A 57,671-nucleotide genomic window follows, 5' to 3' on the forward strand; every position below is an offset into this window, starting at 1 on the left:
AGAGCGTCGCATTGTCCCCCAGTTTTACGCTAGACTGCAGCCCAAAGTGATTGGCGGATGTCGCCACACTATTACCAAACGGCGCATTGGCCAGGCGACTACCCGTGCCCGCTGTCACCGCCACGGCTCCCCCCGGATAATAGGAACGGGCATAGGTCACACCCAGTTTAACGGTATCAGTCGGTCGAAAATCTAGCTGGCCCAGTGCCGTATAGCCACCGCTAAACAGCCCTATCTCCGAGTTAGCCGCACTTTTGCCAGGGACTAAATATCCGGCTGAGAGAGTGAGATCAGAACTGATGTCATAGACTCCAGTAATCCCCGTCCCCAGCGCTCCCTGATAGTAAATCGGATTAAAGCGCCCAAAGCGGGAGACGGCCCCATTAATGGGATTGGCAAAGCCTGGATTAAAGGTGCTGGAGACATTCGCCTGATAGGCTCCCCGAGTAGCATCAATGTGGAGACCGATGCGATCGCTAACCGGAAAGCGATAAAACAGCTTACCAATATCCACGTCATTATTGGTATCACGGTCAAATGCCAGCCGGGTCATATTTGTGCCAGTGATGGGAGCATTGAGGCGAACCGGATTCAAGGCATCCAGACGCACTTTAAGTAAGTCCTGCCCGGTAAAGCTGGTATTAAAATTTAACCTGGCCCGACTACCAAAGACCAGTTCATCGGGCAGGTCATTGTCGCTGCCAGGCTGCTTGTTCCCAGCGAGTTGTTCTAGGGAAAACACCACCTCGCTACGTAGACGGGTGGTGGTAGAAAACTGATTAGCCTCTAGAGCGGCGGTATCGGCTGCCAGTGACTCCAGGCGGCTTCCTAACGTGTTTAGATCTCGGTTAAACGAAGTCTGTAGCCGCTGGATAGTGGCCATATCGGTTTCAGAGATCCCCCCTTCTGCCATTGACGTAGTAACCTCCGACAGACAGGCCTCTAAAAGAGCGGCAAACTCATAGCGTGTCAGGGGGCGATCGCCTCTAAACGTGTCATCGGGATAGCCGACTACACAGCCATACTGCTCCATCAGTCGCTGTAATGCACTATAGGCCCAATCGGACGGCAATACATCAGATAGTTCATCCACTGAAATACTCAACGCCGCTGAAGTTTCTTCATTCTGTACCCCAGTGACTGTTGTTGCCCAAGCATCCTGAGCACCCATGCTAATAACGGCAATTGCCCCGACTCCTAACTGTTTCCACATCTCCATACAGTTCTATCAACCAGTGAATAATCAATGAGGATGATTTTTGTCAGGACACCATAACTGCGCCCCACCGCTGAAAGAATGCCGTCATCCTTAGATTCTGCTCACTGTAAGCACTGGAGATAGGTATTTCTCTCAAGTAGAGATTTAATTTAGATTTATGTAGCAATTATTTATTGTATGACAGGTTGTCTTTTGACATTTCTCTTTTTAGAAGTCAGTTAGATAGCTCGTGAGATAGTTCGCATAGCTAACTGTAGCGACCGATGCCTGTCTAAGTGTTAAATAGTAAACAGAGAAAAAGGTTGAGAAGGGATACGGTACGCTAAAGCCAGTCAGGAATAGAGAGGTTGCCGTGCTAACCGAAATCGTTCAAAGGTTTGCCCAAGAAAGCCCTATCAGCGTGATGATGCGAGGGGTGATGGAGTTGTTTTTCCGTCCTGAGCGGTTAGATGACATCTTTGAGCGTCATGCCAAAGTTCAGTATCAGCGCGAACTGCTTTTCTCGAGTGTCGTGAACTTGTTGAGTTTAGTGGTGTGTGGGATTCATCCGTCGATGAATGCGGACTACCGAAAAAAGGCCTAAGAGATGAACGTGACCCGCAATGCAGTGTACGAGAAACTCAATGGCATTGAACCGCAGGTAAGTCGGGCGGTGCTCAAGGAAACGGCTGCTGAGTTGTCTACCTTGATGGATACGATGGGGGGTAAACGTGAGCCCCTCTTAGCGGGAGCAGCGTCGCTTCAAACACCCCTATCAGTAGTCCGGTGTGGCGGCCAATTCAACCCCGGCATCTTCAGCAGCCTGCACTAGATCGATAGGGTATTGAAATTCACTGGAATCATCCGCTATTTCTTGCAGCCGGGTCAAGGCCGTTTGGCAATCCGCCAATGCTCGATGACCTCCCCCTAGTGCTTGCCATCGATAGTCACCATGGTAGCTACTCCAATCTCCGCGCCATTGGGAGTACCAAAGCATTAGGCAGTCTGATTGATATTGCAGCGCAGGTTGTTCGCATAGTTTACAGCCGGTCTCCAACACCTGGTTGTCTAATTGGGATCCGTAAATTAAAACGAATGAGTCTTTTAATAACAACTTGATAGTGCTGTACAAGTCACCAAAACTGGGGGCTTCACTCAATTGTTCTGACTGAATGCCGTGGATTGCGATCGCACCTGGATCGATTGTCCAGTGACCCACCGGTTGGCATAGAGAATTTAGCAAAGTCTCCCCTTTGCCGTTGATAATCGCAATCTCAATAATGTGAGCCGTCTTTTTTAAGCCTGTTGTTTCAATATCCAGGATTAACAGGTTGGGATTTTTAAGTTGTTCTCTGGCCCAATTGACCGCATTAATTCGGTCATACTCTATCCAAAAATCTGCGGAGTATTCTCGGTACAGTTTTTTGAAGTGAGACTTTTTCCTGCCCCTTTCTAAAGCGGCTAGCTGCGCCGGACTGCATTTACGCTTGGGTTGAGCACTGGCTATATCGTTTGGATCGTATAAGTAGCAATCGTACTTGAGTGTATGGATGACACCGACGGGCTGCACTGGCTTTAGCCCCAGCGACCCTAGCTGCCGTTTTGTTTTCAGGTGCTCAGGTGGTGAGTTAGGTTCCCCCCACCAGTTATAAACAGTTAGTTTTATTGTTGCCTGAGCGTCACCCATACTCTGTTTGGCCACATTAGCCAAATGCTATATCAGCCAAATTAAATGAGTCTAAGATAAATTCTGCCGTTTCTGCTCCTGGCGTTCGAGAATTGTCAACATCCAATCGCCGGTCATCTGGAATCTCATCATACTCAATCCGGTCGGCCTGGGTCGTATCACGTCGATCAAGTCGGTTTGGCCTGCTGTTTTTGCCCGCTGTATGCAGACCTCTGGCTTTGCATGGACGCAGAGGAAATAGCAGTCAAACTGTTCAGTTTTAGTCCATTTTTCACGCTCCCACCGTCGGGTGTGGGTGGCATCAATCACGATAATGGAGTGCCGTCTCAGTAGGGCTCTGGCTGAGGCTTGTAGGCCTTTGTATAGGACACTGTTGGCGAACTCCAGAAGTATTGAAAAACCACTAAGCTGAGACCGATCTATCGCTATCAGTAAGTGTGATCGCTAAAGCGTATCCTGAAGGAAGAACGCCATGTCCCTAAAGCCTCAACCAGAATCGCCAGTACCCGCTGATACGCTGCGAGTTGCTAAAGCCGTATTCGCTAAAGGCAATCCCTACGTGACGCTGCATGATGAACTCGGCCCTATCTTTGAAGATACCGACTTCAGCGAGCTATTTTCAAAGGTCGGTCAGTCGGCCATTCCACCGTGGCGGCTGGCTTTGGTCACTATCATGCAGTTCCGTGAAAACCTATTCGACCGACAAGCCGCTGAAGCCGTACGCTCACGTATCGACTGGAAATATCTGCTGCGGCTAGAGCTGACTGACATTGGCTTCAACTATAGTGTTTTAAGTGAATTTCGAGACCGTTTAATCGCAGGCAACGTCGAGCATTTGCTACTGGATAAATTGCTGGTCCGCTGCGGAGAATTAGGCCTAGTCAAAGCCGGAGGCAAGCAACGGACTGACTCAACCCGTGTCCTGGGAGCCATTCGTAGTCTGAACCGTTTAGAAGTCGTTGGAGAGACTCTTCGCGCCGCCCTCAATGACTTAGCAGTATTGGCTCCTGACTGGTTACAACAGATAGCACCTGAAGACTGGTATCAACGCTATGGACGACGCATAGAAGACTACCGGCTGCCATCAAAGCCAGCAGAGCGTATCGCCTACGCGCAACAGGTTGGAGAAGATGGAGCTTATCTACTCAAATGCCTATCTGAATCAAAGCTATCTGCTGAAGGCCAGGCTCTCAAGACAGTGCAAGCACTAGAGGAACTGTGGCCATATCACTATGAATACAACCATCAGGAGGATGGTCCGAGCCTGCGTTGGAAAAGCGACAAACAGCTAACAAAGAAGACACCAACTGTCGAATCACCCTATGACACGGACGTACGCTATCGTCGGCGCTGTGGCACCACTTGGACAGGCTATATCACCCACTTGAGTGAAACCTGCGATGATGATAGCTGTCATTTGATTACTCATGTGATGACCACTGATGCCAGTGTCCATGAAGCACAGTGCGTTGATGACATTCACCAGGCACTAATCGACAAGCATCTTCGGCCTGAAGAGCACTTTGCCGATACCGCCTATATTAATGCGTTCCTGCTGGTAAATGCACAGAATCAAAACATCGAGATGATTGGGCCAGCTCGCTTTGACACCAGTTGGCAGACACGAACTGAAGGAGCCTTTAATTTAGATTACTTCAAGATTGATTGGGATAACGAACAGGTAACTTGCCCAGAAGGTAAAATCTCTCAGGCGTGGAAAACGTACAACCGCGATTCCGGAAAACCCTATATTCTGGCTAGGTTTGACCCTCAAGACTGCGTTGGTTGCCCAGTTCGCTCACTGTGCACCAAAGCTAAGTCAACTGTTGGCCGCACACTGCATCTGCTGCCCCAAGACGAACACAAGGCATTAGAAAAAGCTCGATCCACACAAACGACAACCGAAGGTCAGGAGCGTTATCGTCGCCGTGCTGGCATCGAGGGCACAATTGCTCAAGGCGTGAATAGTTGCGGTCTACGGCGTTCTCGCTATATGGGCATGGCTAAGACTCACTTGCAGAATATGGCAATTGGCGCGGCGGTTAATATTGATCGATTATTCAACTGGTTTCAGGAAGTTCCATTAGCCAAAACGAGAGTGTCTCGATTTAAGGCGCTAGAACCTGCTGCTTAGTTGCCGAAATTTAAGTTCGCCAACAGTGTCCTCTATACAAAGGCCTAGAAGAGTGGTGGCTGACCTATGCAGACGAGTATGTTGAGATTGAGCAATTGGTCATCAACTTGGATAACGGTCCATCGCTCAACAGTCATCGCACTCAGTTCATCAAACGTATCGTAGCTTTTGCTCAGGCGAGTCGTTTATGCATCCAATTGATTTACTACCCGCCTTACCACAGCAAATATAATGCGATTGAACGGTGTTGGGCTGCGTTAGAAAACTACTGGAATGGAACGATTCTCAAGACTGTTGAAGATGCCCTACGGTGGGCTGCCAACATGACTTGGAGAGGATGTACACCCGTTGTCGATTTGGTTGACAAGGTTTATCACAAGGGCGTCAAGGCATCGCCTGAAGAACTCGCCAAGCTTGAACAGCAGTGGCAACGCTCTGAGCAATTGCCAAAGTGGGACGTCACTATTATTCCCATTTGACTGGTGTGTTATTCATTTGCATTTCCCTTATCAGACTTACACTAAAATTCTTATTTCTTTTCGTAAAAGCCTGATCTCACAACCAATAAGTATCCCTCATAGCTAGGATATTTCAACTGTAGAGCATGACTATCTCTGGTTCAAAACTTTGAAATAGTCGTTCCCAGAACTTTCAAATAATCCAAACTAATTACAGCTTCTCTGCAATTAGTTTGATGTAGCATTTCTTTGAAACTACAGACTAGCCTAATCGATACTTACTGGCTCCAGTAGTGGCTGTTCTGAAATGGTTTCTAAGTCAATAGATGTCAATAAACTACTCCAATTATCTCGAAATATGGTGTTTTCGGGCGACTCCCGATAGAGTTCTCCTAAAATAGTGATGGCATTCTGCCAAATACCATTCGATGCATAAATGGAAGCCATTTCCAAAGCTGTGGCATTATCAAGCTGTGTTTGTAAATTAGATACCAACTCAACCCGTCGGATCCATCCTCCCACCTCAGGCGATAGGGCTGTTGTACCAGATTCACAGTGAGTTAAAAAGAACCATTGATAGGTAGCATCCAATCTCAAAGGGGATAGCGTTTCGGGGAGAGTAATCTGGACAATGCCTGGGGTTTCATGATGGGAAATAAATGTCTCCTGATAGACTTCATTTCCGCTTTCATCTTGTAAAACAAACTCAAATTCCTTTATATCTTCAGAGGAGTAGGGAACGTAGAACCAAAAAGCAGGCAAGGCTTCTGTTGTCAAACTCAAGACTGATTCATAGTTAGACAGGTAAGCATTGTCGGCGGTTTCTGCAGTGTCCTCTAATTGAACCTGGGTATTTGGCACGAGAGCCGTAAGGCCAGTTTGCTGTTCTAACAACTGACAACTCCCTCGGCTAGCAGCTCCCTGACGACGCCCTGAGTGAGGACGACCGCGATCTTCTAAAGGTGGTGGAGTAAATTCGATATTAGTGTTGATTTGGGTTGACTGAGCCAAGCTGGAGATTGGCACTAAGCATAGCCAGGCAACACCCAGTAAACTGACTGGAAACATTAAGTTGAAAAGTGTGTTAAGTCTTTTCATAATCGTGCTAGATGACCAGTCTTATCTACAGTCAGAATGGTCGTTTTTCCGAGGAAGAACCTACAGTGTTTGGCCGGTTAATGAATTCAGACGTGAGCTGACTGGAAACGACGGTAGGTCGCTACACTCCCTACCGTAATTATGATTACAGTAGATACCGATACCCATGGCAGCCAATAACCAAACCGTGTCAGGCTAAACCAACATAGACTCAATAAACTAAATTGAGCCACTACTCCTACCAATAGTAGCTGTCTCCATTGAGGCTGTGTAGGAATCCAAATGTTAACACCATAAATCGCGACACCACCAAGGGTCGTCCAGCTCACTATCCATAGAATTTCAGCCCAATCAGGCCAGGTTCGAATGAGGGGATGTCCATCCAGGACCGTGCTCAGGAGATGACTCACCATATGGGCCTGTAGAAAAACCCCTGCCGTTTCCTGTAGGCCCATATGTCCATGGCTGTAGGGGGTTAACCAATAGTCTCCAAAGCTGGTGGCAGTGGTACCAATCAGAACAATGCGATCACGCACAATATCGTCACTCACACGCCCCGCTAACACTTCGTCGAGGGTAACTTGGTCCGCAATTTGATCCGGCGAGGACAAATGGCGATAGTTCAGCAAAATTTGATGTCCCCCAGCATCCATCCCCTGGTAACCTCCACTATGGGGTTCTAATGGCGTAAAGATCACCTCACCTGCCTGTAGATGCCCCTCAGGGGTAACGGTGATGTCCATACCTTGTGCCGACAGATAGTGTAGAGCGATTAAGGCATTCAAAGAATAGCTTGCCGGGCAGGGGGAAGCTGGCTCAGGCGTTATCGACAGTAACTGGCGACGAGTAATGCCATCGGCATCGGTGAGTACATCGCTAAAGCCCACTTGATTGCTGGGCACTTCTGGCGGCGAGGCAATCCCTGGACTATCGTCACGGCTATTGCGAGATTGGCACGTCGCGATCAAATTAGGTAACTGCAGCTGGTTGATAAGTTGTGGTTGACGATCGCTGACTGGAAAATCTCGATAGATATCCAACCCAATCACCCTGGGCTGCATCGGTTCTAGCTTCTCTAACAGCGCTGATAACGCATCATCTGAAAGGGAACCCCGTCTTTGATCCGCATCCTGAGCCTGAATATCTGCTTCGGTCACCGTGATGATTAACAGTCGCGGATCGGGCAACTGGTGGGAACGGCGTTGCATTAAAAAATCAAACCCTCGTAATTCCCAAGGCTGGAGTATCCCAGTCTGGCGTAACCCTAAGGTTGTACATACTGAAAAAATGCCAATAATAAGTAGTTCTTTCAGGCCCAGTGTTTGTTGTTGTTGAGTAATGTTGAGGGGTGGCTTGGCTATGTTGTCGAGCTGTGGGGCTGGCCAGGTGGGTGGTTGTTCAACCAGGTGTTGGTAAATCATCGGCAGCCAGGTAGCGCAAGGATATTTGTCTTCTAATCCCTGTAGCTTTTCTCGGGCTTCTCGGACTGCAAGATAAAAGGGTACCTGACGGGAAAATGTAGTTAAAAACGATTTGAGAAACATATGGGCGACCGGATCGGGGACTGGTTCTCTCATCACCAGCACCTGAGGAATTTGCAAATCTGCCAGATCATGGGCCAAACCCAGACCGTCACAGGAATTGAAAATAGCGATCTTTAATCCACGCTCAATGGCTTTACTCAGGCCATGCTTCAGTTCAGGCACAGTTAAACTGTCGTCAGGGTTGAGATAAAGTTTCCCGGTGATATCTGTTGCCGATTGGGTTTGACTAGAACTATGGCCAGCAAAAAAGAGAATATCCCATCCCTGCGGATCCCAAAGAACATCATTTAACTGTTGACGGTCGGGCTCGACTAAAAACTGCACATCGGCTTGGGGCAATTGGTTTAATAATACCTGGTCAGTTTGTAGCTCCAGCCCCTGACCATGGCCTAAAATGGCCAAAATCCTAACCCTAGAGCGAGGCATCGTCTGCCGTTCAATGCGTTCGTAGGCAGGGGCACTCAGGGCAATTTCGGCTTTTGGGTAGCGATCGCACAAAGCCCAAGTATGCCAGGGCAACCGTTGGAGAGTATGCAGCTCAGTTTGTAAAACAATACGAATGTAGTCACTGGGATTTAATCGCTCCAGTAGTTTGTCATATAAAGGGCGAAAGCTATCTGAACTGAGCCAGCGATTAAATTCAGCATTTAATTGCCGAGCAACCGTATCACAGTCATCTATTCTAGAAACATTCTTGGCAAACCCGGTTTTAGCCTCCAGACGATAGGGTGTGCCCATGCGACGGTATGCCCTTTGCCAGCGCTGAAGCGTATGCTGTAGTTGCACAGCAGGCGGTAAATCCCCAGTAAGTTCTACAGTGGGTAATTGACCTGACTCACCAATTTGCAAAATGACATGTAGCCCAGTCTCCAGGCTGCCATTACCAAACTTTAAGGTAACCAACTGCTCCATGGCCCGCTCAAGTCTCACATGACAAATTCTTCGAGGTATTGGACACCATCCAACTGGAGCCGTACCCGAAAGCGCTCACCAGGACGACTGCTGAATTGTAACTGAATATAATTGTCAGCCTGTCTGGCTCGAGCATCCATAAATACAGTATCCGATGTTTCTAGCACTGCCAGTTCAAGGTCAGGGGGAAGGTAAGGTTGACCTTGAGGATGTACCTGTAGCCCAATGTTAATTGCCCCAGATGATTCACTCTGGATTTCCACCAGCATGACAACTTGCACATCCCCCAGATGCACTCCAACATCAATCAGCTTGGCTCGTTTGACATCAAGAAGACTGTCAGCAAAGGGGCCATCAGATACAGCATCCAATGGAGTATCAGTATCCGTTTCATCGACATGTCTAAAGCTAAAGGCCAGACTAACTTGTTCTGGACTAAGCAAGGTTTCCACTGCAAGCCATCCTGCTTCAAATGATTGATTAAGCCATTGGCCAAGTTTGACCGCTGTTGCAGCTAGCTGGGACTGGTCCATATCTGAGGATGTAGCCACTTCGTTCGAGGGCATTAGCTCATGGATACGCTGTAGCAATGTTTCAGGGGGCTGTAGGTCTGAAATGGTTAAGGCTGTTTCACCAACGGTAGGCGTAAAACCCAGTAGATGAGCCATTTTCAAGTTTTCATCAATCCAGACAACCACATACCCGATGCGCAGATCCCATACTTCAGGGGGTACCTCACAAATATTAGCCCCTGTCTGAATAGGTCGGCATTCTAACCGACCCAGCCCTGGCAGCGTCAAGTCAGCAACATCAGTCATCATCTGAGTCACTGGATTCCAGCTATCACTTTGCTCTAAATCGCTGACAATTCCCATCATCTGGCAGTAACCATGGATAGCAAAAACGGCTAGCGTATTTAGCTGCACCTGCTCTGACTTGATGGCAGTCGGCTGAGCACTGGCAAATTGCTGGGCCATGGTGCGGGCCTGTTCAGTAATGGGAAGCGGCACTGCTTGAGGGTATAGCGTTAACTGTGTGGTCATCATCTTTCTCTGGCGTAATAGTAATCAGACACAATGGGTTTATAGATAACCCTGGACTCGACCAAATTCTTTTAATAATGGAATGCACTGACGCTGGTAAAAGCTACTCAAGGTACTCACAGACACCTCTAGCTGTGCAGCTAACTCTTTCCATGGAGTTTCTGGCGGCAATCGCTTTAGAATCAGCAGCTGACAGGTAATCTGAGGCTGACCTTTAATGTGGGTGTCAGCCAGGACGCCATCAGCATCGGCCTCTGCCCAGGCTTGAACTTCTGCCAGCAGCGGGGGAATATCTGGTGGGGCGGGTAAGCTGTCAAGCGGGTCCAAAGGTTTTCCCTCTGAACCTGAGGAAGTGGATGGATATGCCGTGGTAGCGTATTGCTTTTGTGTATTGATGTAGCCGTCCTGGAGGCGACGCTTAAGGTAAGCGTTTAACCAGGTAACGACATTAGCCTTGTCAGGATCGTAAGCGCAACCAGTTGTTGCTTCGCACAGATTACGACAAAAGTAGATCCAGGTCTGCTGTAGAGCATCTTGATAGTAGGGGGCTTGGTCCCGCCAAAGCTGATTGGAAATCAGGCGAATGATTTGGGTCAGGTGAGTCTGTCTTTTCAGACTACCTGGAGGATGACAACAGGCCTCAGCAATTAGTTTTTCGACGGTTTCCTGGAGTTCACTCATGCCTGATCAGTCACCCTTGCAAACGTCAATTTAAGTTAGCGATCTTTGGACGGTCACCTAAATAACCTATCAGGAAGATTGATAACTTTTACGCGGACGTTTATGTGAAAGTTCACTAAGTTGAGAGGCTAACTCGCCACTCTTGCTTGGGCATCATTAAAGCAAAAATTTGGAACTAAGACAGTGAGTCGTGAGCCGTAATTGATAAACCACGTCCAAGTTGAAACCTGTCGTTTCCTCTACGGTAACATTCCAGTTCTGGACGTGGACAAGGTTTATATCAAGTTTAGCCACGTCTTGCCCATGACTTGCCAAGTCAAAATCTTCGTCTTGACAGACCACTTGGCAATAGCAGTAATTTTAGATTCTAACTTAAGGGCAAATTACTGCTTGAGGCAGGTCAAAAAATAAAAAGGGGCTGCCATTAGACAGATCCCCTTTATGAATAAAATCTTTGGACTAGTTGAGTACTTGGGAAGATACTGATAGAACTCTCTCTACCCAGGAATCATTAGGGAACGAGAGGAGCATTCGCATTTCGATAAAAGATGGCAACGTCACTAATGCTGACGTTGCCAGTTCCACCAGTTACCCGAAACTCGATATTGTTTTCTCCAGATTTCGGAGAATTTATAATATTGACTGAAAGGGTTCTATCGATATCTCCGCCGATTTTCAGTCCAGGGGAATTTCAGAGGAAGTTTTCCCTCTTACTCCATTCCCGTCACCCTAGTCTCAACCTAAAAATTTAGGCTTGACAGACTACTAGAAAAGCGGTTTCAACGGACATAAGGGTTAATCTGTAGCCACTTACAAACTAAGCGATTGTTTTCGACAACCCAGGTAGCCGTTAGCCGAGCTTTGGTTTGAGCAGTGGGCATTTGAGTCTGGAATTTATCAGTCTTAGGGGCCAGGGTTTGAACAGGTGCAGTCATGACAATTTTCTCCAAATAATGTGATCAAGGTTAGGGATCTGCCAAAAAATAAAATCTCTGGCTGAGAGAAGGAAAAGGGGTAAAGGAACAAGGGTAAGGGGCTATTGGCAGGTACCTTATTTACCGGCAAGCCCCTAGGGCCCATTTTTTTACTCCTTCTGACCATGGGTGGGATGGAACATGAGATCGGAAAGTCCTCCAAAGGATTAATGCTTTGACGTTAGTCTCGCTCGCTTCAGTCTTACTGTTCCATCTCTGATCACTCTTAAAGAGGATACAGCGTTTCTCACATGCGCTGAATATATCCCCATTGCCCATTGCCTCACCTTGCCAATATATTCATTCCAATCGAGAATGCGATAAGCATTAGCTAACAAGAAACTTGTTCAGCAGCCTCATATTGTCCTGGAATCGGCACATCAGGCTGAAACACTTGGCGTAATGTGGCCATATTCATCACCATGGCGCATGTTGCGATTGCCATTAGTCCTGTCAAGACTAAAAGACCAAGCAGACTGGTCCAATCGGGGTTAGCGGATCGGATGATGTGAGGTTTTGGTATTGATACCTTAGTCACATTCAATTATTCGAGAGAATAAGGTTTTGACGGAGACAATGGTTTTGGTGTAGTCAAAATACGGACAAATTCTAAAATCATGGATAACTCCTTACAAACCCATTTTGGTTTGTAAAAAAGGTGTTTTTTGAGTTGTTCTTTGTTTTGTCTGACGATGCTTGCTGATTGAACACTGTTAGGTTAATGGACTGTGCTTTGGAACTTGGCGAAAGGTGCGATCTCACATTGAGTAAATTGCAAGTGAGATCGCTAGTACGTGAACATAAACATGAAAATCATTCTTTGAGTCAATAATGCCTGGTACCAGCCTCCTTACAGGATTAGTTAGTGGATATCAGATACTTCAAACAGATTTTCTGTAAGCGTCTATTGACCTATCAGGGGAGGTTCTAGAAATTATGCAGAGTGACGCAACTTTTTTAGGATGAGTATGAAACTAAGCTCGACTTAATACATTAAGTGATATAACAAACCCAGTCAGACCAAGGACTGAGGCGTTATATAAAAGCATGGCACTGCTGGATTATGCCGAGCCATTGCCCTACCAGCAAGGCTGCTCAGCTCCTGCAACAAGCACTTGACCAGTAGCACTCGCTCACACTCTAATGTCCTACTTAAACAAATTCAGCCCGGTCACAGCGGCTTGGGTAAACCCAAGTCAGTGGCTAGGCATTCTGTTTGAGGGCCAGGCATTACGATTCACCACGTCAAGGCCTTGAAATAAATATATAGCTCAAACAGTTTCAGGGTTTACCCGGAGAAAGCTTTGATATTAAAATGATGCTCGGCAACATGTTTAGAACCAAAGCATTTGTGATTTAGACCGAGTATCGAAAAGTAGAAAGGGAAACACTGTATTCGAAGCGATTGGGAATCACCATAACTTCCAGGAGTAGAGGATATAAACATGAGTCAGCCTTTAAACCACTGGTCTTATTACCTTAACCTCATTAGCTATTTGGCTTGTGGGACTAGTGTTTTTTTAGTCGCACCTGCATTAGCTCAAAGCAACCCTGTCCCTGACAACAGTTTAGGAGCAGAAAATTCTCAAATTATTCCCAATCAAACTATCGATGGTTTATCTGTAGACATCATTGATGGTGGGGCTGTTAGAGGTTCCCACTTGTTTCACAGTTTTATCGAATTCAATGTTGAACAAGGACGAGGGGCTTACTTCAGCAACCGCATTGGGATCGAGAACATTTTTAGTCGAGTAACCGGTGCAAACTCTTCAGCAATAGACGGTACGTTAGGCGTCTTGGGCGATGCAAATTTGTTCTTGCTAAATCCGAATGGGATTATCTTTGGTCCCAATAGTCGCTTAGATGTGGGCGGTTCCTTTTTCGCCAGTACTGCCGACAGCGTCTTATTTAACGAGTATGAATTTGACACTGTTAATCCAACAGCTCCGCCTTTGCTAACGATGAGCCAACCGGTGGGACTGCAAGTTGGGCAAAATCCAGGGGACATTGTGATTCGTAGTCAACCGATTTCTTTTACGGCAGGAAACATCACTGAAGTCGCTGATGCAGGGCCTTTACTAGATACAGCCCAAGTTGCTAATGATGCAGGATCATCGGTACCCAGCACCATCACGGGCGAACTCGCCGAGAATAATGATGTTGATTTGTACAGGCTCTTACTGCCCGCAGGCTCTTCTTTTTCGGCGAGCACGGTCGGCGGAACCGATGTGGATACAATTGTTTTCTTGTTTGATGAAAACGGACTGGGGATTATTGGCAATGATGATGATGTAGGGCTTCAATCGACGTTGCCTGCTCAAGAAGTAACCGCATCAGGAGAATTTTATTTGGGTCTATCTAGTTTTAACAATCGCCCCATAAGTGCAGGGGGAGATATTTTTTCACTTAATGACTTTAGACCGACAGGGCCAGGGTCGGTCTTGCCCTTAGCAGGCTATACAGACAATGGCCAAGAGAGTGGAGCTTACACAATTTTTCTTGATGTTCTGAGTTCGGATCCTAATAATGTGGGCGGCTTACAGGTACCTGCAGGTGAAACCCTGACGTTGCTGGGGGGAGATGTTCGCCTGGAAAGCGGACAAATTCTGGCACCAGGGGCAGATGTGCAGTTGGGCGGATTGAATGCAGCAGGGGTGATTACGTTAGACGCGAATCAGAGGATTGCTTTTCCTGAAAATGTTGTCCGTGGGGATGTTTTGTTCGAGGCCGGAGCCACAGTGAATGTACAAGGGGATGGTGATGGGAGCGTTGCCATCTTAGCTGACACCCTTAGCCTGACTCAGGCGAGCGAGATTGTGGTCGGAATTAGGGCAGACGCGACGAGCGGCAATGGGGCAGGGGATATTGTTATCAATGCCTCTAATCTAGTGGAACTTTTGGATGGAACACGAATCGAGGCCAGTACCTTTGGTCTGGGCAATGCTGGGCAAATCGTGGTGAACACCGGTACTTTTCGTGCTCAGGGAGCATCTAGTGAAGTTTTACGTCGCAGTGGCGGCATTTTCAACAATGTCGAAGAGGATGCTGTAGGAAACTCTGGAGGGATCGTGGTGGAAGCTTCTGAAAGGGTCGAACTCCTGGATGGAGCAGGTATCTTTAGCGAAGTTGGAAGAAACGCTGAGGGGAACTCTGGGGGAATTGTATTAGAAGCATCCGACAGTGTTGAACTCCTTAATAAAGCAGGACTCGAGGCCAATACCGCTGGTCAGGGAAATGCTGGGCCCATCGTCGTAAACACCACTATCTTTCGTGCGCAGGACAGTGATGTTGTCAGCGAAGTCGAACCGTTCGCTGAGGGAAACTCTGGGGGAATTGTTTTGGAGGCTTCAGAAAGTGTTGAACTTCTGGATGGGACATTAATCCTTAGCAATACCTCTGGTCAAGGAAATGCCGGACCCATCGAAGTGAACACCACTACCTTTCGCGCACAGGGAACAGGCAGTTTCGGTGTCCCGAGTACTGTTTTTAGTGAAGTCAGATCTCTCGCTGTGGGGAATTCTGGAGGAATTGTGTTAGAAGCATCTGAGAGCGTCGAACTCCTGGATGGGGCACAACTTGCTGCCAGTAACTCTGGTCAGGGCAATACTGGTCCAATCGCCATAAACACCAATACCTTTCGCGCTCAAGGAGAAAGCAGCCGAGGACGGAGCGGTGTTATCAGCGAAATTGAAGGATTTGCTGAGGGGAACTCTGGGGGCATAGTCCTGGAGGCTTCTAACAGCGTTGAACTCTTGGATGGGGGACGACTCAGTACCACTATTAGAGATCGGGGTGCAGGCACTGTTGGCTCAATAGTGGTGGACACCAATACCTTTCGCGCTCAGGGAGAAGCTAGCAACGGTGATAACAGTGGTGTTTTCAGCTTTAACTTCACGTTCGATGAGGATGAGCGCTCTTCTGGAAAAATTGAATTAGTAGCATCTGACAGCATCGAACTCCTGGATGGGGCACAACTCATTACCAATACCTTGAATCAGGGCAATGCTGGGCAAATCGTGGTAAATACCACCACATTTCGTGCTCAGGGAGCATCTAGCAATGGTGATAACAGTGGCGTTTTCAGCCAAGTCGAGTCCAGCAGCATATCAGAGAGGTCTGAAGGAGATTCTGAGGGGATTATATTGGAGGCGTCTGAGAGCATCGAACTACTGGATAGGGCAGGGCTCGCTGCCAGTACCTCGGCGTTGGGAAATGCAGGAGAGATCACCATCGCCACCCCCAACTTAAGCCTTGCGGATGCTGCCTTTATTTCAACCGAGACTACTGGTGCAGGTAACGCTAGTTCCATCAGGGTTGAAGCATCAGAAGCCGTAACCCTAGGACAAAACACCCGTCTGACTGCTGAAACTTCTGGTGCTGGTGCCCCCGGTGACATTGAAATCACGGCCCCAATCCTTACCATTGGTCAGAATGCAGAACTCAGTACCACCATTACCGCAGACTCTACCAACCAGGCAGGCAACAGCGATATCAAGCTCAATACCTCGGTGTTAGATATCTCCGGTGAACTGGGGGTCTTTGCCGAAACCAACAGCGCTGCACCCGCAGGAGACTTATCCATCCAACCCACTAGCCATGATACCGATTTAAATATCCAATTCAGAGACAATGGTTTTATTGCTGCTCGCACGACAGCCACTGGCATCGGCGGTGGTATTGAGATTACGGCCCCTGAAACTATTAATATTCAGGGGCAAGGACGGGTCTCGGTTGAGACCCTGGGACAAGGTGATGCAGGGCAGGTGACACTGACGGCTCCGGAAGTCACCCTCAAGGAGGGAATAACCATCGCAGCAACTACCACAGCATCAGGCCAAGCAGGAGACATACTCTTGGACGTTGCCGACAGTCTGACTATTGATAATAGTACTGTTGAATCCAGTACAGGCCCTGTTTCGTCCGGATTGGGGGGGAATATTTTCATCAGTAATGAGATTGTCGAGCAAGGTGGAGAGCCTGTAATTCTCCAAAGCACTCCTGAGGTCGCTTTAAATAACGGTGGGCGGATTACGGTCAACTCCGAAGGGCAAGCTCAGGGGGGGAATATCACGACAACCGCTGACCAACTAACGCTAAACAACGGTAGTGCCATCACCGCCACCACGCGCAGCAGTAATGGGGGTAACCTGACCTTCACCCTGGAAGATGTCTTAGTGTTGCGCAACGGTAGCACTCTCTCTGCTACTGCCGGAACCGCCCAAGCTGGCGGTGATGGTGGCAATATCAGCATTACTGGTCCCAATAGTTTTCTCGTTGCTGTTCCTGATGAAAACAGCGACATCACTGCCAATGCCTTTGAAGGTAATGGCGGCAATATCAACATCACCGCCCGAAATATCCTTGGTCTAGAATTTCGCCCCAAGCTAACACCCCTCAGTGACATCACCGCCAGCTCCGAGTTTGGCCTATCGGGCACTGTCACTCTCAATACCCCCAACCTTGATCCCGCTCAAGGACTGATTGAGTTACCGACCGACCTCGTAGATAGGAGCAACCAAATTGATCAACGCTGCCTGACTGATACTGGCCAAGGGCAGAGTGCATTTGTAGTAACCGGTCGCGGCGGATTACCCCCCACCCCCAATGATGTAGTACGTAGTGAATCACCTGGATTGATAGACCTAGAAATTTATGGAAACCCCAATACCCTCACCCAGAGTACAGACACTAATGCAAAACCCACTGCCCTAACCCCAACAGCAAATCGCCCAGCACATGTCGAAGCTCAGTCTTTTGTCATGAATGACTCTGGCATCGTTGAGCTGTTAGCCCAGGCTTCCCAGGCAACAGCCCAGTTAATCTCTTACAGTGGTGCATGCCCATCCAGACCATGAGAAGATATCTAAGGAAATTTTCATTGGGTTACTTCTGCCTATCTTTAGTCACAGTGCTAGGCATAGGCATCCTCTGGTACCCGCCACCAGCACCAGCCAGCCAGCCAGCCTTAGTTCAGACGCCAGATACTGAAATTAACTCTCTCAACAGCCTAACTGCACAACAGACAGATAGGTCATCATCCAGCCTAATTCAACAGGGACGAGACCTATACAAAGCAGGTAATTACAAAACAGCTATCCAGGTTTGGCAACAAGCCGTTGACCAACTGGTCACCCAGGGAAACTGGCTGAGTCAGGCCAGTGTACATAGCCATCTGGCTCTGGCCTATCAAAATATAGGCCAGAGCCCCCAGACAGATGAGACCATTAGCACTAGTCTACAACTGCTCGACAGTAACCCATCACCCGACCAACCTGACTACTGGAGTAGTCGAGGCCAGGTGCAAAGTACCCAGGGGACCATATATTTATTGCGATCGCAACCCACAGATGCCCTCAGCTCTTTTCAGCAGGCCGAGCGGGATTACCGCCAGGCCAGTAACAACAATGGCATTCTCCGCAGTCAGATCAACCAGGCCCAGGCCTTGCAAGCACTAGGCTTTTACCGTCGAGCACTCAACACCCTCACAGACCTGAATCCTCCCCTTGCAGACCGTTCGCCCTCATTGAGCCAAATAACAGGGTTGCGCAACCTGGGAGATTTGCTCCGGATTACGGGCGACCTTGAACAATCTCAAACAGTGTTGGAACAAAGTCTCACATTGGCCCAACAGCTAGGCGACCCCATCGAAACAGCCAAAATCCGCTTTAGCTTAGGCAATACGATCCAGGCGCAGGGAAATACGGACCAGGCCCTAAACTATTTTGAGCAAGTCTCTGTTCAGTCAGTTTCATCCTCCTTACGGCTAAAGGCCAACATTACCCGACTCAGTTTACTGTTTGAAACCGGCAAAACCGATGTGGCGACTTCACTCCTTGCCGATATCCGCACCCAGTTAACTAACCAGCCTGTTGGTCGCACTAGCGTTTACACCCGGCTCGTCCTGGCTCGTAACTTGCTGGATCATGCCGAACCACTACCCACCAACGAGACCGCTCAACTCCTGCAAAAAGCACTTGACCAGGCCCAAGACCTCAGGGATCGTCGTGCTGAGTCTTACGCAATGGGCTACTTAGGAGAACTCTACAACCGAACAGCCAATCTGTCTGAGGCACAGGTCCAGTTAGCATCCGCCCTGGCAATTGCACAAAACCTCAATGCTGCTGACATTGCCTATCGCTGGCAGTGGCAGCTGGGCCAACTGTCGCGTCAACAGGGTAACCTGACAGATGCCACCACAGCCTATAGCGATGCGGTCAAAAGCCTACAATCCCTACGCAACGAGCTAGTAGCCATTAACCCCGATATTCAATATGACTTTCGAGAAAAGGTCGAACCTGTTTATCGAGAACTGGTAGATTTATTGTTAACTCCGTCTTCTACAGAATCTAACATTAGCCAAAACAAGCTATTACAGGCTAGAGATGTGATTGAATCCCTGCAGCTAGCAGAACTAGAAAATTTCTTTCGAGAACCCTGCTTGGCAGTTCGACAACAAATCGATCAGGTAGTTGATGATGGGCAGTCTGCCACCGCTGTTTTATATCCCATTATCTTGCCAGATCGGCTAGAAGTCATTCTGAAACTCCCCAATCAACCCCTGCAACATTATGCAACGCCTCTGGCCCAAACCGATCTAGAAGTTATTATTAATGATTTACGTCAACAAGTTGTGCGTTCCTTCGGTCTTAGAAGCACCCAATCCCTGGCAAAACAAATTTATGACAGTCTGTTGAAACCGGCAGAGTCCGCCCTGGAAGAAGCCCAGGTTGATACCCTCATTTTTATTTTGGATGGGGCATTACGCAACATTCCGATGGCAACGCTCTACGACGGACAACAATATTTAGTCCAAAAGTATAGCCTGGCCCTGGCACCGGGTCTCAAGTTGGTAGACCCAAAGCCGTTGGCGGAACAAAACCTAGCTGCCATTACAGCTGGTTTAAGTGAATCTCGTCATGGCTTTATTCCCCTACCTTTTGTAAATGTTGAAGTCGAGCAAATTCAATCAACCTTAGATAGTCGTGTCTTGTTAAATGAAACCTTTACAGAAAGTGCGTTAACAGATGCAATCAACCAAACTCCTTTTCCAGTGGTGCATCTTGCCACACATGGTCAGTTTAGTTCTAATCCAGAGGAAACATTTATCCTGGCCTGGGATAACCCAATTCAAATTAATGCATTAAATCGCCTGTTGCGAAACAGTGAACAAAGTCGCCAGGATGCCATTGAACTATTGGTGTTAAGTGCCTGTGAAACAGCAACTGGCGATAAACAAGCCGCACTAGGGTTAGCTGGCGTTGCTGTACGTGCAGGTGCTCGCAGTACCCTGGCCTCACTCTGGAATATAGATGATGAAACCAGTGCAGTCTTAATGCAGCAGTTTTATCAAGTACTGACACGTAATCCTACTACTAAAGCCAGCGCACTACGGCAGGCTCAGCTAGCTCTACTAAAAAATCCTCGATACCAGCATCCTCGATATTGGGCACCCTACGTGCTGGTGGGTAACTGGCTGTAAGTATAGTTTGGTGAAAGCAATTGACCTCACGCTCACAGTGGACACCTTCACCCCAAACAGAAAAATTCCTTTACCCATGGGTAGAAAGCCAAATAGGTTTCTTCCAATGTAACAACCTATCTCAATAAAGGAGAATTACAGATGACACATTCTGAATTCAACTATTCTGCACTGAAAGTGCAGAGGTTCTTAAGGGGGGATGGGACTGAAAGTCCCTCTACTCCAGCAAAAAATTGTCGCTGTCTTGATTTGATAACTCTCGATGATGCTCCAGATATTTCTCTATCACCGACTCACTCACATTTTTCGTACTCCACGCTCCATCACCAATGGTCCAAAAGTGTTTACCCCAAAAAGTTTAAATTTTAGGTTTTTGCTAGGATAGTTTGTAAAGAGTAGAAGGTGAGCGATGCCCACCTTCTTGCAAGTTAAATGCGGAAGGACTTAGACGCCACAGACATTAACTGAGGGCATCTCCTCTAGCAATTATTAATCAACTACCGTATAGACGATAACTGCTGCCAAAGCCCCTCGACCATAGGGCGAAGACGATAATACTGTGACAGTTATTCTACTATCACCTCCTCCATAAATTTTATCGTCAATATCACAAATTGGTGACAATGTTTGATGCTATAAATCCTGCAATACAGGGCGGAGTCGAGATTACTGAGATAGTTGTTCTACTATCAGAATAAATTTTCCCCCCATAAATTTTATCGTCAGCATCACCAAGCTCAGTCAGAAATGATTCTGAGCTTTGCATCATCTCCAAACCTGCTGGAGATAAACTATCAACCTTAATACTGGACATTTTGATTTCTCCAAAAAACTAAATTCGCTAACATGAACTGAGAATCAAACAACAGGTAAACTTCTATAAAAGATATGTCAGCTTGCCATATAGATTTGATCCAGGACAGGCAATGCCCTGACCTATATTTATTATGCAAACCTTCTCTTCGAACAACAAGATAAACACCATGCCTAAAAAGACATAAATAAAACACAAAGGGCTTGTTAAAAATTAAAATCATGGCTTTGTTCCTGAAATCCTGGCTTAACAAGCTTTTCAGACTTAAACCGTGAAGCTGTTTCTTAACAACTCCAAAAGACTTGGATTTAAAAAATGAAATGCCAACTTTTTATCGATTGGATCTATTTAAAAGCCCAGCATGGCAAGGCCATGCAACGTAAAAAATCACTAACGCTCATATTTTACCCTCGCTGGAGAATATCTGTATGCTCATTCTTTGTAAAAGTTTTTTGATGCTTTAGTTATCGTTATGGAGAGAGCCTTAAACCCGAATTTTTCACAAGTCTAAGTCCAAATAGCTAAAAGCCCTGCTATGCAGATGTTCAGCAAATTGTCCTGAATTGCAGACTGTTTTTTGGACATTCCCCCAAGCTCACTGCTATGGAAAGCTTTCAAGCTTTATCGAAAATTCTGGTGAGAAATGCGGGTTAAACAATATTTATACTAGTTGCCGAGACTGTTGCATTTATGTCTGTTTATAATGCGTTCAACACTTATATTCTTAAATTTGAATAGCTAAGATAATAGCAGCTCAGATTAATAAACCATTAACCAAATTGAGCTATAACTACTATTAAGAGGAAAAAACAATCTCTAAAATCACTATCGACGAACTGCGTCCCGCTGGAACTGAATTCTTTTCAGAGTCTGAGAGTTATCTCAATGAACTCCAAGATAATACTTTGACTAGCGTTCATGGAGGTGGAAGAGTCAGCGATGCTATTGAGGCGGTAATAGATGCTGTGATCCCCACCCCTGCTCAGTCTGTTCTCTACACTGTAGGCGTTTTGACTACGGTGTATTAATTTCTTATGGGCATCTCTATCTATTGGATTTTTGAAAAATCTAGACTCAAATAAGACTGTCATCCAGCGCTTTATCTAAAATTTCAATCTTAAAAACGGACAAAACTAGAGGTTTTGTCCGTTTTAGCGCTGGATATCTTATGGTTTAGGCAGCTGCTTTAGTCATGCATTGCTTTTGCTAAAAAAAAATGGCGTTTGAGCTTGTCCAGAAAAACTTTCTTGTGCATGTAAAATACGTTCAAAAAAGGAGAAAATCATGTCAGCTATCGTTATTTCCGATATTCATCTGTCTGAAGTCGACTCATTTTTAGATCCAGACAGCTATATACATGGTATTGACAATGCACTTCATATTTACGGAGGAGAAAAAACTGCAGGTGAACTAGTAAAAGAGACTATTGTGCTTTATTTGTATGCAGATCTATTAGTTAACTTGAGTTAAGTGATTTTACGTACAGAGCGATGAAGCTATCCACAAGTGGTACGGCTACCTAGGGCAGCTCAAAAAAGACTGATTGGAATACTGTTTCATCGAAGTGCCCGATTCCGATTTCGCAATCTAAAATCTGAGTATAAGAAAGGTTACCAACTGCCAGACAGTTGGTAACCTTTCTAGATTTGTGGTGTAGGCTCAAAACTCCTAGCTTTTATATTCCTACTTAAAACGCACTCAACCAAAGCTCCCTGCTGAGACTGTTCTCTCATCCGGTCAAATTCACGTCCTCAAAGCGAAAGCGACTCGCTTACCCAAGACATTAACTGTCCAATGGGCTGTTGAGTCGCTTACTTGCTCGTTTGGGAGACTATTTAGAACACCGGTGGAAAACACCTATCGAGATTCAAGTTCGTTGGAAAGAATCAGCAAAGTTACAGGGCTTGGTTGAAGGATGGAAACTAGCGAACCAGACTTAGTAAGGAATGGGAGAATCTGATGGTGTCAGAATTACCACAACAACAGGTGCAAAGATGCTAAAATCTTCTCCGCAGTGCCTTGTAGTGCAATACATGCTTCCTGTATTAAGGGTTCCACCTCCATTAATATTACTCAAGGTGGCCTCATTGAGGTCACCGAGAAAACTTTCTGTTTCTGAAAAGAAAGTCGTCCCTGCTGGATTTAGTTTTTTGATCGTGATAGTTGACATTTTGTCCTCTTAGTAGTGTTAGTCTTGCGGTAAAGGTTTAGAACAGATTTGAATAACTAGACTCTAAACTATTCACAGTCTAGTTATTCAAATTCAGAAAGAGAAGACTTCAATCTCTTTAAATAGGACATAATTGAAATAGTTAAGACTGGTAGGTTGAGCTTCAAATATTTTGTTAGAAACCCTCTCCTTCGGACTACCCTGTTTTAGGGTGTTTCTAAATATCCGATAATCAGCTTCCCAAAGAGGTTGAAGAACTCGATAGAATCAAAACTTTGATCGCTAAGCTGTTGATATTTTTCTTTTGTAATGGATGATCCTTTCACAGAAAGACAAAAGTTTTGTAATTAGGCCTTCTTCATTACATCTTTTAGGGAAGTGGTTTTCATCTTAAAGGGTGACAGCGTAGCTATAAAGCATGTTCCATAAGGGACAGAGCGAGAAAACCCCGTTGAAAATAGAGCCGTTTATTCGGTTTGAGAGCGATCAACTTCAAGGCCGAATCAGCCCATATATCCATAGCAACTATCCACCGTTGCCCATACAAACCCAAGCTAAAATCACTGTGATAGGGAGCCTTGTCTGAGTACTTTTTGATACATCCAGCATACTCGTCTATCCGTAATGCTTGCATTCGTTGTCCATGCATCGTAGCCAAACTATAGGCGAGCACAATGACCACCACTAAGGCTAAAAAGCGACGGTCATTCACCTTGGTATCTTCCAGGTGATAGCCCCCGGTTTTGCAATCTTTGAAAAATTGTTCTATGCCCCAGCGACACCGGTAAATTTTTAAGGTTTGCTTGAGAGTGGGGAGATTTGTCAGGATATACCAGGGGGCTTTCGGTCCCGTCTTGCGGTACTTACGTTTCCAATAAACAGCCAGATTAAAGGGACCTAACTCGTCTCCTTTGTTCCCTCTAATGCCAACATAAAAATGAGACATCCCAGGCTTAAATCCTTGGTCTTTGAGGACTTGGTACTTGTCACCAGGATGGTGTTGAAAATGGAAGTCTTTTTTCTGACGTAAGGCAAAATATACCCCTTGTTGGTCCAGCCATTCGGCCAATTTGGGACTATGAAATTCTCGGTCTCCTATCACCAACGTTGGATAGGGTTTCAATAATTTCAGAGCGATGTTTAAGACTCGTTTTTGGGTCCTCAAATCACTGTTGCCTACATGGTCTAATAGCTCCCAATAGAGCGGTAATGCATGAGTCCCCCATACCAGGGTCACCATAAACAGATTACGTTCTTTCCATTGCGTTCGGTCTATCGCTATCAACCAATATCCATACTTCTGATGCGTCTTTTTTTTAGCTGACGACGCTGCTCTCGATTGAAACGATGCCCCGTTTGAGCTTGTCGAATCCAATATTTGATCACTGGAAACCACAACACGTTAAGACTCAGACGAGGCAGGACTAGAAACCGCTGCAGGTTCCGTTTACGACTCGCATATTTGATTGGTTGAGGAAATAGACTGGCTAAGGTTCCAAGCGTGACTTGACGATGCGCTTGTATTAAAAGTAACACCAGCTTTAGCGTTAGATACTGCTGTTCATTGAGATGTTTACGGCAAATCGTTTGGTATACTTGAGGCAACATTTTATTTTTTGTGGGGGCTGTATAGTCCCCTATTTTTTTGCCCTTTTAGTTTCCCAAATCATTGCCGACTATAGGCTTGAAGTTCCTTGTCACCCTTTAAGGGTTTTCATAGGTCTAAGGGAGCATATATATCTTCAACATTGGCATTTAGGTAAGGGCGTGTCAGGTCAAGACCAATTTTCTGAAAATGTTGTTGAATAGCTGCCAATCGTCGCTCAGAATGCTCCGGCTCATCGCTAAAAGCTTCGGCCTCTAATAAGGCATTCGCAAGAATCTGGCAACGGTTCTGACCAAAGCTTTCAGTCTGAGTAAACTTGTGATCGGGCTCTTCAGCTAAACCCAAGCCAGGTGCCAGGCGTTTGGTAAAGAGGGGTTCCTCATGCCTAAAGTAAGACTGGTGTGATTGATAGACTGACTGCAGCAATTCATGTACTTTGGAATAGTGAGAGCGCTGCACATACAGTACCCCTGCGTCATGACGCTGATAATTTGCTGGGCTGTAAAGCACTTTGAACGTGAAGGGTACCCCGTGGGCATTCATCTGCTGGGTAAGGGTTTTCATAACGGCCAATGCCCCTTGGCTAGTCAGGTTGAAATAGACACGCACAAGCGTTTCCCTTACTTGCCCGCCTTGGGTAGAATATTTGCCAGCATCGCCTACGGCAACATAAAAGCCATTCTGCATTAAATTATTGGGCAGGCGAATTGCAACAATGTCACCCACTGCGGCAATGATGCCTGAGGCCAAATGCTGCTGGCGATCAATGTATAAGGTCAAGCCTCCCTTTTTGACAGTAAGGTTTTCCTCGGAGACCTGTTCAACGACCTGCCAACCCGGATCAAAATAGCCGGTCCCAGTATTACGCTGATGCAGTTGAGTGAAAAAGTCGAGATCAACGCCAAAGTAGGTATTGTTCTCTAGATCTTGGAATTGAGTGTGTTGTTCGGTGTCACTATCCAGGGCCAGTTCCGTTTGCAAAGACCCATTGTAATAGATGCCGTATAAGAAACTTCTGAGTTGGAGCGAACGATACTTTTGCCTCAAATCAGCCGGAATATGCTCGAACCGACTGAGCATCTCAGGTGGCACTTGAAAGGGTTGATACTGAGGATGCTTAATGCAAAGGTCTGGCTGAATCGTGACGGATGCCACCATATCCTCTAAGGCATTGGCTAGATTAGAAGGTAAAGTCGCCAGGGAGGCTGACGTAACTGAAGTGGAAAGAACCATAGTTAGAAATCCAAAGTAAATTTACATTACAGTAGAAAGGGTGGGCACCTGCAGGCTATCGGTACCAAACAATGTCGGAATCGCTAACTCTGGCTGACAGAGCAAACTCTTGGCGACTTGCAGAGTACAAATCTGGTTATTGCCAAATGTTTTTTGATACTGCAAAACAGATTGAATCTGAAAAATCATCACAATCCCAGCTAACTTCAAGGTCAGGGATAAAAAGTCAGGTCGCTGGGCCAGAATTTCAGGAAACTCATCAAAATAGGCCTTGACTAAAGCGTGGAGCGAGGGCTGTAACAGTTCCAACGGTGTCATGGCCAGTTTCAAGCTTTCTTCAATAGCCATGTCTTGACTGACAACTAAGCTCCCTAACCAGAGTTGCAAGTAGCTAGCAATTACCGAGCCCAGGTCAAAAGCAGGATCACCCCAACCTGCCCGTTCCCAGTCGATCAAACGAATTAAGTCAGGCAGTTCGGCAAAATCGGCAGAATCAGTGGACGATGACCGTAGGCGCTCTGGACACAACAAAATGTTGTTGAGTTTGAGATCATTGTGGATTAAGCAGCAGGGTGTCACTTGCGCATTGGTTGCTGCGATCTCTTGACTCAAACTCTCAAAGCGCTGGTAAAGGACAAAAAATCGGATTCCGTCTCCTGGTAGACTGCCAAAGATCTCAGGGGTGGGGCGTTCTAAGTTCTGCAAATATGGTTGCTGGGTACTATTGGCAGCAGCTTCATGGGTTAAAAATGACTGATGCTCAGCTTTGCAAAAAGTGGCTTTGTGTAATGTGGCAATGGTTTGGCCAATCGCTTTAGAAATTTGTTCTGGATAGTGATTTTCCTTTGCATAAAAATCTCCTAGATCACGGTAATCATCCAGGTAATCAAAAACAGCAATAGCATGGTCAGCATCGAAGTGCACTAAGTTTGACACTGTCGGCTGTGCAGCAGCAAACTCTGGAAATGTTTGCCAGAATTTTCGAATGTGCCATTCATTGAAAAATTCACCGACTGTTTTACCATTTTGAGCATAGCGTTCTTGCTTAACCAGAAACTTTTTGCCATTGTTTAGACTGACTAACAGATTGAAGTTCTTCGCTGGCTTTAGCTCAACTTGTCCTATCGGTGACTCTGGTTCAGACCAGAGGTCAGTGCCTTGAAGATAATCGAAAACATTTTGGGCGTTTAAACGAAAAGTCATAGGTCATACGAAGATAAGTGGTCAACAAAGAAAGCTGTCTATATTCGATATTTCTTTTTAGAAATTAACCAGACATAACAGCTAAAGTCATGTCATTGTCAGAATTCGCTTGTGCATAGTTATCTACATCAAAGTCAATTTCAATATTTTGGACTTCTTCTTTTAGCCATTCCGTAAACAATTTATTTAAGATTTGGCCTTTGAGAGACTCAGTTAGTTGTGCAAGAATGATTTCTTCGACCAAGATTAAGTGGCTACCCTGAGCCGTTAAAATTGGTTTTAGAAGTGTAGGTGGCTTAGAGGCAAATACAGCAGCCGAGATCTCAGGCTTCAGGTCTTTGCGACTCACGACACCTCGATATCCACCAATACGCCGACTTTCTTTATCTTGAATATACTGATGAGCAACATCTGAGAAGCTTAATTCTTCTTCTGCAATCGCATAAAAAGATTCTAAAGCTAGGTCCTCATCCTCAAAAAGAATTTCATAAAAAATGGCCTGCTCATAAACTATTCGATGTTCATAAAAATAAGGTTCTACCTGATCTGAGAAAAGGTGGTCAGCCACTTTATGAGACAATATATTGCCATGAATAAACTCCTCAAACTCATCTAAGGAGAGTTGATATTTTTCAAGCCAAGAAAAAGTGGCTTCTGTACTGTGCAATTGATTCATATTACGAAACAGGTCAGCGGCTTGTTGCAGTTCCTGGGGAGTGACATCCAGGCTCAAATCGTTCGCTTGTGCTTGGATAACCTGACGAGTTGCGATCGCTTCAACTAAAGTCGGTAGATGGGCTAACGTCTTAGCCTGATGGAGAAACTCACCGGGAGTCATTTTTATTTTTTTAACTGTATTCATAATTTAATCTCCCATGTCCTTATTTAAGAAGAAATAACACGTCAATTGAAATATCTGCTGAGTAGCCTATCTAGAGCTGTAACCCGTCTTTACTCAGCTTCTTGAAGGGATCTAAGATGATGTCGACAATGCGACGTTGCTGAACAATTACCTCTGCAGTAGCTGTGTCACCTGGCCGCAAAGGAAGACATTCCTGAGGCGTCGGCAAACAAGGTTGGTCGAGTTCAATTTCTAGCTGATACGTATCGACATCACCTTGAATCGTTTCTTCAACTCGTGAAGTTGGAGAAATACTTGCCACTGTTCCTGTCGCAATACCGTAATCCTGAAAAGAGTAGGCATCAAATTTGAGTTTTACTGGCAGCCCTTCACGCAGCGATCCACTTTCGGTTGTAGCTATCTGGGCATTCACAATAAAGGTCGCTCCCTCTGGGGCAATTTCAGCGACCTTACTACCGGGTTGAACCACTGCCCCTGCTTGCTGAAAAGGCAACTCAAAAATAATTCCGGCCACAGGGGAGGTAATTACACGTTGCTCTAATTGCAGTTTAAATGATTGAATCGCATGGGTACTTTGAGCAATTTCGGAAGTGAGTTGGGTGATTTGAGTTTCCAGATTTTTCAATTCTTCCTGTATCTGAAGCATCGAGAGTTCACCTGTGTGCAGCAAACTGTCATAACTCTGCAGCCGTTCTTGTTGTTGAAGCTTTGCCTGGATAACATCAGCCTGGGCCTGCTCATAGAGACGTTGCCGCTCCATCAAAACATCCTCATGTTCGACAACTTCGACTTTAGGAATAATCTCTTGCTCGTAAAGGGTCCTATAACGGTTTAATTCTCGCTTGGCACTCGCAAGGTTCATTACCCTCAGATCAAGCTCAGTTCTAGCATGTTCGATTTGCTGGGTAGCCTGATCAATTTGAGTTTTCCGTTCCAGAGCTTGGGCTTGATTTTGTTGCTGCTGGATCGTGAGGGTAGTCGTTAGCTGATTTCTCAAGAGATTAAGTTGAGCCAGACGATCTGCTTGACCATCTCGCTGCTCTTGCGTTTGCCGTAGCTCAACTTCAATCAATTCAGAGTCTAAGATTAAGAGCTGCTGACCGACTTCAACACGATCGCCTTCTTCGACCTGGATAGTCGCAATTGAGCCTGCCACCTCAGTATCTAATCGCAGGGTCTGTCCTTTAGGTTCCAGACGTCCCCGAGCAGTGCCGGTTTCGTCAACGCGGGAAAACATTGCCCAGGGTAATACCACAGCCACAAATAGTAAGAGTAAATATAACAGCCCTCGTGTCCAGACTTGAGGCATGCTGTCCAGCAGTTCTTCGGTAGCGTGGGACCAATCTGCTTTGAGAACTGGCGAGGATTTTTGGGTGATGGGTTGAAGTGGGCTATCTTTCTGCAGCTCTGGTTGTTTTTGCTGTTTTTTGGATCCCTGTAATGGGGTTAGCAAAGCAGCATGGGCAACGTGACCATTGAGAGAATTGGGCATCGAATTCACCAAAATTAAGTGATAGATAATAGATAGAGATAAATAAAATTAAAGGGGCAAAGATTTTGAGATATTTTTTGCGTCGCAGCAGACAATACTTAATGTCAAGCAATGGCTCAATTCAAGGTGGCTAATTGTTGTTGATTGAGGTAGTAGTAATGACCTCGACGAGCCATCAGGGCCTCATGATTCCCTGACTCTACTAAAATCCCGCGATCTAGTACCAGAATCAGATCGGCATTACGAATAGTCGATAATCGATGAGCAATTACCAGTGTTGTTCTGTCTTTGATAATTTGATTTAAGTTTTGTTGAATAATACGCTCTGATTCCGCATCCAGGTGAGAAGTTGCCTCATCCAGAATTAACAATTTTGGGTTGCCCAGGAGTGCCCGAGCGATGGCCAGTCGCTGTCGCTGTCCGCCTGATAACATGCCACCACCTTCACCAATTTGAGTCTCATAGCCCATGGGTAATCTGCGAATAAACTCATCGGCTCCAGCCAAAGTAGCTGCTTCCACAATTGATTCAAGGGACATACTGGGATGGCCCAGGCTAATATTTTCGCGAATTGTGCTGCCAAAAAGAAAAGTATCTTGATCGACGACCCCAACTTGTTGACGAAACGACTGCATGGCCAGAGTCGATAGGTCATAGCCATCCACCAAAATTTTGCCATCCGTAGGGGGATATAGTCCTAGCAGTAATTTAGAAATCGTAGTTTTACCTGAGCCACTGCGGCCCACCAGAGCTACCATTTGTCCTGGTTGCACCTCAAAACTCAGATTTTCGAGTACGTTAATGTCACTGTCAGGATGGTAGCGAAAAGTCACCTGATCAAAGCGAATTTTACCGTTAATCAAGGGCAAGCCCTGTCGCACTTCAGTGAGCCAATTTTCCTCTGGCTCAGCATCGAGAACATCATTAATGCGCTCTACAGCAATAGCAACCTCCTGGAATTGATTCCAAAGGACTGTTAAACGTTGAAAAGGACTAATAACATTGCCGAGAAGCATGTTAAAGGCTACCAACTGGCCAATAGTCAACTCATTTTGAATCACTAGCCAGGCCCCAAACCAAAGTAGGCCAGTAGTTGCCAGCGTTTCGATAGTATGACTAACAATTTGTAAACGATTGCCAATAATTTGGCTGGAAAATCCTTTTTTAATTTCCTGATTTAGTAACTCTTCCCAATGCCAACGAACTGTTTGCTCGACAGCCATTGCTTTAACGGTTCTAACGCCAGAGAGAGTCTCAATCAAATAGCTATTTTCACTGGCATAGGCATTAAACACCTCTCGTGAAATTCGTCTCAGAAAAGGTGTGGCCAGCAGTGCTAATAAAAAGAATGGTGGAATAATCACCAGGGCTAGCAAAGCCATTTTCCAGCTATACCAAAACATAAGCCCGATGTAGACAAATACTGTCAACAGATCAAGCAAGATGGATAAAGACTCACCCGTCAAAAAACGTTCAATTTTACGATTTTCCTGGACTCTAGCAATAATATCGCCAACATAGCGCGATTCAAAAAAGCCCAACGGCAGCCGTAGAGTATGACGAATAAATCCGACGATTAAGGCCAGATCAATTCGATTCGCTGTATGGTCAAGTAGGTACTGTCTGAGCCCTATCATAGCAACCCGAAACAGACCAAAAATGATTAATCCTAGTCCCACTGCCACCAGGGTTAATTCTGAGCGTTGCACCACTACCCGATCAAGGATAAGTTGGGTAAACAGCGGTGTAATGAGTCCCAACAACTGGATGCAGAGAGAGGTAATCAAAATCTCTAACATTACCACCCCGTGAGGCTTCAACAACTCAAAGAACTGCCAGAATGGAGTGGTGCTTTCTAGAGTTTCCCGAAAGAGCGCTGTTGGCGTTAATAGCAGAGCGTAACCAGTCCAACCAGCCTTGAAATCTTTCACGGTAAGGGTGCGCTGGCCGATTGCTGGATCAGCCACAATCACATGCTTAGGTGTGATTTCGTACACCACGATGTAGTGCTTACCTTCCCAATGAACAATAGCCGGTAGCGGCTGCTTGGCGAGCTGATCCAAACTTGCCTTTATGGGACGGCTATTGAAGCCAACACTTTCAGCTGCAGTAGACAGGCCACGCAGTGAAGCCCCATTACGATCAACATTGGCAATATCGCGCAGACGATTGATGCTGAATCGTTTGCCCCAGTAACGAGCCACCATAGACAGACAAGCAGCCCCACAGTCGGAAGCACTTTGCTGCCCATAGAAAGGATAGCGCCGAATTATACGCTGAAAAAGGTGCCCAACCCGTTGGTTAGGTGTAGGAAAGAATGCTTTGCGTACCCGACTGGCGTTAGGAATTGACTTTATAGGGGCAAGGCTACTGACAGACTTTCTAGCAACCTTGCTGGCAGCTTCGCTGCTAGTTTCACGATTGCCCCTTAAGGAAATATCAGATTCTAGTCGGGCATTATGTATTCTTGCCCGATTTAACAAGTGTTGACGGACCTCAGGAAAGTGGAACATCAGATCATCTATCCAGGACTGAGGCAGAAAGCCAACTTCCACCCCTAGGGAAGCCCGCGCAGAATAAGTTAGAAACTCACCATCCGCCGGAAACAGAGTACAGTCACCAAAGGCACCACCAGGACCAATGGTCTCTACCAATTGTCCTGCTTCATTGAGGAGACGAATTTTCCCAGAAAAAACAATGTAAAGTCCAGGCTTATCCTGCTGACTATGCCAGAAAGCGCCAACCTTTGGCTGAGTTTTCTGAGTCTGTTTCAGACACGCTTGTAGTTGAGCTTCTGAAATAGCTATCCTAAAGAGATAACTGAGTGTCTGACAGGAGAGAGAAAACGCTACGAGATTCTGCGCCATCGATATTTGACCTCTTGTTCAACGGATCTAAATGGGGTTGTTTGCGCGTGCGATTGATAGAAGCAGCCAAATTCATCTAGAAACTAAACTTGTAAAATCTAGCTCTGAGCCACATAGCTTAGTTGATAGAGCCCAGATTCGAGATTAGAAGCTGGTTGCAAATCGTGAATCGCAATTTTTTTTGCACGAGCTTTTAGTTCTGATGCCTGAGCAGCTGATATATCCTTAGACGTTGTACAGTCAGTCTTAGACAAAGACTGAGGCCGTGTGGATAATCCCATTTGCTTGAGTAATCGATTGATATGGCGATCGCTAACTCGAATGTTGTATTCTTTCTCCAGGTGTTTGCTTAGCCAACCTGCAGTCCAGCGACGAAAGACATACCCGTGATCGCGAGGGCTATGTTCGACCAGTTCTTTCAGGCGATTGAGATATTCATCATGAACAATCTTGGGTCGCCCTAGAGTGTTATCACAGCAGGTATGGGCCTGACCTGATTGTGCAATCAAAATCCAGTGTCGTGCTGTCGCATGACAGCAACCAAGTAGCTGACAAATCTCTGTTTGAGATTTACCCTGATCAGCGAGCAACATAATTTGAATACGCTTGCACCACAGCGTTGACAAATCGCCTTTTTTCAGACGTTTTTCTAAAAGTTTGCGCTGAAAGGTAGAAAGATATTGCGAAGTAGGCTCCGTCGAAATTGTTTTACTTTGACCGAATGTTGAGTCAGATTTAAGCGTAGAAGTAATCTCTATTTGAGTTTGATTAAATTTCATGGGAACTCCTCCAGCAGAGAAAAAATCAATGTCCTTACGGAAGTCATTAGTAAGCGTCTATTGACCTATCAGGGGAGTTTCTAGAGATTATGCAGAGTGATACAACTTTTTTAGATGAGTATGAAACTAAGCTCGACTTAATACATTAAGAGGTATAGCAAACCCAGTCGGACCAAGGACTAAGTCGTTACATAAAAGCGATATAACTGCTGGATTATGCCGAGCCATTGCCCTACCAGCGAGACCGCCCAGCTTCAGTAACAAGCACTTGACCAAGTCCAAAACCTTAGCGATCACTCGACACTCTAATGCCCTACTTAAACCAAATTCAGCCACTTATAGCAACTTGGGTAAAGCTAAGTCAGTGGCTATACGTTCTATTTGAGAGCAAGACATTACAATCCACTACGTCAAGGCTTCGAAATAAATACTGTAGTGCCCCCCAAAATTATGGGGGCATTTCAGCCGTCGATGACACCGCTTTTCCACCCAGCAACCATCGCCAGACTCCCCATGGAGCTGCTTTGACTTTGCCACACTCATCTGAGCACAGGCCACACATTTTTGATTAATCCGTCGCGCCATCCACCTTCAAAAATCGAGTAACCGCCAAAACGCTCTGATTTCAAGGGACATGATAGCTCAAATTCAGCATACTATTTTTAGGTTGGGTCGGAGGAAGTGTTACCACCTACCTGAGATAATTCCAGCCGTTTGAGGAGAGAATTAGCGTTTGCCCATATGGATATAATCGTGACAAGATTCATGGACGGCTAAACAGTTGTTTATCGCCCAATTATTCCGGTCACCATCAATGTGATGTAGATGTACTTTTTCACCATCGATGAATGCCAGATGACATTCTCCACATGTATGGGACACGACTTGGAAGGTTATGAGCAGAGAAAAATAACCTGTAAGGCCTCGCGATAGTCCTTCAGAAAGCCTTTTAACATAGACCCAATCCCAACCAACGGACAATGCATCGGTGCTTTTCCTGCGACGGTCCACCTATTATCTTAAATAGTCGAACGACCTAACCTTCCAAATCGTATGGCTTGGGTAGTCGCGATAACGCTTCAGAACACCAGCGACGGCCTCTTCACTGATATTCAGCTTTCTAGCTACGTCTGCAACCGTCGAGTTGATTAGCATCCGAACTAGCCACTGTTCATAAGGCTTGGCGTTGGGACTCCGTAACTCATGCCAACTTAGTCGTTCGGTGGTAGTGGGCTTCCTCTCGCAGAGTGGGCAGCGGTAGCGCTTAGGGCAAAATTCAATAAAAACAGGCGTTTCAAACAAGGGGAGGTAACGTAGCTGGATGGCAGGTTCAAAGCCATGAGAGTGCCTGATCTGTCGGCCACATTGATGACATTAGCCAAGTACCCTGGTCAGTCTTGGAAAGATCTAGGACACGAACGTCCGGTAGGTCAAGAGGGATACGAATAGAGTTATCCATAGCTAGCCTCCATGGAATCGACCACCTCAATCATCCCACAGGTGTCATGCTCTCATCCGTAACGCTAGATATAGTAGTCGACCACGGCAGTTCCGGAAGAGCTTTTTTTAAGCCCATAACAAAACCTAAAAGCCATTGAAAACGTCTTCTAATCAAACCAGTTACGTTGCATGTTTCAGGATTTTGAAACCGATGATACAGAGATTATTGCTGTTGCTCTGTTGCTCCCCTGAGGCGACTATTTAGCCAATATTCTTGTCTATCCGTTGGCCTTAGCAGAAACCTATCCACTAGTTTCCAACTTACTGACTGCATGTAAAAGTTGTCCCATCAGGCAAGATCGCTCCACAGAGGTTGGTGGCATCACTAAATTGAATGCCCCCTAACGATGCACCCTCAAGGTTGGCCCCCCGTAAGTCTGCGCCGCTAAAATTAGTGTCTGTCAACGTCGCATTTTCAAAATTAGCTTCCCGAAAATCTCCCTTACTCAGGTTAGCCTTTGTAAGATCAGCACCACTCAAATTTGTTCTTATCAGCTTGGCCCCAATCAAAAGACTGTTGGTGAGAACCGCACCACTGAGATTGGCATCTCTCAAATCAGAGTCACTCAGATTACTATGACTGAGATCCGAACCTGAAAAGTCAACGCCTCGTAAATTCTGACGACTCAGGTCAACGGACTGTAAACTGAGACCCCGCAAGGTCACACCCTCAATGGTGGCACCGTCGAGAGATGCTTCGGTCAGGGTGGCATTGGCGAGATTCGCACCGATCAGCTGTGCATCCTCAAAATTAGTGTCGGAGAGATTCGCACCCCTGATATCAGCTGCAAACAAATTGGCTCCTTCTAAATCTCTCCCCTGCAGGTTAGTGTCTGTTAATATGGCAGCCGAAAGATTGGAACGACGGAGGTCCGCTGTATCCAACTGAGCTGCATGCAAATAAGCAAGAGCCAGATCTGCATTCCGAAAATTGGTAGAGGTTAAAGTAGCCTCCCGCAGGTCAGCGGCACGGAGACTAGCATCCTCGAAATTTACATCTTGTAGGTTTGTTTGTCGCAAATCGGCAATGAACAAATCAGCCTCGGTGGAGACAGATCCCTCCAGACTACTGTGGCGTAAATCAGCCCCCGCTAAGATAGCTTCGGTCAGATTAGCATTGGTTAAATCCGCATTGCGCAGATCAACACCATCTAAATTGGCCCCACTCAGATCCACGCCCGTCAGGTCTTGACCATTGTAGCCATGGGTAACTAAGTCATACACCAACCGCCACTTAGCCGATAGCATGGTCTGGTCATCAATACGAAGATCTGCTAGCTGTGCTCCTTCCAGCCTGGCATTTTGTAGATTGGCTCCCCGCAAATCCGCATTACGGAGGTCTGCATTACGGAGGTCTGCATTATGTAAAAAAGCTCCCCGCAGATCCGCCGTGTTGAGATTGGCATTTTGCAGATTGGCCCGACTCAGGTTTGCCTGTTGTAGATAGGCATGGGCCAAATTGACTGCTTCTAGATTACATCGTCTACACTGTCGTAGTTCGCGCAGGGCCTCCAAATCGTTAGCGCTAAATGCCTTAGCTGGTGAAGGCATCAGTAGTAAAACAACGATAGGCAAAACAAATGTGGGCTTGGAACAGGGTGTGATCATTGGTTGAAAGGGGGCAACAGGAGAGAATAAACGATGTGGACAGGTTCCAAAAGTCTGTTAAGGAATCTGTACGGTAAACTGGCCAGGGTTGATAATCGAAATCACCCCACCCCAGGTACACATACATTTCGAACTATCATTCAGTGCCGGGAATGTGCCAATCAATACCGTTGGTGACCCCGGTGCCCACGGTGCCGGAATCACAGGAATACAGGGCATGGGCGTCAACACTCCTAAGGCGGCCGCAGTGGCAGTGGCTACCGTCGGGTTCGCCAACGACGTACACATTCCAAAGGGCATAACATTTGCAATCGGGACAAAGTCCATAATCGTTGCAGCGAAAGGCCCCGATGCAAATGCAGGTGGTCCCTTGGGAATCACATTAAGCGTACTTGGAGCGACACCAAACGGACATTGGAGCATTGCCCCCGCCACAACTTGCATTCCCATAATTCACCTTAATTTAGCTTCAAGATACTGCCCGCCACCTTAGTCATACCGGTACTCTGCACATTGACACTCCCCTGACCTTTAACATCCACCATCGCTCCCTGTAGCTTGGCACTCGCATTGGCCTTCATATTCAGTTGCGTACCCGTAATATCGATTCCTGAACTACTGAGAACAATTTTATTGCTACCCACCTTCAGGGTAATTTTAGTTGCGCCCGTGAGGGTAATCTCACCACCATTAATATTGATCTTTTCACTGTTGCCACTGGTTCCCGATTTAGCATTGAGACTGCCAGTGGAGATAATATTCACATTCTTACCACTGTCATCCATGGTGATTTGATGACCACCTTTGGTTTTTAGATCGATTTTTTTGTTTTTATCATCCAACTTCAGCTGATGGCTATCTTTCGTCTTGAGCTCAATGTACTTATCTGTATCATTAAAATGCAGCAAATGATTATCGACCGTGGTTAAGTAAACTCCTTTTTTACTATCCCCCTTATCCTCTTCGACAAACTGTAATGTGTGTCCCAAACGGGTTTTGAATGTCCGTAACCGCACCTTGCCTCCGACAACAACATCCTCTGTCTTTTCTGGAGGGGCATCTTTGCCATTCCAGATTCCGCCCAACACAAAAGGCCGATGAATATCGCCATGTTCAAAGGCTACCAATACCTCATCATTAATTTCCGGCAACCAATCCACCCCCCGTGATGGTCCCACCCCTGCTGATACCACCCGCGCCCAGTTACTCATATGGTCCTCGGTTAACGTGGGTAGCTTAACGCGCACCCGTCCCCATCCCTTCGGATCATTATTGTCGGCAACAATGCCCACCATGTGGGTTTGCCCTGGCTGTAACGTATTTCTGGCTTCCAGGGTTTGGAGCAAATCACCACCCCGCAGCCCCCTAACCGCAAACTCTGTTGTATAGATCCGTTCATGGAAAAGTTGACGGGTTTCTGTGACATAATAGCTCCCGCTATACTTACCCATTCCGGTCAACTTAACCACTCGCCCCGGACGGATCAAGGGGTTACCTTCCGCCCGCGCATCGGCCTGGACAAACTCTCCCCCCAGTTCATCAAATAGGGCCTGGGCCATGGTCTTGGCCTCTTTGGATTGAGAGATCGGTTGGTCCACCATAATTAGGGTGGGAGTGCTGGGCTGTCCATTAAAGCTACTGACGGTTGTACTACCCGCACCGCTATCTGTTTCTGTTAAGACCTTTTGGGCGGAGCTAATACTTTCCGCAATCACTTCCTTACGACTATAGTCCCACCCTCGCACCTCCACACTTTTCATTTGTTCCGCACTGCTGACGCGGACGCGAAAACTGTGGACGTTTTTCAACCACTCCAATTCTAGGGTGCTATCTTTTTTAGGTTTACGAAAATACAGTTTCCCATCCTGCACAAATAGTTCAAATCCATTGCGGGCCGCCCGCTCCCGCAAAAACTCCATATTGGTCTGGTTTTGTTGAAACACATAGCCACTGGCCCCACCAATGTCACCATAACCATAGGGACCGCCCGTAGTATCTACAGTCCCGACTGAAATGCCCACTTCCGACGCAATAGATTTAACAATGTCAGAATCTGTTTTATTCTGGAATGAGCGATTGTGACGACCGCGATGTAACCGATGGGAGGTATCATAACCGCACACAATGATGGGCGCTTGGGCCTCACTGGTGAAATGGGTTTCAATCGCTGTAATTTCGCCCTTAATCACATTACCTTTGTTCTCATCATCAAAATCATCGGACTCTGTCGTACTAGAGGCAAACCCAATTTCTATGGATTTGCCAATTTCAAAGAGTTTCTCATGTTTCCAGACTTCATAATTGGCAGCACCACCATAATAGTCATTCCGGATGACAAGGGTAAACATGCCTGGCAAATGCAAGCTCTCCTCCACAACAATTTGGAGGATGTCGTCCATTAATTCAGATGACGCCGTTGATCCGTCAATTTTGAGCGTAGGTTGGGCGATAAAAGAGGATGCGGGCATAATAGCGGCATTATCTCTACGGAGAATACTTCATTTTAAAGGTGGTCGTTATCAGCGGACACGTTGAGTGAGATAGATTCACATTAGTATAAATAAACCTTGTCCACGTCCAGGATTGTAGTTTTTCTGGTAAGAGTTCCAGGATTCAACTTGGGTGTGGTTCAAAAATATACAGAACCTAATATTGCAGATTCCCGTAGCTTCCTCATGTTGGTCGCCCCGGTGTTCCCGTATTACCAGTGCCACTAACTTCTCCGACCTCTTTGAGGGTAATATCCACGGTGGCGCGAACAGGTGTCCCATCGGCTAAGAACATGGTGAGCTTATAGGATAACGACTCCACAAAACAGCGTAAATATTCTTGCTTGCCCCAGGTTAAGAGATAGATGGGAGGACGCTCCTGGCTATCCATAAATTCAACTGCCTGTCGAAAATTTTCGACATATTTATCGATCACATTTTCACCGGTTTCATAGGTATCAAAAACCAGACCAGAGACGTTAAGACTATAGGGCTCAGGCGAACCAAAACTCACCTTGGGCAATCCCTCGTCAGTACGCGCCCCACCAGGGCTATTGAGGCGAAGACTGCGACTGAAGCTTAACTCCGTTGGGTTAAACATAAATTCAATATTGTTGCCACCCCCTTGGGCAATTAATTTGGCTTTTACAAATGTACTCATCAGTTAATAAAACTCATCGCGGATATTTGGGCCCTCGGCGCTCTTGTTCCAGGCAAAGGCGTTGTCGTAAAACGCTATAGACTTCTTGAGCGAGTAACTCTAGATACTGACTATAGTTCCGAATATAATTATCTGTCTCCAGTTGACTAGTGTCTGATGAACTACGGATGGTGACCGTGGGTAGATCTTGGGCTGTTTGGATAATATTTGTAGGTGATGTTGATGCGGATGCAGCTGATGATAAATGTGTTGGTGATGAATCTAGTTTACGTTGAACAGAACCAGCCATTTTATTGGTAAGGTACTCAGATGCTATGGTGCGATCGCTAGACGCGGTTGATGCGATCGCCGAATCAGGGATCGGAGAGGCAACGTTATCCTTTGTGTTTGAAAGATGCGAGACTGCTTGAGGATTTAAGTCTTTGGCGGATATATCCGCGTTAGACGTAGGATGAAAATGGGTGACAAGATCTTCAATATTAGACCAGGCATTGGGCAGTGTGGATTCTGTGAGCTGTGCTGGGGTTTGATCATCTATTTGACGTTGAATGGTGTGATTGTTTACCTGGGCAGGTATTTGATCAACTGTCTGTCGTTGAATAGTGTGGCGATCTAGAGACTGGATAGACGATCCATCAGAAGTTTGAACTGGAGCTTGACCTGGAGTTTGAGTTGAACTTTGAGCTGAACTTTGGGGTGACGATTGGATCAACGCTGGGGCATCAGGTAACGCAGGTGTTAACTGTGTTACTAAGTTTTTTAGACTCGACCACGCGCTGGGAATACTGCCATCAATGTTCTGAACATGATTGTTCTGGTCATGATTGCTTTGGGATCGTTGAGTTTCACACTGGAACGTGGGGGCCTGCAATCGCGTCTCCAAAGACGGCAGAGAACGTAGCACACCAATCGGCTTAAGCATATTGAGCGGCAGCGTTTGACCAGCATCCATACGAGTATCCCTATCCCTTACCCGTTGAATTGATATCTGATGAGCCTGAGATAAGTGAGTCACTGATTCTGATTTTGCCCTGGGTTGCACCACGAAGCGAAGAGGACGTAATACACCCAGCGGTTTGAGTACCGTCAATAATGGTGTGACCTGGGAGGTGTTAACAAGGATAGTCCCTGACTGGCTCTGGCTATTGGGTTTCCCAGGAGGGGTCGATGGAGTTGCTAATTGATGGGCTACCTTCTTAACAGTTTGTTCAGTTGAGGGTTTGGCTTGGAGAGTAGGGGGAGGCGACGGGGTAGAGATAGGGGAAGAAAGATTTGTTGTGGGTGCGATCGCAGCATCCTGTTTTGATTGAATAACCTCACCATTAACCTTGCTCTGCAGCGTTTTAGAAATTTGCGTTCTAGGATTAATATTCGTTTTCTGTAACTCAGAACTATCAGCTACAGAGTGCTGTATCACTGCCACTTGTGAGAGGTTATCTGATTGTTGTTCAGTCTTATCGATTTGGCTAGGGGAAATCGTATTAATCGTATGGCTGTTAGTGTTTGAAACATAGGCGATTGGGTCGATCATCAGATCAAAAGCATTATCTACTACCGAACCAGACTTAAGTTGTATAGATTTAGCAGTTGAGGGAGTCAGTGGTTGAATAGATTGTCCTGGTTCTGCAGGCAAGAAATTAGAAGCTGGCGTAGGAGATGAATTTCCCTCAGGAGCAGCTGATTGATGGCGTGAGTGAGGCGTACGTTGCAGAGAACGAGATGGTGCCACCTCATTGACTGGACTGCTGTGTGGATGGTGGAAGTTAGAAGGCTGGGTAGTAGCAGCAGCAACACGTTGAACGATGGCAGGGGACCCTGGCGGGAGCAACTGCTGGGCGTTAGAAAGTGTTTCAGAGACCTGCATTCCAGAAGGTTGTTTAGGCTCAGCGCATTTAGGAGATTCAGATGATTTAGGTGTGTCTGATACTATACCGGACTGAATTTGAGGTTCGGTCACCTTGCACTGGTGTATTATCTCTTCGGTGGGTATCAATGGCTGTGTTACTGGATGATCTATCTCTATGGATACCTGTTCAGGTATTTCAGAGCATTGAATTGGTTCCGTAGATGCATGGGCATCTGCCATTGATAAAGTAGTCGCCTGACCTGACTCTATCGTAGCAGAGGTTTTTGATCGCACCGTCTGTTTAAGATGATCCGCTATAGTCGGTGGATCTGACTCTTCTACTGGTAGCCTCAAAACCTCTTGGGATTTGCGCTGAATCGGCTCTGAAGAAGTGGGAGACAAAGTTGATGGCGGAACAATCTTCTGAGCTGACTCTGCCGAAGGATGAGGAATAGCTTGCAAAGTTTGTTCAACTGGAGCACTGGAAGATGAGTGCGATGGCTCAGTTGCTACGTGAACATTATCAAATGACAATTGCCGACCATCAGAACCGGGGACAAACCGTGTTAGCTGAGTCAGAGATAGCTGAGCTTGCTCTAATGAAACTGCCTGTGTAGTCGAGCCTGATACTTCTTTAGATTTGGCAATATCTGCCTCAAGGTTGAGTAATGGTTGACGCTGAATTTGAAAACTGGGGATTTCAGAAGTTAATGTGTTCTCTTCAGCTAATTGAAGCGGTTCACCCCCTTCTAAAGGTTGCACTTTTTGGGAAACAAGTGGTGATTGTGGCGAGGAGGAGTTAATCACGTTGTTATCTACCGAGGTATTATTCTGACGCTGAATCGGGTCAGGTCCAGCAATAGGACCAGATATCTGAACCTGAGGCTCAACCGTAGGTAAATTAACTAGGTTAACTGCTTGTTCCCGCTCGATTAATTGAGAAGCTGGGCTACCAGGAGACTGGGGGATGCCTTTTTGGCATTGAAGCATATCAGCCTGGTTAGTATCTGTCTCTGCTACAGGAGGAAGTATCTCAGATACTCCTGCTGATTCGGCAGAAGCAGAGTCTGCAGCGATGACTCGGTTAATAGCTGGATGATTAGCAGTGTCCGGATTACCAGAGATATCTTGTCTTGTCGGTAGACGAGATGCACTATCAGAAGGCTGGTTTATATTTGCCTGGTTAGATTGTTTGAGTTGAAGCACTGTTGGCTCATGGGTCCAACTATCAGCAGCCATATCCTCAGTTGATAGCAGGTTAGTAGGTTTCTGAGGGGTTGACGCTGACGAACGGATTGATGGGCTAGAGACGTTATTGTCTACTGAGGTGTTGTTTCGATACTGAATCAGGCCAGGTCCAACAATAGGCTCAGATATCTGAGTCTGAGGCTCAACCGCAGGTAGATTAGCCAGGTTATCTGTTTGCTCCCAATTGATAGATAGAGCAGCTGGGCTACCAGAAGATGGGGAGATATCTTCCCGGCGTTGAAGAATATCAGACGGGGCTGCCTCTGTATCAGATACAGGAGGAGGTATCTCAGGCACTCCTGCTAACTTGGTAGAAACAGAGTTTGCCGTGACGGCTCGGTTAACGACTGGATTATTAGCAGTACCTGGATGACCAGAAATATCTTGTCCTGAAGGTAAATGGGAGGCATCATCAGAAGACTGGGAGATGGCTTCCTGACGTTGATGAAGAATATCAGACGGGTTAGAGCCCGTTTTTGATACAGGAGAAGGTATCTTAGACACTCTCGCAAACTCGTTAGAAGCAGAGTCTACGGCGATAGCTCGATTAATGACTGAATTATTAGTCGTCACTGAGTGGTCAGAACTGTCTTGTCCTGTCGGCAGGTGAGATACATCAGAAGAAGAAGAAGATGATGATGATGATGATGGGGAGATATCTTCCCGGCGTTGAAGAATATCAGACGGGACTGCCCCTGTCTCTGATACAGGAGGAAGTATCTCAGGCACTCCTGTTAACTCGGTAGAAACAGAGTTTGTCGTGACGGCTCGGTTAACGACTGGATTATTAGCAGTACCTGGATGACCAGAAATATCTTGTCCTGGAGGTAAATGGGAGGCATTATCAGAAGGCTGGGAGATGGCTTCCTGACGTTGATGAAGAATATCAGACGGATTAGAGCCAGTCTCTGATGCAGGAGAGGCTATCTCTGATACTCCTGCAGACTCAGTAGTAGAAGCAGAATTTACAGCAATAGCTTGATAGACAACTGGATTATTAGCAGTAACTGGATGACCGGAGATATCTTCTCCTGGAGGTATACGAGATGTACTATCAGAAGACTGATATAAATCTGCCTGGTTAGATGATTGTTTCGGTTGAAGTATAGGTGACTCGTTAGCCCAACTGCCAACAGCCACATCTCTACTCGGCAATGGGTTAGTAGGAGCCTGACTGATTAATGCAGATGGATAAACGGATGAGTTAGCAGCGTTGTTGTCTACCGAGACATTACTTTGGCGCTGAATTGGGTCAGAGCCATTGATAGCCCCAGATGGATGCATCGTAGGCTTAACCATAGGCAAATTAACTGGGTTATTCTCTCGTTCGTGACTGGGAGATAAAGCAGCTTGGCTGGCAGGAGACGAGGAAATATTTTCCTGACGTTGAAGAATGTCAGAGGGGTCAGCTCCAGTCTCTGATACAGCAGAAGTTAACCCAGGCACTTCTGTTAACTCAGCAGAAACAGAGTCTGCAGCGACAGCTTGGTTAACAACTGGATGATTAGCAGTAGCTGAATGACCAAAAATATCTTCTCCTGTTTGTAGAGGAGATGCACTATCAGAAGGCTGGTTTATAGCTTTCTGATTAGATTGTTTTGGTTGAAGTACTGGTGGCTTATGGGTCCAACAACTATCAACAACACCCACTAACGGGTCATTAGGGGCCTGACTAGTTGATGCCGATGGATAAACGGATAAGTTAGAGGTGTTATCTATCGAGGTCTTATTCTGATGCTGAATTGAGTCAGGGATATCAGTGGGACCTAATACTAGACCCGTAGGCTCAACCATAGTCAGATTAACTGGGTTATCTATCCACTCCTGACCAAGAGATAAAGCAATTGGAATACCAGAAGGCTGGGAGGTGTCTTCCTGACGTTGGAGAATACCAGACCGATCAGATTCTGTCTCAGATGCAGCAGAGGGTATCTCAGGCAATCCTGCTACTGACTCTGTCTCTCTCAAGTCAGCGGCGATAGTTCGGTTAATAACTGGATTGTTGGCAGTGCCTGGATGACTATTCTGTCCTGTCGGTAGATGAGATGCGCTACTAAAAGATAAGTCTGAAGATGAAGCTTTATTCGTCGGGTTAAATTGTTTGGGTTGACCGATGGGTGACTCATCAGTCCAACCATCAACATCCCTAGCCGCTAATGGGTTAGTAGGAGCCTGACTAGTTGATACTAATGGAGAGACAGATGAGTTAGGAATGTTGTTATCTGTCGAGGCATGGCTTTGGCGCTGAATCAGCTCATGGGTATTGAAGGACTCAGACGGTTGTGTCGTATACTTAGACGAGTCTATACCCGCCTGGCCAAATTGTTTTGATTGAAGGAGGGGTAGCTCATTGTTGTTGTCTACCGATGTATTATCTTGACGCTGAATCGGGGCAGAGCTGTCAATGGGATCTAATATCTGAGTCGTAGGCTCAATTGTAGGCAGATTAACTGGGTTATTCTCTTGTGCATGATCGGGAGATAAATTAGCTCGGCTGTCAGAAGACGGGGAGATATTTTCCTGACGGGAAGATGTGGATGCTGATTGTTGTGAACTTTGTAAGCTTTGCACTGCCTGGGCAATATTCACTGGTGGGACACCTACAGAAGGTAATTCCGCAGGTGTTTGTCGTTGCACTGTTTCTGAAGGGATAAATGGAAGATTATCAGCAGATAACGCATTGTTGGAATAAGGAGAGCTGGGTGATGTAGGCGATTGCTGTTGGGAATGTCCCATAAAGTAATTCTGTAGGTCAGTTCGAAATGATTTGGCCTGAACAGAAGATGATGTATCTGAATCCGATTTCTTCTCTGATACAGTTGGATGAGATAGCTGTACCGGAGCGTTAACAGCAATGTTATCCGTTATTAGTTGAGGGGATGCCGATTCAGGCTGAACACCTACATCAGATATTGACGAAGGTTGCGATACCAATTGACTAGTTGTACCAGGGGCTCCCTCACCAACTGAAGATATTTCCCCTGGTACTATAGTAGGAAAACCATTGGGGTAGAATGTTTTAAGATCTAGAAACGATATGGACGATGCACCTAGGGGACGTCGTTGCCCCACTTCAGACGGCCCTAAGGGACGACATAAACCTAATGGAGAGCAATGACCCAGATGCTTTGCCATCGGTTACTTACTCTCAAAATAGCCAGTGTCAGAACGACCTTTGGAGAGAATGGTAGCACCGCCGCCGCCATTGCCAAAGGTAACATTCAATCCTTCATAGGTTATTGTCAGTTCTTCAATGGCTACAGCACTACCATCGGCTTGGAGCGACGGTGCTTGCCAACCAATGGGCACAGCCCCAATCAAGGTCCAGCACTGTTGAATGGTACCAGCCTGGTTAAATACTAAAATGTTAATGTTGCGGCGATGCTCTTTGATATTAGTTCCCACGGTTCTGGGTTGAAACAATGCGCTGAGCCAATCCCAAAATATTTTGTTCTCACTGAGACCGCGCTTCAGAGTTACATCTGAAAAGTCTGGCTTACCTAATAAAACACGCTGCTGATCGTTTAAGCCACCCTCTTCGACCATTTCTTTTTTTACCTGGACTCCTAGGCCGCTACATTCCGTAAACGAGGCGGTGATTTTACTTTCGATTTCAACGTAGAAACGATTGGTGGTAACGTAGTTCGCGGCATTGGATGTGACAGTTTTATTGTCGGTTGCCACTGCGATCACCTCCCGTTGTGGATAAAATGGATAATTATGGACGCACCTTGGAGACTAACACTGTTGAAACTAACAGCGTCTCCTATAACTATGGGCTCGTTCATACTGTGCTCGCATATCGTCACAAAGTAGTTGATAGACGCGATCGCAAAACTGCTGCATCGCCATGGGGTCATGGGCTACCTGAGCTGCAACTCGGGCCATCATTTGTTTTACTTCCGCAGGCTGATCACTTCGCAAAATGACTGGAGCCACAAAACCAGTCGGGTTAGATACTGGCCCTACGGGAGGTAAAAATGTCGCATTTTCAGCCCCAGTCATGGATTTTTTGTTGTGGTCAGTCATGGGAGCACCGCTGCTTTACTCTTCAAGACGATTTATCTTGCGATAGAAATTTTGTAAATAATTTAAGTCCCCTGCAAACATATTTTCAATCACCACCGGACTCACATCCGTCAAGGTACCTAAGGATAAAATCACCTGAGCCAGAATAATCACAGTGGCATAGGCGGGATTTGCCTGGACCCGTGGATCGGCCATGGGTCCAATTTCATCCACAGTACGGGCCAAACGCATAATGCCTCGACGGTGGGATTGGCCCACGGCATCTACATAACCAATGGGTAATTCAAAGGAAAATTCAGTTTGAGGACCTGACTGGAGACCCACTGGACTGTCTTGACCACCAGGAGTTCCAGGTGGCTCTATTATAGGATTCGGTGGTGGGTCTATGGGCTGAAGCGAAGGCTTTGTCTTGGGTGGGGCCAGACCCATATTGTTGTTACTGAGTTGAATCGTCGACATAATAACTATGTGAGTTTTACAAAACTAGACTTTTATCCGTTTGAGGGATTCCATCACAATTTCCACTTCTTCAATATTGTGATCTGCTCCTTTGACATCTAGATCAGAGATTTTATAGCTGACGGGCCAGGCCCCCATAAACTCAAACCGAAACTGTTCTTGTCCCGACTGACCATAGATACATAAGGCCCCATTGCGACGCTGCTTACTCCAGTTACCCCTGCCAATGGTATCCATCCAATCCCAGAAGGCCATGGACACCGTCAGCCCCCGCTTCAGCGTAATGTTGGGATAAGAACTGTTACCTGGAATTTTTGAGCGCACCACGTGGCCATGGCTGCTACCATCTTTTCCCCAAACCTGGGGAGTGACTTCGGTGATCTCAATCACATCTTGCGATCTCTGGAATCCAGAACATTCCATAAAGTAACCATCCGTGGAGTCCACACTCCCATCTAACTTTAGCTCTAGATAAAACTTGGCCTTGGTTAAAATCTCAGGAAACATAATCGATCTCCTGATCAACAACAGCTCAGTAATTATTCAACCTAAACCACATCCCAGTTGAAACCTGGAGGTTTCTCTACGACAAAACTCCAGGTCTGGACGTGGACAAGATTTATTTAGCTCGTACAACTTGAGTAAAATAAAGTTCTAACGTATCTTCTGCTAAATTACCGCCACTATCCACCGCCAGACTGCTAATTTGTTTTTTGGTGCCTGGGAACAAATCAATAAAGTTATACCGCATAGCCTCCTTACCATTAGGATCGTAAATCACCAAAGAGCCCGTTTTACGACTATCCATCGCTTTAGAAGCACCTCCCGAGAAGGTATCTGGGTGGCAATCGTTATACCAATCAGAGAGCTTTTTCTGATCGCCTTCATTACCTGCCACATAGGTTAATGTCACGGTAGCGTTGTATTTTACACCACCAATGGTTGCCTGGGTTTGGGTTTTAGCATCCTTGGTTACCCCAATGGCCGCATCGCCTCCAGCCACTTCCATTTCAATCTCTGGACCACTACAGGTCTTCACAGCTAAAGACGTAACACCATCAATTTCAAAGTAAAACTTAGAATTGGTGAGATATTGAACCATTATTTCCTCTAATTAAACTATTTGGTACGGTTAAACTTTTCGCAGGTAATGGTATAGGTCTCTTCAATGTAAGCATCAGCTGTCACATCGAGATCGGCACATTTATATTTAGATGGCCAAGCTTCTGTAAATTGCCATTGGGCAATTTCCTCTCCATCGGTGTTATAAGCCGTAATGCTGCCTTCTACCTTATTATCAGTCCACTTACTCTTACCACCATTGGACGAGGGCAAACACTTTTCGAACCACTCGTAGAGTTTTTTACTGGTACTATCACCGTCACCACTGGCAATGGTGACACAGTCAAGGGTAAACAACCCTTCAAAACCAGCAGAGTTTACCTGCCAAATGGTTTTACCCCCTTTAGTAGTCCCCACGGCCTGTTGCCCGCCCTGGACTTTCGGCGTATAGTCAGGGAGAGTAACACTTTTAAAGACGGACTTTTCCCCTTCACATACTCCTGCCAATTCCAGGTAAAAACTACTGGGGGCAATGGGTTTAACTAACTCGCCCATAAAATCACTCCTTTCTCTTGGATTACAGGTGAACTATTTCTTTAACTAGGCATTAAGGGGCCTTAATACCTAGTTAAAACAGTCAGCTCAGTTAGCATTAGCCTTAAAACTACTACTGATTCGGTGCCCACTGACTAATGCGGAAGATAACAAATTCTGCTGGACGCACGGGGCAAACGCCCACTTCAACATAGAGACGTCCCAACATAATTGTGTCATGGGTGTTGAGTTCACCATCACACTTCACATAGAACGATTCTGCTGGAGCGCCTCCCATTAAGGCACCTTCCCGCCACAACCTTTCTAAAAAGTTGCTAACGGTGCGGGTGACCCTAGCCCAAAGATCTTGATCGTTAGGTTCAAAGACAACCCATTGGGTACCAATTTCAATGGACTTTTCAATGTAGCTGAGCAGCCTGCGCACGCTAATGTAGCGCCATTGCACATTGTCGGGCTCAACTAAGGTGCGGGCACCCCAAACCTTGAGCCCCCGGTTATAGCTGGCAAAGTTGCGAATACAGTTAATCCCCAGCGGGTTGAGTAACTCCTGCTCACGCATATTGGTCTCATAGGCCAGACCAATCACCCCCCTCGGGGTTTCATTGGCAGGAGCTTTAAAGACACCGCGAGATTCATCTGTGCGACACCAGATACCCATCATGTGACCGGAAGGAGGCACCAATTTAGGTCGTCCACCATCGCGAGGATTGGCCACCTTTATCCATGGATAATAGGTTGTCCCAAACATGGAACGACGATTAAACAAACTGAGCCATTTGGCCACATCCGCTGGACGTTGTCGACTGGGAGCCACCGGGTCCATACTCTTACCCGGCTTCACAGGGGGAGGATCAATCACCGCCATGCGATAGGCCGGTCCAGGGAATGAATTTTCACACATGCTAAGCATCATTTCCATGACACCATGCACCTGATCAATATCAATCAGCCCCCTCTCATAGGCCAGCAATAAATCAGGACAGGCCACCATGGAAACTTCATCCACTTCATATAGCCCCTGAATACCCGTGCGATCATCTCGATTGCCCTGGAGATCGCGATTAAATCGATCGGGAGTACCCACATAGGGAGGTGGCGCAATTTCGTAGGAACCATTGGCCGGACGTCGAGAGAGGGCCTGCCCTGATTGCGAGATATTTTCAATTGTGACAAATTCTGAGGCTTCTAAGGCCGTCACTGCATAGTCAGCAAGGGCTGTTTCCACCTCCGGATTCATGGAGAGGTGCTCATATCGTTCAACTTCTTCACTGCCGTTGCTCACCACTACCGTGAAATACTCTCCATTATTAATAGGAGGTTCTGCATCGTCAGGAGCATCGTCAGGCAATGGCTTTGGTTCGCCATTCATCACCGTAAGCGTCAACCGCCCACTGCTAGAGGGTAACGCTAGGAGCCCCCCCTCTTCCGACGAACTCTCCTTGAGATAGCATGACAGCGAGGGTTTACCACTTGACGTCAGCATCTTAGTGGCATTATCAGCAGCCGTGGGTTGGGGTGATCCTGGCAGCTGCGTGCCAATACTAACCACCCAACAACGGCCACCCCCATTCATAAACCAACCTTGCACCGCGAAGGGTAAATAAGCGCCATAGTCGGTAAATCCGTCGGAACCCGGTTTAGAGAAGAATTCTAAATATTGAGCCCAGTTTGTTATCATCATCGGCTCAAACAGTTCGGCATCGCCCCGAACATCTTCGGTAAACCCAATAAACCCGGCAACACTCAGGCTAACGCCTTCTATTGGGCGACTGCCTCGGTCTACTTCTTCAACGTAAACACCGGGGGCAAAGTAGTCTAATGCCATTCTGGCTCTCCTCCGTTGGGATTAATGCTTGGGGCGTTTGTAAATATATAAGTCTCTGTAGCGCAAAACTTTTTAGTTCAACTGAACTGACCCTTAGGCCAGAGCCATCAAAAAAGCGTGACAAATTCTCATTAGCCTTGTTTCTACCATAACAAATTTATTTTTTCAAAGATCTCGAAGTTAAATCTCTCAACATTGACAAAAATCAATCCATAGCAATGTCCACAGCAAAGACATCAAGAAGTTTTCAATATAAAAGTATTTTTTCCTTGAACAAGGTTTACTTAAGCAGGAGAAACATCGCTGTGTTACGGCGATGTTACAAACGTTCCGTAAGATTGATTTTCTGAAGTTAAAGATACATTTCTATACTTAGGACATAAGTTAATAATGCTTGATGAAAAAGAGTTGATTTCAAGATTGAAGTCTGCATAATTAAGAGATGCGTTATGTGTAATTTAGCCCTATGGAAGCGTAATACAAATCTATCTAGTGCCAATATTCAAGGATTTCCAAGGCGCTAAGGATGTTCTCAGATTTCTCTTATAAACCAAGAACATCCTTTTGAAGCCGTTTATCTAATGGCTTTTGCTACATGACGGTGACATCACATTAGTCAGATTGAACTTGTCAAGGTTAAGATCCTCTCAAAAATCAAATGAACTTAGAACTGGATTCCATTAGCGTTAATCAGCTATATCAGCTCGCCACTGAAGCAACGGAAAAGAAATTAATTACGGCCCATGGGTATCGAGGCGGCCAGTATGAGCTATTACGACAGGGAGAATTTATTTTATTGTCGCCCAGTGAGGCGATCCAATATCTGCAAACATTAGTGCAACCGACGGATATCAATATTTGATACCCGAGTGGCATTTGTTTAGATATAAACAACCTTATTCCATAGTTATCGATGAGCCTAACCAAAGGGGTTTCCCAGTTGGGCTATTGCTATTTTTCTTAGGGACTGTGGGCAGGCTATCCCAGGAGCTATAGGCTGAGCCATTTAACTTGCCTTCTTTTTGTAGCTCGCGCTGGATGCCGTTGAGCACATCGTCTTTGTGGATCTTTTGTGGTTTACGATTAACGGCTTTGACACAGGCGTAGTGCAGAATATTGATAATGTTACCGCCTGTTAGCTCATACTCATGGGCAAATGCTTCAAAATCGACGTCTTTAGCCACTTTAAAAGGCTTGTTGATAAACGTATCTTGCCACAGCTGCAGGCGTTGCTCAGGGTTGGGTTTGGGAAACCGAATCATAGACTGAAACCGACGGGCAAAGGCATTGTCTAAATGAGACTGTAAATTTGTGGCGAGAATGACCAAACCTGCATAGTCTTCAATGCGCTGTAGCAGGTATGAAACCTGTTGATTGGCCGCCCGGTCATTGGAACTTTGGGATTCTAATCGTTTGCCAAATAGGGAGTCAGCTTCATCAAAGAATAGAATCCAATCATGATAATTGGCCCGATCAAACAGTTTGGCTAAGTTCTTTTCAGTTTCTCCAATGTACTTTGACAGGACGTTAGATAGCTCAACGTGAAACACAGGTAAACCCACCTTTTTACCTAGTAAACAGGCCGTTAGGGTTTTGCCAGTGCCTGGGGGACCATAGAAAAGACTACGATAGCCGGGCTTAATCCGCTGTTTTAGCTGCCAATGGTCCATCAGCAGATCTTTGTTTTGCACCCAGGCCAGGATATGGTCAATCTCCTGGCGGGTGGCTGGATTAAGCACAAGATGATCCCAGTCTAAGGCGGTGGTGATTTCTTGGGCGGGAAATTTGGCACCAAAGGCAGGGGTGTAGGGCTGCCCGGTGAGGAGTTGTTGGCGATACTCAGGGCTAAGGCTGAGGGCTGCGCAGAGGGGTGGTTCGTTTTGGTGTGGATAGTCCAGGGTGAGGATGCCCTGGGTAAATAGGATGTGTTTGGGCTGGAAGAGATTGTCGTAGCGTAAGCGAGCAGAGAGATTATCTCCAGCCAGTAAAAACATAGCGGTTTCGCAGGTGGGGAGAAAGCCACTGTGGACATTGCCAGTGAGGCCGCCAAATTCGGTATAGCCGCGATCAAGGTTTTGGTTGCGGATAAAAAATGTGTCGAGGAGATGGGGCTTAAGGTGGGGGATCAGGCATAGACAAAGGACCAGACGGTCTTCTGGCTGTAGATGAAGCTGATGCACGAGAGTGGCGTAGGGCGCATCGTTGTGACGTAGCTCCGGTGGTGGGATGATGGCAAATAAGTCATCCGGAGGTGGTTCGCCTTCAAAATATAGTTTTATGCGATGCTCTAGCAGGGTACTGAACCAGGTGAGTTCAAGATCAATACAGGCTGCGTTTTGAGACACTTGATCTGGGTTCATGCCGTCACCGGGTAATGGGCATTATCCTGTCAAGGAACCGTTTACTATCATTATCCGCGAGCGGCTTCGGTTCCCATGCGGTCAGCTTCTCGTTCTAAGGCAACATCGTCATTAATGTCTACCCCGTGAGCTTGCATAGTGGGCCTTACCCGACCCTGCATTTGTTGTACGATGTGCCAACCTTCGTGGGGCAGCTGTTTTTCTTGGCCAGGACCGAGGTGAATGGTCTGTCCCTGGGCGTAGGCGAGGGCGTTTAGCTGGGCTGGTTTGGCAGAATTGCGGTGAACGCGCACGTTGGATAGGTCAAAGCCGGAAAGCTGTTCTAAGCCCGACTTTAGCCGGTCGGGCATGCCGGTGTGGTTTTCGTTTGCTTGTTCGTTGCTTTGTCGTTGAACGGCGGTATCCTGCTCTGATGATACGGTGTCTAGCATGGCATCAACATCGTAATGCAGTGCTGCCTGTCGCTGCATTGGAGTCCCACTAATATTTTGCTGTTGCTGCACGGGGAGCCAATAGTTATCTGCTTCGGACTTCGTTTGAGGCTGCTTGTCTCGTTTACGCTGGGTGGATTCAAACATGGGGCTGGATTTCCTTAGGCTATTTGCCTATGACATCGCATGGGTCTAAAGCTGATTAAGACAGATAAACCGCTCAGGAATAAAAATATATGTATGTAGCACCATAATAATCGCAACTAGCGATTGAAATCATTAGGGCATGTTAGCGAAGCGTAACGCAGCATTGCAGATAGATCACCTTGATAGGAAAGTTCGGTAGGGTGTGCTGGCGAAACATTTTGAGGGTATTGGCTACAATGGAGCAGTAGAAATAGTCCAAATAATGTCAGTTGCTATCACAGAAGCGATTACTACCCTGATCGAGGCAGAACAGCGTTTCTGCCTGCGTCGGACAGAGGAAGATAATTTTTTTCAGGAATGGTGTACTGATTTACCAGCGCTCACTGATATAGATAGGGCAGGCTTGACAGAGCTGCGTCGGCGTTATCTGTATCAACGTTCCCAGGGACAGCTATTAGAAAATACGGTAACGCTCCTGTTTGCATCACCACTGCTGACTCTAGCGGGATTTTATGATCCTCCATTTAGACTCAGGGCGGAGGAGTCGGTACAGCTTACCCTGGAGGATCCAGAGGAGGTTTTGCAGGGGCGGTTAGATGTGCTAGTACTCAAAGAACAGTTTTGGGTAGTTGTGCTGGAATCTAAGAAGACAGCGTTGTCGGTATGGTCGGCATTACCGCAAACACTGGCTTATTTGATGGCGAATCCTCAGGCTGAACAACCCAGTTTTGCGCTGATGACCAATGGTGATAATTCGGTATTTGTGAAGGTTGCTCGTTCACAGGGCGGAGAGTATAGTTTCTCGCGAGTGTTTGCCGCGATGACGTCTAATCAGGAACTGTGTGAAATTTTGCAGATTTTGAGACGCATTGGCCAGGTAGTGGGAAAAAACTAAGTTTGGGAGTAATGCGACGCGTCACTCCCTACGAGGTTCTTAGTGACGCACCCTACCGCCCTATAACTCATCCGCGTCATCCAAAGTTGTGACATTTCTATCATGCACCAATTTGAAAGAGTGCTTGTTAACAATTGGGCTAAAAAGCGTTTTAATGATTTTTAGCCCAATTGTTATGGCGTATTCTTTTTTCTGTTTAATAGTTCGTAATAAAGGGGTAACTTTGATATTACGAGGTCATTTGCATGTTTTTTGAACATAAGGAAAGTCCGAAGTCCGAAATAAATTATTTTCTCAAAATATGCTTACATATAATTTGCGTCTAAAAAATCATCAATTTTGAACAAATTACAGAGCATTATAATAGGTCACCAAAGTATTCCCATTAGCAACAATCACTTGTAATGCCAAGTTACTCCAAGTAAAGACTTCTGGGTTTCCACCGTTTCGTTGTGCTTGACATTGAAAATTAGGACCAGCTTGATATGGCTGCTGCGCAAGAGCCAACGTTACTAATTGATGCATTTTTTGGGCTGAATGACCATGATCGGGAGTGTTAAAAATCCAATCATGAACAATTTCTCCTGAAACAGCAAGTGGGAATCCCCCGGTTAAGGTTGGAATTAATATAGTTCTCCCTGCATATCCATTTTGTTTATCTCGAGTCCTAGGGTAACCAGCTACTCTCCATGTATTTGGAGTAAATCCATTTATTTTTTGGTTTAATCTTGCCCTTTGTTGTAAGGTGAGAGATTGCCAAAATGGATCACTCGTTGCCCCTCTTGTCAAATTGAGATTGCCGTATTGCGATGCCGCCTGGAATTGGGCATCTGCCGTATAAATATTTAGCGCATTAAGGATAGTCTGCACTGAGGGAATTATCCCATATCGCAATGTTGCATTATAACCATTTTGCGTGATTTGCTCCAGGTTTGATGTATTTAAGTCGATCGCGGTGCGTTGGTCATAATTTGTTTGCTTGGCCAAAATATTTTGTTGCGTCGCAAAGATTGTGACTCTAGCCCTTTGAGCATTGACTTGTCCTGCCAGGATATCTGTTCTGGCCACTCCCGCCGTATTATGATAGATCAATAGTTTATCAATTGTCTGCAATAATTGGTCTGCTTCCTGTAATTTTTGACCGGCGAGGGCCAAGTTGTCCCTACCTTTGTCCAAAACAGGGATAAATGCCCTAATTATATTCACTCTTTCTTGCATTTCTGATTTGGATGTATCGAAATCAATGGTTTCAGCATAAGTAAGTACTCTTGCTTCAGACTGCTTTAAGCGTTCAATTTTACTCTCTATAACTCCCCATAATTGTTGCGCTGCTGTTATTAAACCCGTGATAGGCCAGTGATTCCAAGATTTGATTAGAGCATTCAAGGAGTCTTCTATGTCGTAATATTCTTGCCATAAATTGTCCTTACCTGTTAATCCTTTCAAAGCATATATTCGCTCAATTTCATTATATGTAAAAAACATTAATTCCTTAACCGCTTGGTTTCTGTTTTCTTCTGGATAGGTGTCAAGTTGTGATTGACACCTATCCAGTATCAGCTCCAAGCGTGGTATCATGATATCTGGCTCATTATCATCTTTAACTTTCCAAAAGGTGTGGTATCTTCTAAGTGCATCTAAGATGTTACGGTACGTTTCAAAAGAACCACCTATGTTTGATTCATGATTTTCAATAGTCGCATCTGTCCATGAAAGTTTGGCTTGTAACACAGTGCTTTCACTACTTTTTTTTACTGTAGAAACCGTCTTTTCGTTAGGTTTCATTTGTACAACCTTGCTTCCCATCACATCAGTCTCTTTCTCCAAGCCTTCATCGTCATTAATGTTTACAGCACCATTCATCTGCATGGTGGGTTTTACTCTTCCTTGTATTTGTTGCACTACATGCCAAGCCTCTTGTGGCAAGTGCTTTTCCTGACCAGCGGCTATATGAATATCGGTTCCTTGAGCATAGGCATACGCTTGTAATTGAGCAGTTTGTTTAGCCTGCGGGCCGTTGTTAGTCATGTCCTGCAAGGCTCTTAGCTGAGAGATTTTCGGACTATTACTGGCCACCTCTTGCAGTTTTCTTTGAGCAATAGCTTCAGGTCGGTTGTCAACAAACTGAAAAGTAGACACACCACCGCTCTGTTTTTGAATAATCTTATTCACTACCGATTGGCTTTTATTCTCTTTAGATTTCTCTACTTGTTCATACATATCTCAAACCTTTTAAAATTTTGTGCTATTCAATGTTATAGGCTTTCTTCATCGCCTATAACATTGGAAACAAACGACACTAGTGCGTTTATTTCTACTGTGTCATTACTCAAAAGGTGCACATATACTGCCAAATCAGAGGTATATGTGCACCTTCTCACACATCCATATCGTCCAACGGCGATTTCAGATTCTCAAATCCCTTGGACGTAATATGCGTATAGATTTCCGTTGTCTTCGAACTACTATGACCTAGCAACGACTGGATATACCGTAGATCCGTCCCCCGCTCCAGTAGATGAGTCGCAAAACTATGTCGCAGCGTGTGTAACGTCACCTCCTTTTTAATTTCCGCGTTCTCCACAGCCCGTTGCAATATCTTACGTAGACTAGTAGTACTGTACTTTCCTCCGTTGACTCCTTCAAATAACCACTCCTTCGGACGATATTGCTTGTAATACTCCCGCAGCAACAACAGAGCCTTCTGCGATAGAAGCGTAATCCTATCTTTATTTCCTTTGGCATCCCGAATGTTGATGCAATTCCGTTTTGAATCAATATCCGTTGGCTTAAGATTCAGAACTTCACTTCGCCGCAATCCCGCAGAATAGATCAAGTAGATTGCACACTTATGCTTCAGGTTGTTGATCTGCTTGAAAATCAGCGCGACCTCTTCTTCACTCAACACGGTTGGCAGCTTCTTCGCTTTTCTGGGTCTCTGAATCACAATGGGATCAACTGACCAGCCCAGCACCGCTTCAAAATAGAACTTGATCGCGTTGATCGCCTGGTTTTGGTAACTGGCTGAGAGATCCGTATACTCCACCAAATGCAGCATATAGGCGCGTATGCGCCCCGGCTCGATCTGGTCCGGCTCCCGATCACTATTAAATTCGAGGAACCGAGCCAGGGTAGAAGTATAGGCCTTGATCGTATTCTGGCTGTACCGCCGTATCTTCATCTGCTCCACAAAGGCAGATGGAATCTGCACCTGTCTGGATAATTTGGCCTGGTCATAAGATGGTGCATCTGCTTCATTTGCTTCCTGCACCAGCACATCCTGCATCGGTACAAAACTGATCTGTCCACCAAACTTCCGGTT

At 46.1% G+C, this 57,671-nt stretch carries 41 protein-coding genes and 3 pseudogenes (1 of these 44 running past the window's edge); 9 read left to right on the forward strand and 35 right to left on the reverse strand.

From position 1 onward, the window contains the following. The coding region (locus DXZ20_RS18220) for an iron uptake porin (RefSeq protein WP_250565818.1) at positions 1-1,213 on the reverse strand (1,213 nt) is incomplete at its 3' end. Between the two features lie 358 nt (positions 1,214-1,571). Between DXZ20_RS18220 and DXZ20_RS18225 the strand changes: the two genes are divergently transcribed. Beyond that, entirely contained in the window at positions 1,572-1,802 is a 231-nt protein-coding gene (locus DXZ20_RS18225; RefSeq protein WP_163699690.1) for a hypothetical protein, read from the forward strand. Positions 1,803-1,811: 9 nt separating this feature from the next. Next, positions 1,812-2,030, forward strand: coding sequence for a hypothetical protein (locus DXZ20_RS18230; RefSeq protein ID WP_163699693.1), 219 nt, complete (start codon positions 1,812-1,814; stop codon positions 2,028-2,030). On the opposite strand, the gene DXZ20_RS18235 is transcribed toward DXZ20_RS18230, so the two are convergent. After that, on the reverse strand, positions 1,974-2,900 hold the full coding sequence (locus DXZ20_RS18235) for an exonuclease domain-containing protein (protein WP_163699694.1): 927 nt from the start codon (positions 2,898-2,900) through the stop codon (positions 1,974-1,976). The genes DXZ20_RS18230 and DXZ20_RS18235 overlap by 57 nt on opposite strands. A gap of 36 nt (positions 2,901-2,936) precedes the next feature. After that, positions 2,937-3,317 (reverse strand): AAA family ATPase, encoded by a 381-nt coding sequence (locus DXZ20_RS38750; protein ID WP_431732103.1) that lies wholly within the window; start codon positions 3,315-3,317, stop codon positions 2,937-2,939. A gap of 40 nt (positions 3,318-3,357) precedes the next feature. Here DXZ20_RS38750 and DXZ20_RS18240 point away from each other — a divergent pair, with 40 nt between their 5' ends. Then, positions 3,358-5,019: an IS1182 family transposase gene (locus DXZ20_RS18240; protein ID WP_163699696.1), complete on the forward strand. Its 1,662-nt coding sequence runs from the start codon at positions 3,358-3,360 to the stop codon at positions 5,017-5,019. A 56-nt stretch (positions 5,020-5,075) separates the two neighbouring features. Beyond that, positions 5,076-5,498: pseudogene (locus tag DXZ20_RS18245) on the forward strand (ISAzo13-like element transposase-related protein); the annotation flags it as partial. A gap of 246 nt (positions 5,499-5,744) precedes the next feature. Here the strand turns inward: DXZ20_RS18245 and DXZ20_RS18250 are convergent. The 5 genes from DXZ20_RS18250 to DXZ20_RS18270 all read right to left on the reverse strand — a co-directional run bounded on the left by DXZ20_RS18250 (position 5,745) and on the right by DXZ20_RS18270 (position 11,690). Further along, complete coding sequence (locus DXZ20_RS18250) at positions 5,745-6,575, reverse strand: DUF928 domain-containing protein (RefSeq protein WP_163670222.1); 831 nt, start codon at positions 6,573-6,575, stop codon at positions 5,745-5,747. Positions 6,576-6,661: 86 nt separating this feature from the next. Further along, a complete protein-coding gene (locus DXZ20_RS18255; protein ID WP_163699698.1) occupies positions 6,662-9,049 on the reverse strand; it encodes a CHASE2 domain-containing protein in 2,388 nt (795 codons plus the stop codon). Beyond that, complete coding sequence (locus DXZ20_RS18260) at positions 9,046-10,077, reverse strand: DUF1822 family protein (protein WP_163699700.1); 1,032 nt, start codon at positions 10,075-10,077, stop codon at positions 9,046-9,048. The genes DXZ20_RS18255 and DXZ20_RS18260 overlap by 4 nt, the downstream gene beginning before the upstream one ends. A gap of 36 nt (positions 10,078-10,113) precedes the next feature. Next, positions 10,114-10,755 carry a sigma-70 family RNA polymerase sigma factor gene (locus tag DXZ20_RS18265; protein ID WP_163699702.1) on the reverse strand — a complete coding sequence of 214 codons (642 nt, stop codon included), beginning with the start codon at positions 10,753-10,755 and terminating at the stop codon, positions 10,114-10,116. Between the two features lie 779 nt (positions 10,756-11,534). Next, entirely contained in the window at positions 11,535-11,690 is a 156-nt protein-coding gene (locus DXZ20_RS18270) for a hypothetical protein (protein WP_163670229.1), read from the reverse strand. A 1,484-nt stretch (positions 11,691-13,174) separates the two neighbouring features. Here DXZ20_RS18270 and DXZ20_RS18275 point away from each other — a divergent pair. Then, on the forward strand, positions 13,175-17,584 hold the full coding sequence (locus DXZ20_RS18275; RefSeq protein ID WP_163699704.1) for a two-partner secretion domain-containing protein: 4,410 nt from the start codon (positions 13,175-13,177) through the stop codon (positions 17,582-17,584). Positions 17,585-17,607: 23 nt separating this feature from the next. Continuing rightward, on the forward strand, positions 17,608-20,208 hold the full coding sequence (locus tag DXZ20_RS18280) for a CHAT domain-containing protein (RefSeq protein WP_250565820.1): 2,601 nt from the start codon (positions 17,608-17,610) through the stop codon (positions 20,206-20,208). A 607-nt stretch (positions 20,209-20,815) separates the two neighbouring features. Here DXZ20_RS18280 and DXZ20_RS18285 read toward each other — a convergent pair. Continuing rightward, a complete protein-coding gene (locus DXZ20_RS18285; RefSeq protein WP_163699706.1) occupies positions 20,816-21,022 on the reverse strand; it encodes a hypothetical protein in 207 nt (68 codons plus the stop codon). A gap of 1,284 nt (positions 21,023-22,306) precedes the next feature. Between DXZ20_RS18285 and DXZ20_RS18290 the strand changes: the two genes are divergently transcribed. Further along, positions 22,307-22,492 (forward strand): hypothetical protein, encoded by a 186-nt coding sequence (locus tag DXZ20_RS18290; protein WP_163699708.1) that lies wholly within the window; start codon positions 22,307-22,309, stop codon positions 22,490-22,492. Positions 22,493-22,958: 466 nt separating this feature from the next. Here the strand turns inward: DXZ20_RS18290 and DXZ20_RS18295 are convergent, their stop codons facing one another. The 22 genes and pseudogenes from DXZ20_RS18295 to DXZ20_RS18400 form a co-directional block, all read right to left on the reverse strand. Beyond that, positions 22,959-23,192: a hypothetical protein gene (locus DXZ20_RS18295; RefSeq protein WP_163699710.1), complete on the reverse strand. Its 234-nt coding sequence runs from the start codon at positions 23,190-23,192 to the stop codon at positions 22,959-22,961. Positions 23,193-23,601: 409 nt separating this feature from the next. Next, positions 23,602-24,800, reverse strand: a pseudogene (locus DXZ20_RS18300) (IS4 family transposase). Between the two features lie 106 nt (positions 24,801-24,906). Beyond that, the gene (locus DXZ20_RS18305) at positions 24,907-26,031 is read right to left on the reverse strand and encodes a T3SS effector HopA1 family protein (RefSeq protein WP_163699711.1); all 1,125 of its coding nucleotides are present in this window, start codon (positions 26,029-26,031) and stop codon (positions 24,907-24,909) included. 21 nt (positions 26,032-26,052) lie between these two features. Continuing rightward, entirely contained in the window at positions 26,053-27,234 is a 1,182-nt protein-coding gene (locus DXZ20_RS18310) for a phosphotransferase (RefSeq protein ID WP_163699713.1), read from the reverse strand. Positions 27,235-27,298: 64 nt separating this feature from the next. Then, complete coding sequence (locus tag DXZ20_RS18315) at positions 27,299-28,096, reverse strand: peptidylprolyl isomerase (RefSeq protein WP_163699715.1); 798 nt, start codon at positions 28,094-28,096, stop codon at positions 27,299-27,301. 70 nt (positions 28,097-28,166) lie between these two features. Next, positions 28,167-29,588, reverse strand: a complete 1,422-nt coding sequence (locus tag DXZ20_RS18320; protein ID WP_163699717.1) for a beta-barrel domain-containing protein — start codon at positions 29,586-29,588, stop codon at positions 28,167-28,169. 116 nt (positions 29,589-29,704) lie between these two features. Continuing rightward, positions 29,705-32,455, reverse strand: a complete 2,751-nt coding sequence (locus DXZ20_RS18325; RefSeq protein WP_163699719.1) for an ABC transporter transmembrane domain-containing protein — start codon at positions 32,453-32,455, stop codon at positions 29,705-29,707. Positions 32,456-32,553: 98 nt separating this feature from the next. Next, the gene (locus tag DXZ20_RS18330) at positions 32,554-33,234 is read right to left on the reverse strand and encodes a helix-turn-helix domain-containing protein (protein WP_163670253.1); all 681 of its coding nucleotides are present in this window, start codon (positions 33,232-33,234) and stop codon (positions 32,554-32,556) included. Between the two features lie 405 nt (positions 33,235-33,639). Next, positions 33,640-33,819, reverse strand: a complete 180-nt coding sequence (locus tag DXZ20_RS18335) for a hypothetical protein (protein WP_163696635.1) — start codon at positions 33,817-33,819, stop codon at positions 33,640-33,642. A 486-nt stretch (positions 33,820-34,305) separates the two neighbouring features. Beyond that, positions 34,306-34,693 (reverse strand): annotated as a pseudogene (locus tag DXZ20_RS18340) (helix-turn-helix domain-containing protein); the annotation flags it as partial. A 302-nt stretch (positions 34,694-34,995) separates the two neighbouring features. After that, on the reverse strand, positions 34,996-36,342 hold the full coding sequence (locus DXZ20_RS18345) for a pentapeptide repeat-containing protein (protein ID WP_163699721.1): 1,347 nt from the start codon (positions 36,340-36,342) through the stop codon (positions 34,996-34,998). Positions 36,343-36,399: 57 nt separating this feature from the next. Then, positions 36,400-36,792, reverse strand: coding sequence for a DUF4280 domain-containing protein (locus tag DXZ20_RS18350; RefSeq protein WP_163670257.1), 393 nt, complete (start codon positions 36,790-36,792; stop codon positions 36,400-36,402). An 8-nt stretch (positions 36,793-36,800) separates the two neighbouring features. Further along, positions 36,801-38,810, reverse strand: coding sequence for a VgrG-related protein (locus DXZ20_RS18355; protein WP_163699723.1), 2,010 nt, complete (start codon positions 38,808-38,810; stop codon positions 36,801-36,803). 205 nt (positions 38,811-39,015) lie between these two features. Further along, the gene (locus DXZ20_RS18360; RefSeq protein ID WP_163670260.1) at positions 39,016-39,492 is read right to left on the reverse strand and encodes a CIS tube protein; all 477 of its coding nucleotides are present in this window, start codon (positions 39,490-39,492) and stop codon (positions 39,016-39,018) included. A 13-nt stretch (positions 39,493-39,505) separates the two neighbouring features. Next, entirely contained in the window at positions 39,506-45,721 is a 6,216-nt protein-coding gene (locus tag DXZ20_RS18365) for a hypothetical protein (RefSeq protein ID WP_163699725.1), read from the reverse strand. Between the two features lie 3 nt (positions 45,722-45,724). After that, a complete protein-coding gene (locus DXZ20_RS18370) occupies positions 45,725-46,270 on the reverse strand; it encodes a phage tail protein (RefSeq protein WP_431732038.1) in 546 nt (181 codons plus the stop codon). A 69-nt stretch (positions 46,271-46,339) separates the two neighbouring features. Beyond that, on the reverse strand, positions 46,340-46,615 hold the full coding sequence (locus DXZ20_RS18375) for a hypothetical protein (protein ID WP_250565821.1): 276 nt from the start codon (positions 46,613-46,615) through the stop codon (positions 46,340-46,342). 15 nt (positions 46,616-46,630) lie between these two features. Continuing rightward, positions 46,631-47,074 (reverse strand): hypothetical protein, encoded by a 444-nt coding sequence (locus DXZ20_RS18380; RefSeq protein WP_163699727.1) that lies wholly within the window; start codon positions 47,072-47,074, stop codon positions 46,631-46,633. A 24-nt stretch (positions 47,075-47,098) separates the two neighbouring features. Next, positions 47,099-47,584 (reverse strand): phage tail protein, encoded by a 486-nt coding sequence (locus tag DXZ20_RS18385; RefSeq protein WP_163671841.1) that lies wholly within the window; start codon positions 47,582-47,584, stop codon positions 47,099-47,101. Positions 47,585-47,693: 109 nt separating this feature from the next. Continuing rightward, positions 47,694-48,176 (reverse strand): phage tail protein, encoded by a 483-nt coding sequence (locus DXZ20_RS18390; protein WP_163670265.1) that lies wholly within the window; start codon positions 48,174-48,176, stop codon positions 47,694-47,696. A 17-nt stretch (positions 48,177-48,193) separates the two neighbouring features. Then, complete coding sequence (locus tag DXZ20_RS18395; RefSeq protein WP_163670267.1) at positions 48,194-48,691, reverse strand: phage tail protein; 498 nt, start codon at positions 48,689-48,691, stop codon at positions 48,194-48,196. A gap of 112 nt (positions 48,692-48,803) precedes the next feature. Beyond that, entirely contained in the window at positions 48,804-50,516 is a 1,713-nt protein-coding gene (locus tag DXZ20_RS18400) for a phage tail sheath family protein (protein WP_163670269.1), read from the reverse strand. Positions 50,517-51,174: 658 nt separating this feature from the next. On the opposite strand from DXZ20_RS18400, the gene DXZ20_RS18405 reads away from it, so the two are divergent. Continuing rightward, positions 51,175-51,378 carry a hypothetical protein gene (locus DXZ20_RS18405; RefSeq protein ID WP_163670271.1) on the forward strand — a complete coding sequence of 68 codons (204 nt, stop codon included), beginning with the start codon at positions 51,175-51,177 and terminating at the stop codon, positions 51,376-51,378. 34 nt (positions 51,379-51,412) lie between these two features. Here DXZ20_RS18405 and DXZ20_RS18410 read toward each other — a convergent pair whose 3' ends face one another. Together DXZ20_RS18410 and DXZ20_RS18415 are read right to left on the reverse strand one after the other, a co-directional pair. Beyond that, positions 51,413-52,876, reverse strand: a complete 1,464-nt coding sequence (locus tag DXZ20_RS18410; protein WP_163699729.1) for an ATP-binding protein — start codon at positions 52,874-52,876, stop codon at positions 51,413-51,415. A 50-nt stretch (positions 52,877-52,926) separates the two neighbouring features. After that, positions 52,927-53,454, reverse strand: a complete 528-nt coding sequence (locus tag DXZ20_RS18415) for an eCIS core domain-containing protein (RefSeq protein ID WP_163699731.1) — start codon at positions 53,452-53,454, stop codon at positions 52,927-52,929. 262 nt (positions 53,455-53,716) lie between these two features. On the opposite strand from DXZ20_RS18415, the gene DXZ20_RS18420 reads away from it, so the two are divergent. Then, complete coding sequence (locus DXZ20_RS18420) at positions 53,717-54,349, forward strand: type I restriction endonuclease subunit R (protein ID WP_163699733.1); 633 nt, start codon at positions 53,717-53,719, stop codon at positions 54,347-54,349. Positions 54,350-54,697: 348 nt separating this feature from the next. On the opposite strand, the gene DXZ20_RS37580 is transcribed toward DXZ20_RS18420, so the two are convergent. Beyond that, positions 54,698-56,569: a DUF4157 domain-containing protein gene (locus DXZ20_RS37580; protein ID WP_250565822.1), complete on the reverse strand. Its 1,872-nt coding sequence runs from the start codon at positions 56,567-56,569 to the stop codon at positions 54,698-54,700. Between the two features lie 157 nt (positions 56,570-56,726). Further along, positions 56,727-57,671: the 3' portion of a site-specific tyrosine recombinase/integron integrase gene (gene xerA, locus DXZ20_RS18430; RefSeq protein WP_163699735.1), read on the reverse strand. 177 nt of this gene lie beyond the right edge of the window; the window shows 945 of its 1,122 coding nt (coding positions 178-1,122); its start codon lies beyond the right edge, outside the window; its stop codon occupies positions 56,727-56,729.

It is taken from the genome of Adonisia turfae CCMR0081, from assembly GCF_011009555.1.
GTDB classification, from domain to species: domain Bacteria; phylum Cyanobacteriota; class Cyanobacteriia; order Phormidesmidales; family Phormidesmidaceae; genus Leptothoe; species Leptothoe turfae.

Excerpts from the sequence above, each read along its gene's own strand:
- DXZ20_RS18315 (WP_163699715.1), bottom strand. The coding sequence starts at position 28,096 with ATGAATACAGTTAAAAAAATAAAAATGACTCCCGGTGAGTTTCTCCAT.
- DXZ20_RS18405 (WP_163670271.1), top strand. The coding sequence starts at position 51,175 with ATGAACTTAGAACTGGATTCCATTAGCGTTAATCAGCTATATCAGCTC.
- DXZ20_RS18320 (WP_163699717.1), bottom strand. The coding sequence starts at position 29,588 with ATGCCCAATTCTCTCAATGGTCACGTTGCCCATGCTGCTTTGCTAACC.
- DXZ20_RS18275 (WP_163699704.1), top strand. The coding sequence starts at position 13,175 with ATGAGTCAGCCTTTAAACCACTGGTCTTATTACCTTAACCTCATTAGC.
- DXZ20_RS18270 (WP_163670229.1), bottom strand. The coding sequence starts at position 11,690 with ATGACTGCACCTGTTCAAACCCTGGCCCCTAAGACTGATAAATTCCAG.
- DXZ20_RS18335 (WP_163696635.1), bottom strand. The coding sequence starts at position 33,819 with ATGGCGCGACGGATTAATCAAAAATGTGTGGCCTGTGCTCAGATGAGT.
- DXZ20_RS18355 (WP_163699723.1), bottom strand. The coding sequence starts at position 38,810 with ATGCCCGCATCCTCTTTTATCGCCCAACCTACGCTCAAAATTGACGGA.
- DXZ20_RS18375 (WP_250565821.1), bottom strand. The coding sequence starts at position 46,615 with ATGACTGACCACAACAAAAAATCCATGACTGGGGCTGAAAATGCGACA.
- DXZ20_RS18420 (WP_163699733.1), top strand. The coding sequence starts at position 53,717 with ATGTCAGTTGCTATCACAGAAGCGATTACTACCCTGATCGAGGCAGAA.
- DXZ20_RS18415 (WP_163699731.1), bottom strand. The coding sequence starts at position 53,454 with ATGTTTGAATCCACCCAGCGTAAACGAGACAAGCAGCCTCAAACGAAG.
- DXZ20_RS18265 (WP_163699702.1), bottom strand. The coding sequence starts at position 10,755 with ATGAGTGAACTCCAGGAAACCGTCGAAAAACTAATTGCTGAGGCCTGT.
- DXZ20_RS18380 (WP_163699727.1), bottom strand. The coding sequence starts at position 47,074 with ATGTCGACGATTCAACTCAGTAACAACAATATGGGTCTGGCCCCACCC.
- DXZ20_RS18345 (WP_163699721.1), bottom strand. The coding sequence starts at position 36,342 with ATGATCACACCCTGTTCCAAGCCCACATTTGTTTTGCCTATCGTTGTT.
- DXZ20_RS18290 (WP_163699708.1), top strand. The coding sequence starts at position 22,307 with ATGTCAGCTATCGTTATTTCCGATATTCATCTGTCTGAAGTCGACTCA.
- DXZ20_RS18305 (WP_163699711.1), bottom strand. The coding sequence starts at position 26,031 with ATGGTTCTTTCCACTTCAGTTACGTCAGCCTCCCTGGCGACTTTACCT.
- DXZ20_RS18325 (WP_163699719.1), bottom strand. The coding sequence starts at position 32,455 with ATGGCGCAGAATCTCGTAGCGTTTTCTCTCTCCTGTCAGACACTCAGT.
- DXZ20_RS18365 (WP_163699725.1), bottom strand. The coding sequence starts at position 45,721 with ATGGCAAAGCATCTGGGTCATTGCTCTCCATTAGGTTTATGTCGTCCC.
- DXZ20_RS18285 (WP_163699706.1), bottom strand. The coding sequence starts at position 21,022 with ATGTCCAGTATTAAGGTTGATAGTTTATCTCCAGCAGGTTTGGAGATG.
- DXZ20_RS18390 (WP_163670265.1), bottom strand. The coding sequence starts at position 48,176 with ATGGTTCAATATCTCACCAATTCTAAGTTTTACTTTGAAATTGATGGT.
- DXZ20_RS18330 (WP_163670253.1), bottom strand. The coding sequence starts at position 33,234 with ATGAAATTTAATCAAACTCAAATAGAGATTACTTCTACGCTTAAATCT.
- DXZ20_RS18360 (WP_163670260.1), bottom strand. The coding sequence starts at position 39,492 with ATGAGTACATTTGTAAAAGCCAAATTAATTGCCCAAGGGGGTGGCAAC.
- DXZ20_RS18240 (WP_163699696.1), top strand. The coding sequence starts at position 3,358 with ATGTCCCTAAAGCCTCAACCAGAATCGCCAGTACCCGCTGATACGCTG.
- DXZ20_RS18395 (WP_163670267.1), bottom strand. The coding sequence starts at position 48,691 with ATGGGCGAGTTAGTTAAACCCATTGCCCCCAGTAGTTTTTACCTGGAA.
- DXZ20_RS18310 (WP_163699713.1), bottom strand. The coding sequence starts at position 27,234 with ATGACTTTTCGTTTAAACGCCCAAAATGTTTTCGATTATCTTCAAGGC.
- DXZ20_RS18400 (WP_163670269.1), bottom strand. The coding sequence starts at position 50,516 with ATGGCATTAGACTACTTTGCCCCCGGTGTTTACGTTGAAGAAGTAGAC.
- DXZ20_RS37580 (WP_250565822.1), bottom strand. The coding sequence starts at position 56,569 with ATGTATGAACAAGTAGAGAAATCTAAAGAGAATAAAAGCCAATCGGTA.
- DXZ20_RS18410 (WP_163699729.1), bottom strand. The coding sequence starts at position 52,876 with ATGAACCCAGATCAAGTGTCTCAAAACGCAGCCTGTATTGATCTTGAA.
- DXZ20_RS18295 (WP_163699710.1), bottom strand. The coding sequence starts at position 23,192 with ATGTCAACTATCACGATCAAAAAACTAAATCCAGCAGGGACGACTTTC.
- DXZ20_RS18250 (WP_163670222.1), bottom strand. The coding sequence starts at position 6,575 with ATGAAAAGACTTAACACACTTTTCAACTTAATGTTTCCAGTCAGTTTA.
- DXZ20_RS18260 (WP_163699700.1), bottom strand. The coding sequence starts at position 10,077 with ATGATGACCACACAGTTAACGCTATACCCTCAAGCAGTGCCGCTTCCC.
- DXZ20_RS18350 (WP_163670257.1), bottom strand. The coding sequence starts at position 36,792 with ATGGGAATGCAAGTTGTGGCGGGGGCAATGCTCCAATGTCCGTTTGGT.